The sequence below is a fragment of the Hydrogeniiclostridium mannosilyticum genome (assembly GCF_003268275.1).
In the GTDB taxonomy this organism is placed as follows: Bacteria; Bacillota; Clostridia; order Oscillospirales; family Acutalibacteraceae; genus Hydrogeniiclostridium; species Hydrogeniiclostridium mannosilyticum.
Genome location: NZ_QLYR01000001.1, coordinates 576,526 through 633,633, shown reverse-complemented (window position 1 = coordinate 633,633; position 57,108 = coordinate 576,526). Strand labels below are relative to the sequence as shown.

At 53.7% G+C, this 57,108-nt stretch carries 57 protein-coding genes and 1 other annotated feature (2 of these 58 cut by a window edge); of the genes, 42 read left to right on the top strand and 15 right to left on the bottom strand.

Annotated elements, in window-relative coordinates:
* The 5 genes from DPQ25_RS02985 to prmA all read right to left on the bottom strand — a co-directional run.
* A protein-coding gene (locus DPQ25_RS02985) for a glycosyltransferase (protein ID WP_112331678.1) crosses the window boundary here: on the bottom strand, positions 1-2,685 show its 5' portion. Its footprint begins 405 nt before the window's first position; the window shows 2,685 of its 3,090 coding nt (coding positions 1-2,685); its start codon is at positions 2,683-2,685; its stop codon lies beyond the left edge, outside the window.
* 410 nt (positions 2,686-3,095) lie between these two features.
* On the bottom strand, positions 3,096-3,791 hold the full coding sequence (locus tag DPQ25_RS02980; protein ID WP_112331677.1) for a polysaccharide deacetylase family protein: 696 nt from the start codon (positions 3,789-3,791) through the stop codon (positions 3,096-3,098).
* 73 nt (positions 3,792-3,864) lie between these two features.
* On the bottom strand, positions 3,865-4,638 hold the full coding sequence (locus DPQ25_RS02975; protein WP_112331676.1) for a methyltransferase domain-containing protein: 774 nt from the start codon (positions 4,636-4,638) through the stop codon (positions 3,865-3,867).
* A 26-nt stretch (positions 4,639-4,664) separates the two neighbouring features.
* Complete coding sequence (locus tag DPQ25_RS02970) at positions 4,665-5,006, bottom strand: hypothetical protein (RefSeq protein WP_112331675.1); 342 nt, start codon at positions 5,004-5,006, stop codon at positions 4,665-4,667.
* A gap of 18 nt (positions 5,007-5,024) precedes the next feature.
* Positions 5,025-5,972, bottom strand: a complete 948-nt coding sequence (prmA, locus tag DPQ25_RS02965) for a 50S ribosomal protein L11 methyltransferase (protein ID WP_242978197.1) — start codon at positions 5,970-5,972, stop codon at positions 5,025-5,027.
* 143 nt (positions 5,973-6,115) lie between these two features.
* On the opposite strand from prmA, the gene DPQ25_RS02960 reads away from it, so the two are divergent.
* The 10 genes from DPQ25_RS02960 to DPQ25_RS02915 all read left to right on the top strand — a co-directional run bounded on the left by DPQ25_RS02960 (position 6,116) and on the right by DPQ25_RS02915 (position 15,868).
* The gene (locus tag DPQ25_RS02960) at positions 6,116-7,447 is read left to right on the top strand and encodes an MATE family efflux transporter (RefSeq protein ID WP_242978226.1); all 1,332 of its coding nucleotides are present in this window, start codon (positions 6,116-6,118) and stop codon (positions 7,445-7,447) included.
* A 23-nt stretch (positions 7,448-7,470) separates the two neighbouring features.
* Positions 7,471-8,310: a putative ABC transporter permease gene (locus tag DPQ25_RS02955; protein ID WP_112331673.1), complete on the top strand. Its 840-nt coding sequence runs from the start codon at positions 7,471-7,473 to the stop codon at positions 8,308-8,310.
* 425 nt (positions 8,311-8,735) lie between these two features.
* Entirely contained in the window at positions 8,736-9,311 is a 576-nt protein-coding gene (locus tag DPQ25_RS02950; RefSeq protein WP_242978196.1) for a phosphatase PAP2 family protein, read from the top strand.
* Between the two features lie 28 nt (positions 9,312-9,339).
* Positions 9,340-10,788, top strand: coding sequence for a lipopolysaccharide biosynthesis protein (locus DPQ25_RS02945; RefSeq protein WP_112331671.1), 1,449 nt, complete (start codon positions 9,340-9,342; stop codon positions 10,786-10,788).
* Between the two features lie 46 nt (positions 10,789-10,834).
* Positions 10,835-11,509 carry an HAD family hydrolase gene (locus DPQ25_RS02940; protein ID WP_112331670.1) on the top strand — a complete coding sequence of 225 codons (675 nt, stop codon included), beginning with the start codon at positions 10,835-10,837 and terminating at the stop codon, positions 11,507-11,509.
* Between the two features lie 3 nt (positions 11,510-11,512).
* Positions 11,513-12,349, top strand: coding sequence for an FUSC family protein (locus DPQ25_RS02935; RefSeq protein ID WP_112331669.1), 837 nt, complete (start codon positions 11,513-11,515; stop codon positions 12,347-12,349).
* 117 nt (positions 12,350-12,466) lie between these two features.
* Positions 12,467-13,375: a dockerin type I repeat-containing protein gene (locus tag DPQ25_RS02930; RefSeq protein WP_146740516.1), complete on the top strand. Its 909-nt coding sequence runs from the start codon at positions 12,467-12,469 to the stop codon at positions 13,373-13,375.
* Positions 13,376-13,398: 23 nt separating this feature from the next.
* Positions 13,399-14,268 carry a GNAT family N-acetyltransferase gene (locus tag DPQ25_RS02925; RefSeq protein WP_177576805.1) on the top strand — a complete coding sequence of 290 codons (870 nt, stop codon included), beginning with the start codon at positions 13,399-13,401 and terminating at the stop codon, positions 14,266-14,268.
* 54 nt (positions 14,269-14,322) lie between these two features.
* A complete protein-coding gene (locus tag DPQ25_RS02920; protein ID WP_112331666.1) occupies positions 14,323-15,000 on the top strand; it encodes an LbetaH domain-containing protein in 678 nt (225 codons plus the stop codon).
* Between the two features lie 19 nt (positions 15,001-15,019).
* Complete coding sequence (locus DPQ25_RS02915; RefSeq protein ID WP_112331665.1) at positions 15,020-15,868, top strand: pyridoxamine kinase; 849 nt, start codon at positions 15,020-15,022, stop codon at positions 15,866-15,868.
* Between the two features lie 110 nt (positions 15,869-15,978).
* Here the strand turns inward: DPQ25_RS02915 and DPQ25_RS02910 are convergent, their stop codons facing one another.
* Positions 15,979-16,224, bottom strand: coding sequence for a hypothetical protein (locus DPQ25_RS02910; RefSeq protein ID WP_112331664.1), 246 nt, complete (start codon positions 16,222-16,224; stop codon positions 15,979-15,981).
* A 401-nt stretch (positions 16,225-16,625) separates the two neighbouring features.
* Here DPQ25_RS02910 and nagB point away from each other — a divergent pair, with 401 nt between their 5' ends.
* From nagB to DPQ25_RS02875, 6 genes are all read left to right on the top strand, one after another.
* On the top strand, positions 16,626-17,375 hold the full coding sequence (nagB, locus tag DPQ25_RS02900) for a glucosamine-6-phosphate deaminase (RefSeq protein WP_112331662.1): 750 nt from the start codon (positions 16,626-16,628) through the stop codon (positions 17,373-17,375).
* Positions 17,376-17,434: 59 nt separating this feature from the next.
* On the top strand, positions 17,435-18,814 hold the full coding sequence (locus tag DPQ25_RS02895) for a Sapep family Mn(2+)-dependent dipeptidase (RefSeq protein ID WP_112331661.1): 1,380 nt from the start codon (positions 17,435-17,437) through the stop codon (positions 18,812-18,814).
* Between the two features lie 55 nt (positions 18,815-18,869).
* Positions 18,870-19,541 carry a response regulator transcription factor gene (locus tag DPQ25_RS02890; protein WP_112332019.1) on the top strand — a complete coding sequence of 224 codons (672 nt, stop codon included), beginning with the start codon at positions 18,870-18,872 and terminating at the stop codon, positions 19,539-19,541.
* Between the two features lie 73 nt (positions 19,542-19,614).
* Positions 19,615-20,565: a sensor histidine kinase gene (locus DPQ25_RS02885; protein WP_407928132.1), complete on the top strand. Its 951-nt coding sequence runs from the start codon at positions 19,615-19,617 to the stop codon at positions 20,563-20,565.
* 112 nt (positions 20,566-20,677) lie between these two features.
* Positions 20,678-21,445: an ABC transporter ATP-binding protein gene (locus DPQ25_RS02880; protein ID WP_112331659.1), complete on the top strand. Its 768-nt coding sequence runs from the start codon at positions 20,678-20,680 to the stop codon at positions 21,443-21,445.
* A complete protein-coding gene (locus DPQ25_RS02875; RefSeq protein ID WP_112331658.1) occupies positions 21,438-23,393 on the top strand; it encodes an FtsX-like permease family protein in 1,956 nt (651 codons plus the stop codon). The genes DPQ25_RS02880 and DPQ25_RS02875 overlap by 8 nt, the downstream gene beginning before the upstream one ends.
* A gap of 115 nt (positions 23,394-23,508) precedes the next feature.
* Here the strand turns inward: DPQ25_RS02875 and proC are convergent, their stop codons facing one another.
* On the bottom strand, positions 23,509-24,333 hold the full coding sequence (gene proC, locus DPQ25_RS02870; RefSeq protein ID WP_112331657.1) for a pyrroline-5-carboxylate reductase: 825 nt from the start codon (positions 24,331-24,333) through the stop codon (positions 23,509-23,511).
* A gap of 182 nt (positions 24,334-24,515) precedes the next feature.
* Between proC and DPQ25_RS02865 the strand changes: the two genes are divergently transcribed.
* Both DPQ25_RS02865 and DPQ25_RS02860 read left to right on the top strand, forming a co-directional pair.
* Positions 24,516-24,962: a cell wall hydrolase gene (locus tag DPQ25_RS02865; RefSeq protein ID WP_112331656.1), complete on the top strand. Its 447-nt coding sequence runs from the start codon at positions 24,516-24,518 to the stop codon at positions 24,960-24,962.
* 20 nt (positions 24,963-24,982) lie between these two features.
* Positions 24,983-25,561 carry a hypothetical protein gene (locus DPQ25_RS02860; protein WP_112331655.1) on the top strand — a complete coding sequence of 193 codons (579 nt, stop codon included), beginning with the start codon at positions 24,983-24,985 and terminating at the stop codon, positions 25,559-25,561.
* Between the two features lie 103 nt (positions 25,562-25,664).
* Here DPQ25_RS02860 and DPQ25_RS02855 read toward each other — a convergent pair whose 3' ends face one another.
* From DPQ25_RS02855 to DPQ25_RS02840, 4 genes are all read right to left on the bottom strand, one after another.
* Entirely contained in the window at positions 25,665-26,414 is a 750-nt protein-coding gene (locus tag DPQ25_RS02855; RefSeq protein WP_112331654.1) for a class I SAM-dependent methyltransferase, read from the bottom strand.
* A 13-nt stretch (positions 26,415-26,427) separates the two neighbouring features.
* Positions 26,428-28,062 (bottom strand): ADP-ribosylglycohydrolase family protein, encoded by a 1,635-nt coding sequence (locus tag DPQ25_RS02850; RefSeq protein ID WP_177576804.1) that lies wholly within the window; start codon positions 28,060-28,062, stop codon positions 26,428-26,430.
* A 128-nt stretch (positions 28,063-28,190) separates the two neighbouring features.
* Positions 28,191-29,117, bottom strand: a complete 927-nt coding sequence (locus DPQ25_RS02845) for a ketopantoate reductase family protein (RefSeq protein ID WP_177576803.1) — start codon at positions 29,115-29,117, stop codon at positions 28,191-28,193.
* A gap of 14 nt (positions 29,118-29,131) precedes the next feature.
* Positions 29,132-29,947 (bottom strand): helix-turn-helix transcriptional regulator, encoded by an 816-nt coding sequence (locus DPQ25_RS02840; protein ID WP_262510504.1) that lies wholly within the window; start codon positions 29,945-29,947, stop codon positions 29,132-29,134.
* Positions 29,948-30,097: 150 nt separating this feature from the next.
* Here DPQ25_RS02840 and DPQ25_RS02835 point away from each other — a divergent pair, with 150 nt between their 5' ends.
* From DPQ25_RS02835 to upp, 15 genes are all read left to right on the top strand, one after another.
* Positions 30,098-31,426: an oxidoreductase gene (locus DPQ25_RS02835; protein ID WP_112332018.1), complete on the top strand. Its 1,329-nt coding sequence runs from the start codon at positions 30,098-30,100 to the stop codon at positions 31,424-31,426.
* Between the two features lie 72 nt (positions 31,427-31,498).
* A complete protein-coding gene (locus DPQ25_RS02830; protein WP_112331650.1) occupies positions 31,499-32,272 on the top strand; it encodes a 3-ketoacyl-ACP reductase in 774 nt (257 codons plus the stop codon).
* 41 nt (positions 32,273-32,313) lie between these two features.
* Positions 32,314-34,284: an FAD-binding protein gene (locus DPQ25_RS02825; protein WP_112331649.1), complete on the top strand. Its 1,971-nt coding sequence runs from the start codon at positions 32,314-32,316 to the stop codon at positions 34,282-34,284.
* 70 nt (positions 34,285-34,354) lie between these two features.
* Positions 34,355-35,116, top strand: a complete 762-nt coding sequence (locus DPQ25_RS02820; protein WP_112331648.1) for a sugar phosphate isomerase/epimerase family protein — start codon at positions 34,355-34,357, stop codon at positions 35,114-35,116.
* A 21-nt stretch (positions 35,117-35,137) separates the two neighbouring features.
* A complete protein-coding gene (locus tag DPQ25_RS02815) occupies positions 35,138-36,148 on the top strand; it encodes a hydroxyacid dehydrogenase (protein ID WP_112331647.1) in 1,011 nt (336 codons plus the stop codon).
* 2 nt (positions 36,149-36,150) lie between these two features.
* Positions 36,151-37,227, top strand: a complete 1,077-nt coding sequence (locus tag DPQ25_RS02810; protein WP_242978195.1) for a sugar kinase — start codon at positions 36,151-36,153, stop codon at positions 37,225-37,227.
* A 28-nt stretch (positions 37,228-37,255) separates the two neighbouring features.
* Positions 37,256-37,918, top strand: coding sequence for a bifunctional 4-hydroxy-2-oxoglutarate aldolase/2-dehydro-3-deoxy-phosphogluconate aldolase (gene eda, locus DPQ25_RS02805; RefSeq protein ID WP_112331646.1), 663 nt, complete (start codon positions 37,256-37,258; stop codon positions 37,916-37,918).
* Positions 37,919-38,180: 262 nt separating this feature from the next.
* Entirely contained in the window at positions 38,181-39,647 is a 1,467-nt protein-coding gene (pap, locus tag DPQ25_RS02795; protein WP_112331644.1) for a polyphosphate:AMP phosphotransferase, read from the top strand.
* 15 nt (positions 39,648-39,662) lie between these two features.
* A complete protein-coding gene (locus tag DPQ25_RS02790) occupies positions 39,663-40,160 on the top strand; it encodes a DNA-deoxyinosine glycosylase (RefSeq protein ID WP_112331643.1) in 498 nt (165 codons plus the stop codon).
* Positions 40,161-40,447: 287 nt separating this feature from the next.
* Positions 40,448-41,740, top strand: coding sequence for an MATE family efflux transporter (locus tag DPQ25_RS02785; protein WP_112332016.1), 1,293 nt, complete (start codon positions 40,448-40,450; stop codon positions 41,738-41,740).
* Positions 41,741-42,127: 387 nt separating this feature from the next.
* On the top strand, positions 42,128-43,804 hold the full coding sequence (locus tag DPQ25_RS02780) for a formate--tetrahydrofolate ligase (protein ID WP_112331642.1): 1,677 nt from the start codon (positions 42,128-42,130) through the stop codon (positions 43,802-43,804).
* Between the two features lie 9 nt (positions 43,805-43,813).
* Positions 43,814-44,236, top strand: a complete 423-nt coding sequence (gene tsaE, locus DPQ25_RS02775) for a tRNA (adenosine(37)-N6)-threonylcarbamoyltransferase complex ATPase subunit type 1 TsaE (protein WP_112331641.1) — start codon at positions 43,814-43,816, stop codon at positions 44,234-44,236.
* Positions 44,233-44,943, top strand: a complete 711-nt coding sequence (tsaB, locus tag DPQ25_RS02770) for a tRNA (adenosine(37)-N6)-threonylcarbamoyltransferase complex dimerization subunit type 1 TsaB (protein WP_112331640.1) — start codon at positions 44,233-44,235, stop codon at positions 44,941-44,943. Before tsaE ends, tsaB begins: the two co-directional genes overlap by 4 nt.
* Positions 44,944-44,997: 54 nt before the next feature.
* A complete protein-coding gene (gene rpiB / locus DPQ25_RS02765) occupies positions 44,998-45,441 on the top strand; it encodes a ribose 5-phosphate isomerase B (protein ID WP_112331639.1) in 444 nt (147 codons plus the stop codon).
* Positions 45,442-45,517: 76 nt separating this feature from the next.
* Positions 45,518-46,150, top strand: a complete 633-nt coding sequence (gene upp / locus DPQ25_RS02760) for a uracil phosphoribosyltransferase (RefSeq protein WP_112331638.1) — start codon at positions 45,518-45,520, stop codon at positions 46,148-46,150.
* A gap of 215 nt (positions 46,151-46,365) precedes the next feature.
* On the opposite strand, the gene DPQ25_RS02755 is transcribed toward upp, so the two are convergent.
* The 4 genes from DPQ25_RS02755 to DPQ25_RS02740 form a co-directional block, all read right to left on the bottom strand.
* Positions 46,366-47,580: a homocysteine S-methyltransferase family protein gene (locus tag DPQ25_RS02755; RefSeq protein WP_112331637.1), complete on the bottom strand. Its 1,215-nt coding sequence runs from the start codon at positions 47,578-47,580 to the stop codon at positions 46,366-46,368.
* Positions 47,581-47,609: 29 nt separating this feature from the next.
* Positions 47,610-49,304: an arginine--tRNA ligase gene (gene argS / locus DPQ25_RS02750; protein WP_112331636.1), complete on the bottom strand. Its 1,695-nt coding sequence runs from the start codon at positions 49,302-49,304 to the stop codon at positions 47,610-47,612.
* A 63-nt stretch (positions 49,305-49,367) separates the two neighbouring features.
* Positions 49,368-49,901, bottom strand: a complete 534-nt coding sequence (locus DPQ25_RS02745) for a DUF1934 domain-containing protein (protein WP_112331635.1) — start codon at positions 49,899-49,901, stop codon at positions 49,368-49,370.
* Between the two features lie 33 nt (positions 49,902-49,934).
* On the bottom strand, positions 49,935-51,035 hold the full coding sequence (locus tag DPQ25_RS02740) for a D-alanine--D-alanine ligase family protein (protein ID WP_112331634.1): 1,101 nt from the start codon (positions 51,033-51,035) through the stop codon (positions 49,935-49,937).
* A gap of 346 nt (positions 51,036-51,381) precedes the next feature.
* On the opposite strand from DPQ25_RS02740, the gene DPQ25_RS02735 reads away from it, so the two are divergent.
* From DPQ25_RS02735 to DPQ25_RS02695, 9 genes are all read left to right on the top strand, one after another.
* The gene (locus DPQ25_RS02735) at positions 51,382-52,188 is read left to right on the top strand and encodes a DUF7674 family protein (protein ID WP_112331633.1); all 807 of its coding nucleotides are present in this window, start codon (positions 51,382-51,384) and stop codon (positions 52,186-52,188) included.
* 308 nt (positions 52,189-52,496) lie between these two features.
* Positions 52,497-52,646, top strand: coding sequence for a 50S ribosomal protein L33 (gene rpmG / locus DPQ25_RS02730; RefSeq protein WP_112331632.1), 150 nt, complete (start codon positions 52,497-52,499; stop codon positions 52,644-52,646).
* Positions 52,647-52,669: 23 nt separating this feature from the next.
* Positions 52,670-52,909 carry a preprotein translocase subunit SecE gene (gene secE, locus DPQ25_RS02725; RefSeq protein WP_112331631.1) on the top strand — a complete coding sequence of 80 codons (240 nt, stop codon included), beginning with the start codon at positions 52,670-52,672 and terminating at the stop codon, positions 52,907-52,909.
* A gap of 100 nt (positions 52,910-53,009) precedes the next feature.
* On the top strand, positions 53,010-53,531 hold the full coding sequence (nusG, locus tag DPQ25_RS02720; protein WP_112331630.1) for a transcription termination/antitermination protein NusG: 522 nt from the start codon (positions 53,010-53,012) through the stop codon (positions 53,529-53,531).
* Between the two features lie 150 nt (positions 53,532-53,681).
* Positions 53,682-54,107, top strand: coding sequence for a 50S ribosomal protein L11 (gene rplK / locus DPQ25_RS02715; protein WP_112331629.1), 426 nt, complete (start codon positions 53,682-53,684; stop codon positions 54,105-54,107).
* A gap of 55 nt (positions 54,108-54,162) precedes the next feature.
* Entirely contained in the window at positions 54,163-54,858 is a 696-nt protein-coding gene (gene rplA, locus DPQ25_RS02710; protein ID WP_112331628.1) for a 50S ribosomal protein L1, read from the top strand.
* 43 nt (positions 54,859-54,901) lie between these two features.
* Positions 54,902-55,046: a sequence feature (ribosomal protein L10 leader region), on the top strand.
* 62 nt (positions 55,047-55,108) lie between these two features.
* Positions 55,109-55,645 (top strand): 50S ribosomal protein L10, encoded by a 537-nt coding sequence (gene rplJ / locus DPQ25_RS02705; RefSeq protein WP_112331627.1) that lies wholly within the window; start codon positions 55,109-55,111, stop codon positions 55,643-55,645.
* 39 nt (positions 55,646-55,684) lie between these two features.
* Positions 55,685-56,065, top strand: coding sequence for a 50S ribosomal protein L7/L12 (gene rplL, locus DPQ25_RS02700; protein WP_112331626.1), 381 nt, complete (start codon positions 55,685-55,687; stop codon positions 56,063-56,065).
* Between the two features lie 260 nt (positions 56,066-56,325).
* On the top strand, positions 56,326-57,108 hold the 5' portion of the coding sequence (locus tag DPQ25_RS02695; RefSeq protein ID WP_330409832.1) for an AAA family ATPase. It continues 186 nt past the right edge of the window; only the first 783 of its 969 coding nucleotides appear in the window; the start codon lies at positions 56,326-56,328; its stop codon lies beyond the right edge, outside the window.

Here is a 57,108-nt window from a genome sequence, read left to right as displayed (position 1 = left end):
ATGGAGTTCTCCATAAACATATTTCTCAATATAACCCATCCTGTTTTCTTCAAATACTGGCTCAATTCCGGTAGCTGTTTTCTGATAGCCAATACACGAAGGACCATTTTCTATGATCAAGGATTCCCGTACGCTGACACTTCCTGAAGGTAAGAAATCATAATAGGAAGAAAAATGGTAACCAGACTTCTTCGCGACATAGCTGGTATTATATCCGTTTGAGTAAAGAAAATAAGCGTTGATGGGTACTTCTGCCAAATCGCATAAAATGCTCTGAAGTTTACCACTGTATCCCAAATCAATGGTAGCGTCATGTTTTCCAAAAATTGACTTCATATATTCCTGTAAAGACTGGGTACTGTCTTGCCTTTTCGTATCGTCATAAGAAATATTCAGCATCACATTGATGAAACAAACAAAATCTCCCATTGTTTTGAAATTTTGGTTTAATAATATTCCATTATCCCTATAGGTCCTTTCATCCTCTAGGGTAAGTGGTTTTAAAACTGCGGCATACATTTCAAGAATATCCTGAGGTGTATGCTGAATGATGTCCATATGATTACAAATATCATAAAAGTTATGTGCAGTTTTAATCTGATACGGCAATAACGCCTTTCTGGATACATAAACATAGTCTGAAGGAGGAGGGTTTTTGTAGTAGAGTGCCAACATATCGTAAACCTGTTTAAAGAGATACCCATCCCGAGATAAAAAATGAAGTTTTTCATATCCCTGTAGGCAAGCGTCATCCGCTATTTTTTTAGTGAAGCCAAATGCAAGCATCCCTAACAGGTAAAGCCCCATAAAATAGGGATCTCCATTATAATTAGAATTTTTATAAAAAGAATAGTAAAAAGGATTATCAAAATAGCGGTTGGCGATAACTCCTAACATGCAACGAATCGGAAGTTGCTGCATTGCATAAGTATAGTTAGCTAAAAATCCCTGAGGCTTAGCATAAATACTAATACAGTCATTTGTTTTTAACCTAGACACCCAATTTCCAAAAATATCAGTGGCTTTCGGTACAAAATAGGCCTTAATCCCACAAGAACGTGCTTTCAAAATATCGGTATTCCAATTATCTCCAATATGCAACATCTGGGAAGCATCTTTAATTTCTAAATCACTTATGATCAGTTCGAAAAGTTTACCGGTGGACTTCAATAATCTTTTATCTGAGGAAAGATAAAATGCATGGTACCCTGAATACCCACATTTGGTTAACATGGTTTCAAGTGTATTTTTAGATAAATACATATCAGAAGTAATGACCACTTTTTTTCCGACGGATAACGCAAGTTCAAATAATTGCTTTACAGACTTTCTAGGATAGCAGAGTTCTATTTCTAGCTGTTCTTCCATTCTCATAAAGTTTAGACAAGTTTGCAACGGAAGATGGTATATTTCTGACATTTTATGGTAAATTTCTTCTAATACAACATCTTCACAAAAGGGTTTTTCAATCCTCAGAAGTCTACGAGCTTGTGTTTCTGATTCAATACGGATATCATAAAAAGGCAAATCTTTATATTCTGCATATTGTTTTTGAATCGCAATGGTTAATAATTGAAAAATATCATCGGGCTTCCATAATGGACGCAAAATTAATGTATCAAAAACATCAAAACTGATTGTTTCAATTTTTGAATCCATTATAAGGTTTATTATTTCTTCGTACTGGTGATTCCAAGATGTTTTTAGGTCGGTAAAATAGGCATCATCTGGCCGTGCAAATTCAAAATTTTCTTTCTGAAAACCTTGTAAAAATTCAGCCTTAAAACTATCTTTTTCTTCTTGTAACACATCGAAGCGCTCTAACGCATCTTTCACATTCCAAGAATGCCAGCGGAAATACCTATTTTTCCATTCCTGGAAATGCTTTTTATATTTAGAAAACACCATTTGCTTTTTCAAGAAAGATTCAATAAAGTCAAAAACTCTTCTCACGTCATTTACTTTTGAGCGAACATTTTGTAAAGATGTGGATATTCCGGTAGATGCAGCAGCATGACGGTAGTAGATATAGCCGTCATGAGGAATAAAGCACATTTTCTCTGCAAAATAATATAAAACTGTAGAAAAAGCAATATCCTCTGTCATAGTTAAATTTCCAGAAATATATTGATATTCTGGCAAGGCTTTATCCCATAATTTCCTCGTATAGATTTTGTTGTATACCGTATGCCAAGAAAAGCAGTATCCTTCATTTTCGTAAAAGGTATCAAAAATATTTTGGCCTACCAGTATTCTTTCAGCTGTTAGACCAAAATTCGAATTGTAACGAAATCTCCAATGATTTTCGTCCTCCATAATGGTATTGCCCATTACAATATCAGCATGTTCTTGTTCTGCCTTATCAATTAAAACGCGGTAGAAGTCTAATGTAATTTCATCATCGCTATCAACAAAAGCAATATAGTCCCCATGAGAGGCATGCACACCGGTCAATCTGGCCTGAAATAATCCTTTGTTTTTCTCATGATGAATAATTTTGATTCTATCATCCAATTTTGCATAATTATTTAGAAGCTTCAGAGAACCGTCAATTGAACAATCGTCTACTGTGATGATTTCTAAATTTCTATAAGATTGATTTAATACGCTGTCCAGACACTTCTCAAGATAATTTTCAACATTATATACAGGGATGATAACTGATAGCAGTGGAGTATTTAGCATGGTGTCCCGCTCCTTTTATTCCGTAAATATCTCTCTGCAAAAATCTACTCTATTAAGTATAATACTACGTAGCTTTTTGTCAAGGTTTAGTAATCTTTGCAAACCAATTGTAATAAATTCCTCTTTATTATTTGCTGTAAATAGTGTGAAAAACATAAAAAGACAAAAGTTTCTTCTGAAATATTTGGAAACAAGCTCAGTAAATTGTAATGCTTCAAATTTTAGAGTTAGGAAAACGGTTGAGTTCTATTATAACTGATTATATGGATATGCTAAGGCAACAGTAGAATGATTCTTCCGCCATGCATGTTTATGGAATTTATTTCCATATAACTATTGTGGACATTTGTTACCGAAAAAAGCCTGTATCGCTTTTTATTAAGAGATACAGGCTTTTTCAACAAGATTATTTACCCCAACACCTCGCGGTTGGTTCCGTAGAAGATATCGCTGTGGCCGCTGATTTTTTTGCAGAAGGCCTCAAAGCGGTCCCAGGTGTCGTTGATGTCAAATTCGTAGCTGTGGCCCCAGATGTAGAACAGCTGAGGGGTTTCCGCCTGCATAGCCAGAAACTCGTCCGCCATTTTCTCCATATCCGCCCAATCCAGATGGTAAACCGAGGGGTTAAAGCGCAACAGGTTTTCCTGAGGGGCAAAGCTGTTGCTTGAGGTGATGGTCCGGGCATACCGTACCGCGGTATGCTCCTTCAGTACCTGCGCCACGCGGTCGTCGTTATTGACGCCGCCGCATGGATAAGCCATGCCGGTGACCTCGTAGCCGGCAAGCGCACTCAAGTTTTTCCGGTCCTCCTCCACTTGGCGAACGATCTCCTGTTCGTCCAGCTCCGTCAGGTTCGGATGTGTCAGCGTATGAACGGCAACCTCGTGGCCCTGGTACAGGCGGCGGACCTCGGCGGCGGACACTTTGGCGTGGCCGATCTTTTTTCCGTCAATCATGAGGAAATCATCCGGGCGGTCCAAAAGCCCGCTGTTGATATTGAAGGTTGCCTTCAGGCCGTAACGGTTCAGAATTTCAATCAGCCGCCGGTCCTGCGTGACGCCATCGTCGTAGCTGAAGGTAATGGCTTTGTTTTTCCCCTGGTACATCTTTGTCAACGCTCCCTGTATAATGTGTTTTTATTGATAGCGAGTCATGGCCCGCCGGGTAACGGCGTAACGGCTATTGCTTGGTAGCTGTGAAAAACAGACGCGGAAAACGAAAAATGATGGACCCATCGGGCCTGGGAGTATACGCTTTTTGAACCTCTGCGGTGATTTCCCGCTCAAATTCCGACCGGTCCGGTTCCTGCAGCGCGTTTAAGTAAGGCCGGAGGCCGGTGCCCTTATACCATTCTATAATGTCGGCATGCGTGCGCATAATATGAAAATAGGTTGTGGTCCAGATTGAAAATTCGCTGGTCAAACTAGCCAGCAGGTCGTAGTATTCCTCCGGCTTCAGATTGTAAAAAACACGGGGGTTGGAAAACAGTGGGCACCAGCGCTCGCTGGAGGAGACCGCCTGGATAATCCGGTGAATCGGCTCCTCATAGTTCATTGGGGTCTGTACAGCCAGCGTGCCGCCTTTTTTGAGCAGGCCCATCATATCGGGCAGCAGCTGCGTATGATTTGGCACCCACTGAATGCAGGCGTTGGAGAATACAACGTCAAAGCCGCTGCCCAGAGCGGGCAGCTCCCTGCCAGCATCGCACAGGCGGAACGACAGGGAGGGATTGGCTTCCTTTGCTGCGCGGATCATCTCGGGGGAGGAGTCCACCCCCAGCACATCGGCCTGGGGGTAGCGGTCCGCCAGCTTTCGGGTGCTGTTCCCGGGCCCACAGCCAATGTCAACCACTTTGGCCGGATTTTCGTTGGCAATGCGGCTGAGCAAATCCTCCGCAGGGCGTGTCCGCTCCCCTTTAAAGCGTAAATATTGAGCGGCATCCCAATTTTGCATGTATATACCTCCTAAAAGCATAATGGTTATCTTCTTTTTTTCGGGCGGCAGACAACGCCGCCGATAAAGCTGCCCAGCAGGGTAACACCCGCATAGAGCAGCGTGTAGAACCAAGCGCTGCTGTTAAAATACAAATAGATGGCCGGGACAAAGAGCAGGACAACAACAATGAAAAAATACCAGCGGAATCCGCGCTTAACGCCGTGGTGCAGCGAGCAGACCAGGCAGGCCAGCGGAAGAGCGAACCAGAGAACAAGCATGGCGCTTACGACGTCACGCATAATCAGGGGCAGCAGGTAATACAGTACGGCAATAATCAGCCAGTAAACCCAGCTTTCCTTAAAAGCGGTTTTGATCTGCTCCAACATGATTTCGCTCCCCTCTCTTTACGGCGCCACTGCCCGCTTAGCGGCTAAAGCGACCCAGCCGCGTTCCTCACGGCGCTCAAGAATCTGGAAATGCCCGTTGAGTACGGCTGTCACATCCTGCTCGCGCGTGTCGATAATACCGCTCATCAGGTAGACGGCGTCCGGTTTCATATAGCGGTCAATATCCTGCGTCAGCTGAATGATGACGTCGGCCACGATATTGGCGACGACGATGTCGTATTGTCCTTCGACCTTATCGGTGAGGTCCCCGCAGACAGCGGTAAAACGCTGCGCCACATGGTTTCGCTGCGCATTTTGCACCGCTGTTTTTACGGCAAGCGGGTCAATGTCAACACCGGTGGCCCTCGAAGCCCCAAGCAGGATCGCTGCTACAGAGAGAATGCCGCTGCCGCAGCCCACATCCAGTACCTCGCTGGATGGCCCTACAAATTGCTCTAATAGCTCCAGGCACAGGCGCGTCGTCTCGTGCGTACCGGTGCCAAAGGCCAATCCGGGTTCGAGATCCAGGACTGTGCGCCCCGCTGCCTCATACGTTTCCTCCCAGGTCGGGCGGATGAGAAGTTTTTTCCCGACAGGGATGGGCTTGAAGTATTTTTTCCAGTTGTTAATCCAATCCTCCTCCGCACAGGCGCTGATGGAGATCTCATGCTCAATGCCCTCCGCGCGGTAGCGCTCCCGCAGGAAGGAGACCGCCTCGGCCGGGTTTTCCTCCGGGCTGATATAGATATGGACCAAAGCTTTGCTGCGGTCCTTTTTTAACAGCTCTTCATCAATTAAATCAATATGGGCAATATCCCAGGCTTCCTGCTCCAGATGGGAATAATCCTCAATATAGATACCATAGGGAACCGTCATCTGCGCTATGTCGCCGGCACGATCCACATCTGTGGGTTTTACCGTAACGCAGACCTCCGTCCAGTCGGAACCAACCATATCTGTACTCATTTGCGTTCTCCTTCCGGGGGCTTTTTTTCTATTATACAGCAGAAAGCAAAAGAATTACAGACTTATTTTGTCCTGCCGCTGAATATAGTTTATTTGGGGGTGGTTTATTTTTGACTTGGAAACGCCGGTTTTTATATAACGCTATGATTTTAACCGGCGGAGCGGTTGCGCTCCGCCTCACAAATATCGCGTTTCGGGTTTTTATCTGTGGTCAACTGGGAGATTCAGGCATGGGCCTTTATCAGCTGATTTTCTCCATTTTCTCGCTTGCCGTCACGGCCTGTACCTCGGGGGTAAGCTTGGCGGTGACGCGCCTTGTCGCCGAAGGGAATGGTGTGCGCCCTTCCGTGGGGCGTTGTATGGTGCTTGCCCTGTTAATCAGCGGGCTGGCAGGGCTGGTTCTGTGGTGCGGCTCCGGGTGGATTGCCGCAATCCTGCTTGGCAGCCCGGAGGCCGCGAGGCCCATCCGGCTGCTGGTGCCGGGCTTGCCCTGCATGGCGGTATGCGCCTGCATCAAGGGCTATTTTCTGGCGGTTCGCAATACCGCTCTGCCTGCGGCCGGGGAGCTGCTGGAGCAGGTTTTTACCATTGGCGCCGGTATGCTGCTGATGAGCAGGATAACGCCGCTCGATGCGCTTATGCTCGGCTCCACGCTGGGAGAGGCCTCCTCCTGCCTGCTGCTTGGACTGTGCTTCCTCTGCACGGTGCGCAGAAACCCGGGCGGACGGGCCGGAAAAGGGCGGGTCGCTACAAGAAAGGTGCTTCATATAGCGGCCCCGGTACTATGCGGGAATTTTGTGCGCAGCACCCTGAACAGTACGGAGAACCTGCTTGTGCCCCGCGGCCTAAAGCAGTATGGGGCGGGCGCCGCCGGTTCGTTGGCTCAATATGGAATTATGCAGGGGATGGTTATGCCCATCCTCCTTTTTCCGGCCTCCTTTATTACGCCGCTGTGTTCACTGTTTATTCCCGAGCTGGCGGAGCGTGCGGCCAGCGGCCGGCAAAAATCCATTCAACGCATGGCGCGTCTTGCCATGCGCCTGACACTGCTGTTTTCGTTTATTGTCACCACGCTGCTCATTGTGTTTGCGGAACCGTTGTGCAACCTCTTTTTTAATAATACCCAGGCGGGGGTTCTTCTTCGCATAATGGCGCCCATTGTCCCCCTGATGTACCTGGACAGCATTGTGGACGGCATGCTCAAGGGGCTGGACCAGCAGGTGTCCACGCTGAAGTATAATTTCAGCGATTCCCTGCTGCGTGTGCTGTTTATCGCCGTCTTGCTCCCTGTTTTTGGCATGAAGGCCTATGTGTTTGTGCTGTTTTTCAGTGAGATCTTCAACGCTTCCTTGAGCATACACCGGCTTTTAAAGGTGACGGATCTTACGGTCGACGTTGTGGACTGGGTTTTGCTCCCCGCGGTTACAGGCGCCTTGCTTTACTATTTCCTAAGCTTTTTGACGGCGCTGATTTGACAATTATCCACAGGAATTATACAATGAACACATCATATGTCCCGAAAGGGCCGGAGAAAGGGGCTGGCGGTTTTATGGAGCAGGCCTGTACCATAGTTCTAGCTTTTTTTCTATACAGCTTTACCGGGTGGCTTTGTGAAAGCATTTACTGCTCGCTTCCCGCCGGGCGTTTTATTAACCGCGGTTTTTTGACTGGGCCGCTCTGCCCTGTATATGGGTTTGGGGCGCTGCTCATTGTGTTTTTGCTCTCGCCGCTGCAGCCGCAGCCGGTACTTCTCTTTTTAGCTGGCGCGGTGGTGACAAGCCTTCTGGAGTATGTGACCGGTTTTTTGCTGGAAAAAATCTTCCATACAAAATTATGGGATTATTCCCAGCGGCGCTTTAATCTTCACGGGCGTGTCTGCCTGAAAAATTCACTGCTTTTTGGGGCGATGGGGCTTGTTACCGTTTATTTGCTTCATCCGTTCGTGCTGGACCTGATCGGCAGGCTGCCGCTGATTCTGCTGGTTGGGCTGGCTGGCGGGGCCTTGGCGGCTTTTTTGCTGGATTTGATTTTCAGTGTCCGCACCATGCTCCAGCTCAACGGGAAGCTGGCGGAGCTGGAGCGCGTTGCCGCCGATCTGCGCCAGAAGGGGCAGCTCACGCATGAACGCCTGAAAAGCGAGGTTCAGGAGCGGTTCCAGGCAATATCTCAACAGACCAAGCGCCGCCGCATACGGATGGTTGCCGGGTTACAGCTTTTACAGCGCCGTATGCTGGATGCGTTCCCGACCATGCGCTCGGTGCGCCATCATGATTCGCTTGTCCGCCTGCGGGAATACCTGGCTGAAAAACGCGCGGAGCTTAAAAGGTTGAAAAAGTAAAGGGGAGGGCGCCGCCTTCTTTCAAAAGCACATGCAGCCCCGCGGCATGTGCTTTTGCTGTTTTTTACACAGAGCTTATACGCTGTATCTTCCGCCGGCAATGCAAGAGGCCGTATTTTCGGGGGCCGGTGCGCCATGCTTTCGGCAGCACAGAGTGAGGGGGCACGGCCCCTTTTAAGCGGAGAAATCAAGTATGGCTGCGGGGAGATACGGCTATACTACCAAAAAGAGTAGAAAACGGCGCTTGAATTTTATATGGCGAATGGAGGAGAATTCTGGTATAATAGCGGTGGATAAAATTCACCCCTCCGTACCTTTTTCCTTTTTCTTCATGCTTTTGTAAAATTTGAATGCTATAATAAAACAATTATTGGTTCAAAAGCCCTGCTTTGGGTGGCTGGAATCGGGAAAGGGTTTGAGCGTTTTTGGAAGCTTTACTTGCCTTCGACAGGGCAGTCAGCCTTTATATGGCGCAGCATTTGCGGCCGGAGTGGCTGAATCCGGTGATGATCGTGGTTTCTCTGGTGGGTAACGCGGGATTGATCTGGTTTTTATTCGCGCTGTTTATGCTTTGCAAGCCGAAATACCGCCGTGGCGGCCTGGCGCTGGTCTGTGCGATGGTTGCCGGCTTCCTGCTGGGAAATATTTTTTTAAAAAATCTGGTTATGCGTCCCCGTCCCTGCTGGGAATTTCCGGAGGTAGCCATGCTGGTGGCGGTTCCGCATGATTATTCGTTTCCGTCCGGCCATACGCTGGCAGCTTTTACGGCGGCTTCCGTTATCTTTTGTGTAAACCGCAGGGCTGGTGCGGCCGCCTTTCTCTTTGCGGCATTGATGGGCTTTTCCAGACTGTACCTTTTTGTACATTATACAACGGATATCCTGGCTGGCGCGGCACTGGGCTGCCTCGTCGGCTTCCTGACGGTTTTTATTTTCTACAAAACGGGGAACTGGCCCGCGCGGGAAAGCCGGGCTGAAGGACAGAAGCCTCACGGCGGATAAAATAAAAAAGAGGAGAGAACAAAACGCTTTGGATAAATACAAAAAGCTGATCTCCAACACCATTATTTTTGCAATCAGCACCTTTAGCTCTAAGGTGCTGGTATTCTTACTGATGCCCCTGTACACCAGGGTGCTGGACACATCTGCATACGGCGTGACGGATTTGCTGATGAATACGGGCAATCTGTTGCTGCCGCTGGTGACGCTGGGCGTGGTTAACGCCATTATCCGCTTTGGCCTCGACAGAGAAATTGACAAGGCGGATGTTTTTTCCACGGGGCTGCGCACAATTTTGCTGGGCTTCCTGATATTGGTTGTGGCGGAGCCCTTTATCGTGCCGTATATGGGGCCGGTTCTGTCGCTGCTGGATATTCAGGAAGATATGTTTGTGCAGAATATTATTTTAATTGATGCATTTGTCCTGATGTCCTCCATGCGCTCGCTGTGCTCCCAGTTTATCCGGGCAAGGGGGCTGGTGCGGCTTTTTGCCGTAGACGGCATTCTCAGCACGGTGACGACCATCTTTTTCACCGTCCTTTTTCTGGTGTGGCTGCAAATGGGGGTCGCGGGATATATTCTGGCGACGATCTGCGCCGATTTTCTCTCCGTCATCTTCCTGTTTACAACAGGGAGGCTGCACCGTTTTCTCAAGCTGCGCGGAATCAGCCGCGGTGTGTCGGGCAGGATGCTGCGCTATTGTGTACCGCTGATTCCCAATACTATTTGCTGGTGGATCACCAACACCTCCAGCAGGTACATGGTGGTTGCTTTTCTGGGATCCTCCTATAATGGGATATTTGCCGCCGCCAATAAGGTGCCGGCCCTGATTATTTTGGTTTCCGGCATTTTCATGGACGCCTGGCAGATGAGCGCCGTCACGGAGGAAAAAGGGCGCAACAAGTTTTTTACCCGGGTTTTTCGTTCTTACAACGCCTTGATTTTTATGACCGCCGCCTTTGTCATCATGTTTGCAAAGCTGATTACAAAAATTTTGGTTGCGCCCGCTTATTATGAGGCCTGGAGCTTTATTCCGCTGCTAGTGGTTTCAACCGTGTTCACCTGTATGGTGAACTTTTTGGGCAGTATTTATATGGTGGAGAAAAAAAGCATGCATTCGTTGGCAACCGCCGTACTGGGCGCCGTTATCAATGTGGTTCTGTGCCTGGTCTGGATTCCCTCTCTTGGGGTCAACGGCGCGGCGCTGGCCTCGCTGGTAACCTATGTAGCGGTGTTTTTGGTGCGCGCCGTGGATACCAGGCGTTATATCCGTATGAATATCAGCTATTTAAGGCTGGTGGTCAATGCGGTCCTTTTAATTGGACAGGCGGTGCTGATGATCTTTGAAGTGCCGTTTTGGCCGGTTTGGCAGGCATTGCTGACAGCGCTGATGGTCCTGCTGAATTTTAAGGAGGTGCTGGAGGGGGTTCGGAAAATTGTTTCCCGGCGATCCTCAAAAAAGGCAGGCAGCCGCGCCTGAGGAAGAATGATCGTTTATTTAAACAGCAGTGTAGGAGGTTTTCAGCTTGTATCAGGCTTGTATATTTGATTTAGATGGAACATTGGCGGATACGCTGGCGTCGATTGGCGGTTTTGCGAATCAAGCCCTAAATGTGCTGGGGTATCCCGCCATTCCCATTGAGGAATACCGGTTTTTGGTGGGCAATGGAGCGGACGTGCTGATGCGCGGCATGCTTCGCCGTACGGCCGGGAATTATACCGAAGAGGATGTTCAGCGGCTGCGCGCGGTTTACGACGGCCTTTATGAGGCGGACCCGGTGCGGGACGTACAGAATTACCCGGGAATGCCGGAGCTGGTTGCCGCGCTGAGGCGGGAGCAGGTTCCGGCGGCAGTGCTTTCCAATAAGCCGCACAATGTGGTTTGCGCCATTGTCGAAGCGCTTTTCCCCCGGGAAAGCTTCCGGCTGTGCTACGGGCAGCGTGCCGGCGTGGCGAGAAAGCCCGACCCGGAGGGGGCGTTGCTCATCGCAGAGGAATTAAAGGCGCCGCCAACGCATATCCTTTACATAGGGGACACGGATGTCGACATGAAGACGGCAGCCGCGGCGGGCATGGATTCCGTCGGAGTCCTGTGGGGCTTCCGCGGCCGCGAGGAATTGGAGCGGAACCATGCACGTTTTTTGGCGCAGCACCCGGCTGACATATTGGAAATTCTGCACGGACGCCCTGCCTTGAGGTAAAAGATGGAGAAAAAGAAGAATATTCTTGCATATGTAAGGGGACTGGGCTTTCGGATTGTAAAGACCGGAATCGCGGTAACCCTTTGCCTGTGTGTTGTCAAATGGCTAAACCTGCCTCATCCTCTATACGTTGTTCTCACTGCCGTGTTGGCGATGGGAGCCTCCATTGAAGGATCCTTTCACATGGCTAAAAATTATATTTTTGGCATCCTGTGCGGTATTGTGGTCGGCAGTGTCAGCGCTTTTTTTCTGCCGGGAAATGCCGGCGCCGGCGGGATCGGCGCGATTGTAACCCTATATCTGTGCAGCCTCCTCCACCTGCGCGGCGCAGAGGTGCTTTCTTGCGCCGCCTTTTTTTCAGTCCTGCTGACACAGAGCGCGTCGCCGCTCTGGCGGCTGGCACTGGACCAGGCCGGCGGGATGTTTTTGGGCCTTTTTGTGGCGCTGGTGGTAAATTTGCTCATCATGCCGCCAAATTATGCGGGAAAAATTCTCCAAAAATATCGTTCTTTAGGTGAAATAATTATGGTTCTTCCGCAAAGTGAACACAAGCGTGAGTGTTTAGTGGCCCTGGAGCACGACGTGCGGGATTTACAGAATTATACCATGCTGTATGCGGCAGAGCCCAGGTTTATGCGGGGAGAGACTGGGGAAATCAAGCGGATTACAGAGCTGTCCGGTATGCTTCAGGAGCTGCTGGGGGAACTGGAAAGCGCGCTCCACATTCAGGAGCGCGGCCTGAGTGAGGGACAGGCTGAGGCGGCCTACCAATATCATATGGAACAGATCGAGAGGTTGGCCGCCGTTTGCTTTGGCAAGGGGGATCGCGTGTCAAAATAGCTTACCAAAAGCGCCGAAAGCGGTTTTTGGCGGGGGTAGAAAGCGTCCACAAAGCAAAAGGTAGGCCTCTAAAATATGATACCATCTTATAGCATGCTATAGGATGGAGGCGATCGCTTGAGAAGGTTGAGAAGTTCATTTCATGTGGGTGCCCGTTGCGCGGCGCTGTTGCTTTGCCTGCTGCTTACCGTCTGCTGTCTGCCGGTTTACCGGGCCCATGCGGCTGTTGATTTGGAACGGTTGGAAGGGATTTTTGTACTGCAAGAGGATCGCCGGTTGTTTACCGCCGGTGACGGTTCTTCCATTTTGGTGAGTACGGATGGAGAGTATACCACGTTGGTGTCAAAGATGTCCTCGCTCGAAGGAATTGGTGAGAGCGAGTGGGTGTTCCCGGCTGGCATCATTTACCGGGAGGCCCAGGTGCTGGGGGACTCAATTTACCTGATGGGCTGCTCCAATCAGGATGGCTCTTCTTTCTTGCTGATGAAAATTCGTCTGTCGGACCGCGAGGTGGAGTGGGCAGGGCTCTCTTTGCCGTGGCAGGCGGTAGAGTCTTGCCGCATGACGGAGGAACGAACGTTGCTGATCACCGTCGGCGGCGCAGAAACGGCCTATTATTTTGCGAACGACCTGCTGACGCCGGTGCAGGCGCCGGAAAACCCGATGAAGGGGGAACGCTACTATTATTTTACCGGCCAAACGGTTGCAGACCTGGAGCGGCAATATGCACAAAATGGGACTGGGGGTGCCGTGCAGGTTAAGGATAATGCCGGGGTACGGCAGAAAAGCGGAAAAGTCCGTACCGGATGGACGGTGGAGGTACTGCGGAATGGAAAGCAGGAAAGCCTGGTAACTGCCGTGGTCAAAGGGGATTTAGGCGGGACCGCGGCGGAAAACCTGCGGTTTTATAACGAATATCTGGTCGGCCGGAGAAGCCTGACAGGGGCTTGGCTGAAGGCTGCGGATATGAATGAGGACGGGGCCGTCGACGTCGGAGATCTACTGCTTTATAAAAAGGCGGGTTAGAGGAATCGGAAGGGGAGATGGGATTGAATTACCGGCTGGAAAAAAATATCAGGGATTATACGGAAATTCGTACCTCCTTCGACGCGTTGGCCCAAAGGGTGTTTGGGCTGTCCTTTGAGCAGTGGTACCGGGACGGCTACTGGACGGACCGTTATAAGCCGTATGTTCTGCTGGACGGCGGAACCGTCGTTGCCAGTATTGCCGTCAACCGTATGCAAACGATGTGGCGGGGAAAAGGCAGAAGCTATATTCAGTTGGGTACGGTGATGACGGACCCGCAGTACCGCAAGCAAGGGCTTTCCCGCTGCTTGATGGAGCAGGTGCTGCGCGATTACTGCCGGAGCTGTGATGCCGTCTATCTATTTGCCAACGATTCGGCGCTTGATTTTTACCCCCGGTTTGGATTTGAGCGCGCGGTGGAGTATCAATTCAGCTGTCCGGTTACGCCCAACCCCGAAGCCGCCCAAAGGCTGGATATGGAAAACGCGGAGGATCGGGCGCTGCTGCAACGCTGTTACCGGCGGTCAAACCCTTTTTCCAGGCTGCCGCTGCTGGATAATGAGGGCTTGCTGATGTTTTACTGTACTTCCTACATGCGGGACAGGGTTTATTATTTGCCGGAGCGGGAAACCATCTTCATTGCATCCTATGACGGCGGGACAATGTTCTGTTATGATATTTACGGTGGAAGAGGGCAAACGCTGGAGGAAATCCTGGCAGCCGCCAGTCCGCCGCAGATTCACACCGCCAGCCTCGGCTTTACTCCAATTTGTACAGAGGCCGGGCGGCTGTCTCCGCTGCTTGAGGAGGACGAAACGCTGTTCATCCTGCGGGGAAAAGAGAATATTTTCAAAGGCAGCCGGCTGATGTTCCCGCGATTGTCCCATGCGTAACCGCAGCGGAAGCGCGAGCCAGCTGCCAGTTTAACGATAAAAGGAGATTGAACGATGGACAAACTCACTGTAAGGCAACTATACGACCTTTCCCATACGGCGGCGGCGCCCCTGCTGGAGCGCTGCACTTATCCCTGGGAAGCGCTGGAGGGAATTAAGGACTTTATTTTGGAGCTGGGGCCACGGCTGCCGGAGGAGGATTACGACCACCCCGCGGCAGAAATCTGGGTTGCCAAAAGCGCCAAGGTAGCGCCGACAGCGAGCCTGAACGGCCCGCTAATCATCGGCCCCGAAACAGAGGTGCGCCATTGCGCCTTTATCCGCGGCAATGCGCTGGTAGGCAGAGGCTGCGTGGTGGGGAACTCAACGGAGCTGAAAAATGTGGTTCTTTTTGATGGCGTCCAGGTTCCGCATTACAATTATGTGGGCGATTCCATTCTCGGCTATAAATCCCACTTGGGTGCGGGAGCGATCACATCTAATGTAAAATCAGATAAAGCGCTCGTTGTCATTCGCGCGGGTGAATTGTGCCTGGAGACCGGGCGCAAAAAGGTTGGGGCACTGGTCGGCGACCTAGTAGAGGTCGGCTGCGGCAGTGTTCTGAACCCAGGAACGGTGATTGGAAAGGGCAGCCAGGTTTATCCGCTTTCGATGGTACGCGGCTTCATTCCGGAGGGCAGTATTTATAAGCATGCCGGAGAAGTAGCGGAAAAAAAGCGGATTGCTGAATAAATGTGGTTCGAGGTTTTTTATGCAGAGAAGAGTTGCGGCAATCCATGACCTTTCCGGCCTGGGGAGGTGCTCGCTTTCCGTCATTATGCCGGTGTTGGCGGCGTCCGGGGCGGAATGCTGCGCGTTGCCTACAGCGCTGTTGAGCTCGCATACGGGTGGCCTGGCAGGCTATACTTACCGGGACCTGACCGACGATATGGCTGGCTTTGCCCGCCAATGGAGCGCGCTGAATATTCCTTTTTCCGCGCTGTACAGCGGTTTTCTGGGTTCAGCCAGACAAATTGAGGTGGTGTCTGAGATTTTTTCACAGCTGAAGGGGCCAAAAACCGTGGTATTGGTGGACCCGGTCATGGCGGATCATGGCAAGCTGTATAAAACCTATACAGAGGAAATGGCGGGTCGAATGGTGGAATTGTGCCGTCATGCGGATATCATAACGCCGAATCTGACCGAGGCGGGGCTCCTTCTGGGCCTGCCGTACCGGGGGGAGCCGAAAATGGAGGAGGAAGTCACGGAGGTATTGCGCCGCCTGGCGGAGCTGGGCCCGCGAAAGGTAGTGCTTACAGGGGTTTCTCGTGGAAAAATGGAGCTGGGGTCGGCAGGGTATGATCGGGAAACCGGCAGCTATTATTATGCCTTTGCCCCCAGGGTAGCGGGCAGCTTCCCGGGAACGGGGGACCTGTACAGCAGCGCTCTGCTGGCAGGGCTGCTTCGCGGTAAGGAGCTTGGGCAGGCGATGCAAATAGCGGTGGACTACACGCAGGGCAGTATAGCCAGAACCTGGGCTGCTGGTACAGATCCGCGGCTGGGAGTCAACTTTGAGGCTGGGATTCCCGGTTTTATCAAAGCCCTGGGGCTGAATGAGTAAAGCGCAGAGCAGTTGGGAAAAAAGCAGGCCGTTGCCTCCTGTTCAGAGGGGCAGCGGCCTGAATTTATTGGTGCGCCGTACGACGGGACCTGAAGAAAAGGGCCCGTGGCTTATGTAATGGATTCCATCGTCTGGACAATGATTGCCATTTGCTCGGCGTCGCTCATACCAGAGAGCTTGGGCAGGCGTTTCACCACCTGTATCAAGCGCTCTTCTAAAGCCTTCAGCATGGCTTGGCTTTTCCGCTGCCAGTAAAAATCACAGGTAGAAAGAACTTGATCCGGGCTGGCGTTATCGGGCAGGGCGGCGGCGGTTTCTTTCAGCAGAACAGCTAGTTCCTCGTTTTTTAATCTCATAGCTAAGCTCCTTTTCAATGGTGTCATATCCATCATACCGCCTATGGCGCAGAAAAACCAGCGGTAAGTAATGGAAATGAACATTCTGCCCGGGAAAAGGAAGATTTACCCTAGATGTTGTTGAGCATGCCGCGGGAAATATGCTATAATGTCTACAAGCCGAAGGCTTGTAGGCGGGAAGCGCGCAATCGGAGCGGGGAGCCTCCCGCGCAGTACGCGCGGCGCGCACTTCCCCGGACTTTCCGGGGCTTTTATGGGGCTGCGGCTTTATTCTTGGTTTTCAGGCGGACAGCTTACGCAAGGCCCCTTGCGGCGGAATCATTTTTCAGCCGCTTTGAACAGATGAATTTCCGGCCGGTAGGCTGGGGAAAATAAAAACAGCAACAGCGGAGGATTAGAAAATGAAGTTTTTAGCAGCGCCGGATTATCAAAGCATGAGCCGAAGGGCGGCCAATCTTATTTCAGCACAAGTGATCCTGTTTCCCAATTCTGTGCTGGGCTTGGCGACCGGCTCTACACCGCTGGGCATATATCGCCAGCTGGCGGATTGGTATGATAAGGGCGATATCGATTTTTCCGCGGTGAGAACGGTAAACCTGGATGAATACTGCGGCTTGGCGCCTGAGCAGGTTCAGAGCTACCACTATTATATGAAGTCCAACTTTTTCAGTAAAATCAACGTGGATGAACGCAATACCAATCTGCCGAATGGAATGGCGGCGGACCTCAATGAGGAATGCAGGCGTTATGATGCGGTCATCGGCGGACTGGGGGGGATTGACCTTCAAATCTTAGGCATCGGCCATACGGGCCATATCGGCTTTAACGAGCCGGGGTTTGCTTTTGACCAGACCACCCATGTGGTGGAGCTGAACAAGAAAACCATTGAGGCTAACGCCCGCTTTTTTAACAATATCAGTGAGGTGCCCCGCCGTGCGATTACAATGGGGCTGAAGGCAATTATGCAGGCGAAAAAGATTGTACTGGTAGCCAATGGCGAGAGCAAGGCGGAAATTTTGGAGCGGGCTCTTTTTGGCCCGGTGGTCCCTGAGGTACCTGCCTCTATTTTGCAGATGCATCCAAGCGTAACCGTTGTTGCGGATGAAGCGGCTTTTTCGCGGATCCGAGCCAGGCATCCGGAGACGCTGTAAAAATCAAACAGTGAAAGCGCTTTTTATAAGGGCTTTAAATTTGGAGAGGGGTATGGCATATGAGTTTTGGCAGTAAGATTTTAAAATACCGCGAGGAAATGCTGCGCGACCTGGCGCGGCTGGTGGCAATCCCGTCCGTACGCAGCGAGGCTAGGGAGGGGATGCCTTTTGGTGAAAATTCTGCCAGGGCGCTGCAAACCATTTTGGCAATGGCGGACGAGATGGGCTTGAAAACAAAAAACGTGGCAAACTATGCAGGGCACGCAGAGTATGGCGAAGGCCGGGAAAACGCTGCGGTGCTGGCACATGTTGATGTGGTGCCGGCCGGTGAGGGCTGGAAAACAGACCCCTATGTTATGACTGTTCGCGACGGCCTGTGCTATGGGCGCGGGACTGCGGACGACAAGGGCGCGGCAATAGCCGCCTTGTACGGGCTCAAGGTTTTACAGGAAGAAAAGGTGCAGACAAAACGCCGCATTCGGGCCATCTTTGGGGCCGGTGAAGAAACAGCCAGCGAGGATATGGCGCGCTACTTTGAAGTAGAGCCCTTGCCGGAGATGGGCTTTACACCGGATGCGGAATATGGAATCTGTAACCGTGAAAAGGGAATTTTACGTATGGATCTTACTGGACGCCTGGGAGAATCCGGCGTGATTGTTTCTCTGCGGGGCGGCACGGTCTGCAATGCGGTACCGGCTTTCGCGGATGCAGAGCTGCGTTGCAGTGCCGGTCAGTTTCAGGCGCTGCGGCAGGCAGCAGAGCAGGCCGAGGGGGATTTTACCTTTACACAGGCTGACTTTGGGGGCCATGTCCATTCCGTAGGCATCGCCTCGCACGCCGCGACCCCGCAGGAGGGAGTCAATGCCGTCGTGCGTCTGCTGCGCCTGCTGGGCCAGGTTTTTACCGAGCGGGAGCTGGGGGCGTTGGCGTCCTTTGTCAACCGGGCAATTGGTCTGGAGCTGGATGGAGAATCCCTCGGTGTAAAGGTCTGTGATCGGGAGTCCGGAACAATTACTGTTAATTTAGGCGTCTGCCATATCTCCGAAAATGAAAACCGTGTTTGCCTGGACATGCGCTACCCGGTTACGGCGGACGGCGGCCAGCTTGCCCGCACCATTCAGGAGCACGCGGGCAGGTTTGGTGTGGCAGCCACGGTGGAAGGCCACAGCAAGCCGCTTTATCTGCCGGAGCACAGCCCGCTGATTTCTATTTTAAAAGAGTCTTACAGAGCGGTGACCGGTGAAGAGGCCGGAATTTACGCCATGGGGGGCGGTACCTACGCGCGCAGCCTGCAATCCCGCGGCGTAGCCTTTGGACTGCTGTTCCCGGATGAACCGGACCGCAGAATCCACAACACCGGCGAACACATTGAAATTGAAAAATTTATGCTCCACGCACAGGTGTGCCTGGAAGCCATGTACCGTATGGCCGTGGAGTAAGCACGGAAAAAGGCGTAGGTCCCGGCCTGTCTTGTAAGAAGGGGGAAAGGGCATGGTGTACAAAATTTTGATTGTCGAGGATGACCTGGTCATTGCCAAAGCTATCCGGGCGCACTTGCAATCCTGGGGCTGCGAAGCGCAATGTGCGGCCGATTTTCAGAATGTGCTGGGGAATTTCGCCGCCTTTGACCCGCAGCTTGTTTTACTGGATATTTCGCTGCCGTTCTATAACGGCTATCACTGGTGTGGGGAAATCCGAAAGATTTCCAAGGTCCCGGTGATTTTTATCTCTTCCGCGTCGGACAATATGAATATTGTCATGGCGATGAATATGGGCGGCGATGATTTTATTGCCAAACCGTTTGACCTGGAGGTCCTTACAGCGAAGGTCCAGGCGCTGCTGCGCCGTACCTATGACTTTGGCGGGCAGGCCGGCCTGCTGGCCCACAGAGGGGCTATCCTGAACACCAGCGACACAACGCTGACCTACGAGGGGCAGCGAATTGACCTGACGAAGAACGATTATAAAATTTTGCAGACGCTCATGGAGAATAAGGGAAAGGCTGTCAGCCGCGATACCCTGATGCTCCGCCTATGGGAAACGGACAGCTATGTAGATGAAAACACCCTGACTGTAAACGTTACCCGGCTGCGGCGAAAGCTGGAGGCGGCAGGCCTGAGGGATTTTATCACCACGAAAAAAGGAATCGGCTATTTAATCGAATAGGAGCGAGCATGAAAAAAGCGCGTTTTTCTTTGTTTTAGAGCAGTACATGCGGGCGCGTTGGAAAGGCCCGGCGGTGGTTGCGTTTTTTGCGGCAATATTTGCCGTTGTGTTTTATTTATACCGGGTTCCGGCAGAGGCGGTTGGATATGCCGCCCTGCTCTGCGCTGTTTTCGGCGTGCTGCTTGCGCTGGCAGACTTTATCCGGTTTTATAAAAGGCATTGGCTGCTTGAACGCCTCAAAGCGCACATCGCGGTCAGCCTGGACGGCCTGCCGGCGCCGGAATCCCTTCTGGAGCAGGATTACCGGGAGTTGGTTGAGGCCGTTTACCGCGATAAAAACCAGCTTATGACCCGGCAGGAAACGGCCTACCGGGAGATGATGGAGTATTACACGCTTTGGGCGCATCAAATCAAGACGCCCATCGCAGCCCTGCGCTTGCTACTGCAATCGGAAAAGGGAGAAGATGAGGCGGAGCTCTCGGCAGAATTGTTCAAAATTGAGCAGTATGTGGAGATGGTGCTTTCCTACCTCAGATTAGACAGTGAATCCAGCGACCTTATAATTAAGCGGTACAGTCTGGACGCAATCGTCCGTCAGGCAGTGCGCAAATATGCCAAGCTCTTTGTCCGCAAGAAAATTTCCCTTCATTTTACAGCGTTGAACTGCCAGGTGCTGACCGATGAAAAATGGCTGGCCTTTGTGGTGGAGCAGATCCTGTCCAACGCGCTGAAATATACGCGGAGGGGCAGCGTTTCCATTTATATGGATCACCCGGAATGTGGGAAAACCCTGGTTATTGAGGACACCGGCATCGGCATTCAGGCTGAGGATTTGCCGCGTGTTTTTGAAAAGGGCTACACCGGTTATAACGGTCGGGCAGACAAGCGCTCCACTGGCATTGGCCTCTACTTATGCAGGCGTGTTTTGACCAAGCTTTCACATACAATTTCCATTGAATCCACGGTCGGGCAGGGTACCCGGGTCAAAATAGGGCTGGATACCATTGACCTGAAGGTTGAATAAAAAGCGGCCTTACGCTTTTGTAAGGTTACCTGGGGAAATGTAAGCCAATGAAATGGCGCTGCATTTCCCCAGTTTGTTACAATGGATATGTTGAAAAAAGGAGGCTTTTGCAATGGCAATATTAGAGGTCAAAAACCTGAAAAAGATCTACACCACCCGCTTTGGCGGCGCACAAGTACAGGCGCTGTCAAACGTTACGTTTTCAGTGGAACCCGGCGAATATGTGGCGATTATGGGCGAGTCTGGCTCTGGAAAAACCACCCTGCTGAATATTCTGGCGGCACTTGACAAGCCGACCGGCGGCGATGTGCTGTTAAACGGCAAAAGCCTCGGCAGTATTCAGGAAAAGGAAATTTCCGTTTTCCGCCGTGAGAACCTGGGCTTTGTGTTTCAAGACTTTAACTTGCTGGACACCTTTTCTATTCAGGATAATATTTTCCTGCCGCTTGTTTTGTCACACAAGAAATATGATGAAATGGCGGCACGGCTGCAGCCGCTGGTGGAAAAGCTGGGAATACGGGAGATTCTTAAAAAGTTTCCCTATGAGGTTTCCGGCGGGCAGAAGCAGCGTGCGGCGGTAGCGCGTGCTCTGGTTACACATCCGCAGCTTGTTCTGGCGGATGAACCGACCGGTGCGCTGGACTCCCATGCTTCGGATGAGCTGCTGGATTTATTCGGCCGGATCAACCGGGAGGGACAGACGATTTTGATGGTAACCCACAGCACCAAGGCGGCCAGCCATGCTAAACGGGTGCTGTTTATCAAGGATGGCGAAATCTTTCACCAAATTTACCGGGGAACGCAGACGGCCGAGGAGCTGTACCAGAAAATATCCTATACGCTGACCATGCTGGCGACAGGCGGTGCTGAACATGACTAAGTTTTTCTATGCACGGCTGGCCGCCACCAATATCCGGAAGAATGCCCAAACCTATGTGCCTTATATTCTGACGGGAATCGGTACGGTGATGATGTTCTACATCATTTGTACACTCTCTCAAAATTCCGGATTCAACGACATGCCCGGCGGTGTGACAGTTGCTTGGTTTATGCTGATGGGATGCGTGGTAGTGGGCTTGTTCGCCGCCATTTTCCTTTTTTACACCAACAGCTTTCTCATTAAGCGAAGGAAAAAAGAGTTTGGGCTCTATAATATATTGGGCATGGAAAAACGCCATATCAGCCGGGTGATGTTCTACGAGGCGTTCTATGTGGCCTTTATCAGCCTTGCGGCCGGCCTGCTGGCAGGTATGCTGCTGAGCAAGCTGTTTTTTCTATTGATTCTGAAGATTATCAGGGTTGATGTATCGTTTCAGTTTGAACTTTCCATGTCCGCTGTCTGGACGACATTGAAGCTTTTCGGCGCCATCTTTCTGCTGACATTTCTCAATAATTTACGGCAGGTCCGGCTGGTAAACCCCATTGAACTGCTGAAGGGCGGCCAGGTTGGTGAAAAGGAGCCCAAAACCAAATGGGTGCTGGCGCTGCTCGGTGTGCTTTTTCTGGGAAGCGGCTATGCAATGGCCATATCCATCAGTAACCCTGTAGCCATAGTCCTGTGGTTCTTTGTAGCTGTCATTTTGGTCATTTTGGGGACCTATTGCCTGTTTACGGCGGGCAGTATAGCTGTGCTCAAGCTGCTGCGGAGGAGCAAAAGCTATTATTACAAGCCCAAGCATTTTATTGCGGTTTCCGGAATGATGTACCGCATGAAGCAGAACGCAGCCGGCCTGGCGAGCATTTGTATTCTTTCCACCGTGGTGCTGGTTTTAATTTCCACAACTATCTCCATGTATATCGGCGCGGAGGATATGATTGCCCGGCGTTATCCGCGGGAGATGACCGTGGTGGTCGCTGAGCAGGAGGAGGCTGAAAGGGAGGAGGTTTTTCAGCAAATAGAGCAGCTGCTGGGAAAATACCGCGAACAGCCGGAAAATACCGTCTATTACCCGTTTTTTTCCACTCAGATGCACGAGGGAGCAGATGGCTTTTCGCCCGCCGGTGATTACGCTGACCTGGGAAACCTGAAGGGGATGTACTTCCTTTCGCTGACAGATTATAACCGGCTTTATGGGAGCACGCTGACGCTGGCGGACGGAGAGGTGTTCATCCATTCGATCCGCACGCCCTATCAAGGAGATACGTTGAAGCTCTTGGGCCGTTCCTTCACCGTAAAGGGCCAGCTCGATGCGATGAAGGAAACCGGCTTCGATTCCGCAGCGATGATGGACATCTATTATGTGGTGGTCAAGGATGAGGCTGTGTTATCGGAGCTTTCCACCAGACTGGAGGAGGATGTCCGTTATTATTACAGCTTTGATTTTAAAGGCGAAATATCGGAGGAGCGGCAGAACCAGTTTTATGCGGAGCTGAGAACGCTGCTCGGCAAAGGAAGCTATGCGGAGTGCCGGGCAGAAGCCCGGGGCGGCTTTTACAGCTTGTACGGCGGCTTCCTGTTCTTGGGGATTTTTCTTGGGGTGCTCTTTGTTATGGCGACTGTGTTGATTATCTATTATAAGCAAATTTCCGAGGGCTATGATGACCGGGAACGCTTCGTCATTATGCAAAAGGTCGGAATGAGCCGGGAAGAGGTGAAGGCTTCCATTCACAGCCAGGTGATGCAGGTGTTTTTCCTGCCCCTGCTTGCAGCGGGCGTCCATATTGTGGTAGTTTTCCGCTGGCTGACGCAGCTGCTCGCCCTGCTGGCGCTTGACAACAGCGTGCTGTTTTCCCTTTGCACGCTGGGGTCGTTCTTGGTTTTTGCTGTGCTTTATATGTTGGTCTACATGCTGACAGCCAGGGTCTACTATAAAATTGTCAGCGCCTGAATCCGCTTACGCGTCAGAACAATAAGATAAAAGCCGCGCCCCGCTGGTTTAACCAGCGGGGCGCGGCTTTTAGTAAAGGATCGTTACCTTGCCAAAACAGCTGCGGGGGCTTCCCCTATTCCTTCGGTTTGCCGAGCTCCATGCTGCGCTTGACAGCGGCGGTGACCGCTTCCATAGCGGCGTAACGAAAACTGCCGGCCTCCAGCATCTCTACGCCGGCAATGGTTGAGCCGCCCGGCGAACAGACCTCATCCTTCAGCACACCCGGGTGCTTGCCGCTTTCCAGCAGCAAGGCTGCGGTACCCAGCACAGCCTGCGCTGCATATTCCTGCGCCTGACGGCGGGTTAGGCCCGCCCGTACACCGCCGTCGGCCAGCGCTTCCATAAAGAGGCAGGCAAAGGCGGGCGTGCAGCCCGCGACCACACCCGCGGCGTCCATCTGAGCCTCAGAAATACGGTCGAAACGGCCTGCTGCATGGAAAAGAGCCTCAAACTCATCCAGGGCTTCTGCTGTGGCGTTGCAGGAGCTGACCAGCGTCATGCCCTGCCCGACTGCGGCAGGGGTGTTCGGCATGATGCGCAGAAAGGGCAGCTCCGGGCAATCCAGAGCGGAGAGGTAAAAGGAGATGGGGAGGCCGGCCGCCATAGAGACGACAATTTTTTCCTCGCCACGCGCCAGGCTGGCCTTTATTACCGGCTTGATCTCGTCCAGCAGGCCGGCCATCATTTGGGGCTTTACGCCGAGCATGAGGATGCGTGCCTGCGCCACGGCCTCACAGTTGCTGTGTACGGCGGTACACCCCAGCTCTTCCGCTAAGGCCGCTGCTTTGGAATAGGTGCGGTTTGTCAGCAGGACGGAGGCGGGGTCCGTTCCCCTGCAGGCTGCCCGGGCCAAAGCGCCCCCCATGTTTCCAGTGCCTAAAAAAGCGATTGCTTGCATGAATAATCATCCTTTTATACGGCATGTGCCGTGAATTTATTATAATTACATTATAGCACAACTGCTTTTTATTTCATACACTGGAATAAACCATTTTACCGGCGGGCCGGGGTGGTTTTAGCAATTAAACAGCGGCGTAGGTCCGTCTGAAATAAATCCGGATTTTTTGAGGTGATGAGTTTATGCCTTTTACAACACGCGAGTTGCTGGCCCGGCTGATACAGTGTGAGGCGGGCGGGGAAGGCGACAATGGCATGCGCGCGGTGGCAACGGTTATTATGAACCGCGCCACCATACCGTACGGTGAGTTTTTTCGCGTCAGCGAAGGCGGAGACGTACGCAAAATTATTGAGCAGCCAGGCCAGTTTGTATGCATGCGGGGAACGGTCGGCGGCCGGACCAATCCGCAGAATGTTTGGAATATGACCCCGGAAGAGGTACATTATGAAATTGCGGACTGGGCGCTAAACGGGGGAGTCTTTTCCCCGGTCGCGGAATGCTTGTTCTTTTTTAATCCATACAGCAATCAGTGCCCAGCCTTTTTCCCCAGCAATCAAATGGGGGTGGCTTACAACCGCATTAACGACCATTGCTTTTACCGGCCGACTCAGAAATATGCGGAGTCGTAACCGGAGAGAGGAGAATAATCATGGCTACCAATCAGACTAATCAGCCGATGGATGCAGGCGCTGTGTATGGAGTTACGCCCTGTCCGGGCGGCGATTGCACCCATTCCCCAAACCAGGGGTATTTGCCGACCTTGGAGGAAATCGCCAGCTATAATTATGTGAACCCGGTAAATCCGGTGCGCCGTCCATCGCCTCAGGTGGCGGATCCGACAAGGGTGCCGGTGACGCAGCTACAGGGGCAGCAAAACCAGTCGATGGCCCAGACGCCGCAAAGCATGCCCGGTTCCCAGGGGCTGCAGTCCATGGCGCCCGGTGCGGCGGGCGGAAATGCGGCGCCAAATCCGCTGGCGCCGATTACCTCGACCACACAGCCCCCGCCCATCTCCGGGGACAGCCTGCAATATTTAAACGGCTTTATGCGCACACAAATCGGCCGCACGGTAGTTGTGGAATTTTTAATCGGGGCGAACACATTGGTGGATCGCACGGGAATCCTGCTGGCTGTCGGCGCCAATTATATTTTGCTCAATGAAACTGAAACGGATGATATCCTGGCATGTGACTTTTTCAACATCAAGTTTATTCGGTTTTATTATTAAAGCCAGAGAAAAAACGGCCTCTTTTATATAAGGAGGCCGTTTTTCATTGAGCGGGCCGAGCGGTATAAGCATACCAGTACGGCTTTTTTTCCAGTCTGATTCTTTATTTTTTTATGGAACGCACCGCGATATAGGAGGGAATATGGTGGTCGTGTAAATTACCTTCCCCGTTTGTGTCCTCATAGAGATGGGTTATTTGAAAGCCGGCCTGCAGCTGGCCCCCCAGTTGTTCTTCTAACGTGTGTGAGAATTGAATGCCCCAATCGTTTTTCAAACAGTCATTTAATAGCTGCTGATTTTTTAAAGGGTTAAAGGGGAGCGAATAAATAATCCGGTCCTCCCCGTCATCAAAGGCATAATTAATTCCAATATCATATCCGCCAAGCAATATTCCGCCTTTTTTCAATACCCGATAACATTCTCTAAAAATAGGCTCAACCTTTTCCACGTAACAATTTGAAACAGGGTGAAAGATAAGGTCGAACGCTTCATTCGGGAAAGGCAGCCTTTGAGTCATATCTGCCTGAATAATTTCTACATCGTAGCCTTCACGCTGAGCGACTTTCCGTTCGCTTTCACATTGTGCGGAGGAATAGTCCAAAACGGTACATTGTGCCCCTAATGCGGAAAAAATAGGAATTTGCTGGCCGCCGCCGCTGGCTAAGCCCAGTATTTTTTTCCCTTTTAAACAGCCAAACCACTCATGTGGGACAAATTTGGTTGGCGTCAGATAGACTTCCCACTGCCCCTTCAGCGCTTGACTGTAGATCTCATGGGTAATTGCCTGACCCCAGATCCAACCTTCCAGACACCAACGGTCTATGACGTTGGCATTTTCCAATTGATAATTCATGTTCTTTGCTCCTCTATTCCGTTTTTTTCTGCCGTTTGGTTTCCAGAATGTTTGCTTCGGCAGCCTGTCGGATATGTTCTAGTGTTTTATCGACCAGTATGGATAGCTCCACCGTCCCCACGCCAAAGATGGAGGTCTCAAGCTGATGATGGACGGGAACAGTCCATTCATAGCCGATTTGTTCAATTCCGTTCCGCATACCGAGCACGGAGCCCACGGTTGCACCGTTACAGTCCGTGTCAAAGCCGGTCTGAACAGCCAAGCAGATAGACTTTCCGAAATCTCCGGAGCCGTAAAGCAGCGCAGAGGCTACAATCATGGCGTTGGAAAGAGTGTGGCACCAGTCGTGCGGGGAATGTTCGTCATATATCCGGTGGATATGGTCAAAGCAGACCTTTTCTGGAATGCCCGCGTGGAAGCCCTCCAGCACGGAGTAAACAGCCCGGTAGAGCCGGGAGGTGCTGGGAATCTGAGAAACTCCTGTGCGGAGAATATCTTCGAGGTCTGTGCTGACTGCCGCTTGTGCCAGCATGGCGGCAACAAACATTTCCCCGTAAATGCCATTTTTGATATGGGAGATGGAGGCATCCCGCCAGGCCATCTCCGCAGCTGACTCGGGTCTGCCGGGATGGATATAGCCATAATAGTCCCCGCGGATTTGCGCGCCGATCCATTCCCGGTAAGGGTTTTTATATTTTGCGGAAGCCGGCGGCGTATATCCTCTGATAAGGTTGCAGTAGGCGACCCGTTCAGCGGTGCAGTAAGCGTTTTTACCCTGCAAATCCAGCCAAGCATTGGCCACATCCTGTGGAGTAAAATGAAGCCCGGAGCGCTCAATAATGGCTTGGGCCAGAACTGTGTAATTGGTGTCGTCATCCACCGGAGCCCGCTCAACGATATCAGCATAGCAGCGGCCGCTGAGTGGGAAATTAAACTGTTGCAGCATCTCGGCGGTAATATCGGTGCTCAGAATATACCGCCGCATAGGAAAATTGCCCGAGGCCTTCAGCAGGGAATGCAGCTCGTTGGTGCGGATGCCCTCAATGGGCTTTCCGAGCAGACAGCCGCAGATTCGGCCCATCCAGGCGCCCTGGACTTTACTTTGCAGCTGCTGTGGGTTGAGAGCAACTGATTTTTGACCTGTTTCGTAGCCATCCCGCAATAGCTTGATCTGTTCCAGGTCCGACGGCTCTGTATAGGGATAGTCCGAACGGACCGGTGCATTGACGGCCAGGCGGAATAGAATGTCGGCAATCTCTTCCTTTTCGGCGCTGCAGGGCAGCCGGGCAGTTTCTTGAAAAAGCCCCTCCAGGGAACCAACGTCCAGCCCCTCTTCATAGGACTGCCTGTATTCGACTGTCAGGCCGGAGGAATAGGCCTCCCAAGCGGGAAGACTGCCGTAGTTGGGAAAAATTTTATTATGACTTGCCAATTCCTCGGTGACCCGCCGGCCGTTGTGCTTGATCAGGGCATCGAGCGAGAGGCCAAAGCAATTGGATATCTTTATCAGCCTGTCAATTTCCGGAAGAGAAGCCCCGGACTCCCACTTTTGTACGGTCTGACGAGAAACGCCAATGAGCTCTGCCAACTTTTCCTGAGATAAGCAGTAGGACTCCCTGAGTTTTAAAATACTTTCTGAAATCCCCATTACAACCACTCCTTTGTCTATCAGAATAGGGCATTGAGCGGTAGATGGCAACCGCATAGGCTTTGCATTTTTGGCGCCTAATGGTTGCGGAAAATGAAACATAGCTGTTATAGCTGCAGCATACGGGTCTACTCCAGCGGGGTGCGGCGGATTCCTTCCCGAGCCTTAATGAGGTTGAAAAAGACCCGGTTGACCGGGGTGGGAATGCCGTATTCCTGCCCAAGGTCAAGGACTGTGCCGGCAAAGCAGCCGGCCTCGGTGTCCCGTCCGGCTTCCACGTCCTGAAGCAGGGAGGTTTTACCGATTTTCGGAAAGGTCTCCATCATATGGTCCAGCTCCTCCAGGTCTCTATGGCTCAGCGGGATACCCTTCGCCTGGGCGACCGCCAGCGCTTCCTCCATGGCGTCAACGAATAGGGTGTGAATCTCAGGAATGGCGGAGATGTGCCCATATTGTGCGCCCGTCAAGGCAGAAACCTGGTTGAGGCCGACGTTCAACATCCATTTTTTCCAGGTGGCATGCACCATATCGGGCATAATCCGGGCATCGATACCGGCTGCCGCTAGATAATCCCGCACCGCGGTGACCTCCGGCGCAGGAATACGGTTATCCCGATAGCCGAATTGGATCATACCGTCCGTACGGTTGACTACACCCGCTGCGGAGCGGACGGCATCAATGCCCATGGAGAGGCCGTAAAAGACCGTCTGCCCGGGGAATCCCTTTTGTAAGACATCGCGTGCTGTTACTCCGTTCAGCAGCGGGAGAATAATGGTGTGCGGGGCCAGGCAGGCGCGGATGAGAGGAAACGCCTGGACAAGCTGATGGTTTTTAACGCACAGGATTAATAAATCTGGGGCAAATTCTGCGGAGGCAGCGTGAATGACGGCGGGATAAAAGGTTTCCCCGTTCAGCTGCAGCCCATTGCCGCGGATTCGTTCCTCGCGGTCCCCGCCGGCGGCAACCCGGAACCGGCTGCCGTATTGCTGAAATAGACGATGTCCATAGACGGTGCCGATGGCGCCCATACCGATCATGGCGGCGGTTTGAATCATATGAAAATTCCTCCTCATTCTATTGATTGTTCGGCTGTCAGCCGGCGGCGGTATTGGCCGGGGGTGGCACGGCATTCCTGCTTAAAGGACCGAATGAAATTGTTTGCATCGGAAAAACCGCAGCGCTGCGCCACCTCTGTCACGGTAAGCGCGGTATGCAGCAGCAGCTCCTTGGCGCTGGAGATGCGGTTGCGCATCACATATTGCTTGGGGCTGCAGCCGATCCATTCCCGGAAGCAGTGGGAAAGATAGCAGGGGCTCAAAAAATATTCCTGTGCCAGGGCGGATATGTTGATTTCCTCCGTAAAATGCCGCTCAATATAACGGCGGATTTCAAAGACGGCATGGTTGACAGGGCGCTTGGGCAGCGGGAACAGCGCGCCATGCAGCCGGTAGCAGAGGATGAGCAGCTGTGTGAGCAGTGCGGAGCTGTAAAGGCGGCCCATTTTATCCGGCGAAGCAGGGGTTCGGTATTCTGTCAGCAGCCCCGCGCAAAGCATCTGTGCCTGCTCGGACACGGGGGACAGGTCAAATACGGGGCAGAAGCCGTCGGGACGGTTGATGAATACGGCGCGGAGCTTGGGCTCCGGCAGCAGATGTTCCAGGTCCTCGGGGGAAAACTGGGCGAAGTAGCGGCGGTAGGGCTCGGAACGCACCGTCAGGCTGTGCTCCTCAAGCTTGTTGAGAAAGATCAGCGAGCCTGGTCCGGCGGGGTAGTTTTTCTCTTGAATATGAATCTCTATGGCTCCGGCCTCTACATAAATCATTTCATAGACATTGTGAAAGTGCTGTAAAAAGGTCCCGGGGCGGTCGGCATATTGGCAGAGCAGAAACGGTCGGTTTACGGGCAGAGGGGCTCACCTTCCTTACAAATGAAAGCAAATCTGACGTATTTTTACGCAAGTCTGAAGGACCTGTCTTTAACGAGCTCTGTTATTATTGTAGTACAAAAAACGGAAAGCGCAAGAGGTGGAATAAAAATGCGGGCAGAAAAATTTACAGATCAGGGCCTGAACGCGGTTGTGGAGAGGGCGGAAAAATGCGGAGTGCGGCTTCCCCTCTCCGAGAATATAGACGTTCTGCGGGCGCCCCTTGAGGTGGCGGGGCGCCGGCTTGCCAACCGCTTGGCAGTTCAGCCGATGGAGGGCTGCGACGGTACGCCGGATGGCGCGCCCGGCGAACTGACGGCGCGGCGGTACCGCCGTTTTGCGGGCGGTGGAGCAGGGCTGATTTGGTTTGAGGCGGTTGCGGTGTCGCCGGAGGCCAGGGCCAACCCCCGCCAGCTCATGCTGACGGAGCAGAACCTCGGCGCATTTCAGGCGCTGGCGGCAGAAATTAAGGAAACAGCCCAGCGGGAGCAGGGGCTGGAGCCGGTGCTGATTTTGCAGGCGACGCATTCGGGGCGCTACAGTAAGCCGGAAGGAAAACCGGCGCCGGTTGTCATGGGGTATTGTCCCCCGCTGGAAAAAAACAGCAGCCCGGGCGTCTTTCATATCCTGTCGGACGATGAGCTCCAACGGCTGGAGGAGCGGTATGCGAAAACAGCCGCGCTGGCTCAGAAGGCGGGCTTTGACGGAGTGGATATCAAGGCCTGCCACCGGTATCTCATTAGCGAGTCGCTCTCCGCTTATGAGCGGCCCGGCCCCTATGGCGGCAGCCTAGAGAACCGCACCCGGCTGTACCGCAACGCGGTTGCTGCTGCGCGGTCGGTTGCTTCCGGGGGCTTTCTGGTTACTTCCCGGCTCAATGTCTATGACGGTCTGGCCTACCCCTGGGGCTTTGGCGTGCGCCCCGGCGGCGGTGAGGCGCCGGATCTGGCGGAGCCGGTTGAGCTGGTGCGGCATTTGTATGAGGAGGGAATGCGGCTGCTTGATATTACCATTGGCAACCCTTATTTTAACCCGCATATCAACCGTCCCTTTGACAAGGGGCCCTATGCGCTGCCGGAGGATCCAATTGTGGGCGTTGCCCGCCTGTGCGGCTGTGTTTCGGCAATCAAGCGTGCGGCGCCCGAAATGGCGGTGGTGGCCTCCGGCCTGTCTTATTTGCGGCAATTTTCCGCCAACCAGGCCGCGGGATTGGTTGAAAGCGGCGCCGCGGATCTGGCGGGCTTTGGACGAATGGCGTTTGCCTACCCGGATTTCGCGGCCGATATTCTCCGGGAAGGGCGCCTCAAACCGGAAAAATGCTGCCTGGCGTGCAGTAAGTGCACCGAGCTTATGCGGGCGGGGTCCACGCCCGGATGTGTAGTGCGGGACAGTGCGGTTTATGCACCGCTGTACCGCTGCGTGTTGCAAAAGCAGGGATAAAAGGCAATTTTACAGAAGAGCCGCTGAAAGGCTTGAACGGTGGCTCATGAAAGGATAAAGGAGGCCGATAACTTGGAGAGGACGGCAATTGTAACAGGGGCTAGACGGGGAATTGGGCTGGCGGTTGCGGAGGAACTGGCACAGGCAGGCTTTCGGGTTGTGCTTGCCGCGGTGTCGCCGCCGCAGGAGGCAGCCGGGGTAGTGGCGCGGTTCCGGGAAAATGGTTGGACGGCGGAGTATCAGTCCGTGGACATCTCAAAGGTGGAGGATCGCCGTGACCTGTTTGACCGTACGGAGGAGCGGTATGGTAAAATAGATGTTCTTGTCAACAACGCGGGAGTTGCGCCGCAGGTGCGCGCCGATCTGCTGGAGATGACGCAGGAGAGCTTTGACAGGGTGCTTTCCGTCAACCTGCGAGGAACATTTTTTATGTGCCAAGAGGCGGCAGGGCGGATGATTGCCGCCAAGCGGCAAGGCGGCGCGCTCTACACGCCGAGGATCATCAATATCGGTTCAATTTCCGCCTACACGGCGTCCGTCAGCCGGGGGGAGTACTGCATTTCCAAGGCGGGTGTTTCCATGGTGACCAGCCTTTTTGCCAGCCGTCTGGCGGAGGAAGGAATCCCGGTTTTTGAAGTGCGCCCGGGAATCATCCTTACAGATATGACAGCTGCTGTACAGGAGAAATACCAGCGGATGATCGAGGCGGGCATCACACCGATCCGCCGCTTCGGGCGTCCCAAAGATGTGGCGGATTGTGTAATGGCGGCTGTGAGCGGCCGGTTGGATTTTGCCACCGGGCAGGTGCTCAATGCGGACGGCGGCTTCCACCTGAGAAGGCTGTAGGCAAGCTCAGAACGCTGCTTGGAACGCAGGAGGAAAACAGCATGGAAAAACAAATCAGATTAGGGGATTGCCGCATCCCGGCGACGGTTTTGGATGCGGTGGTTGTGGGGTCCGGCGCGGCGGGATATAATGCGGCCGATTGGCTGTACGACCTCGGCTGCCGGGATATTGCGCTTATCACGGACGGCATCCAGCGGGGAACCTCCCGCAATACTGGCAGCGATAAGCAGACCTATTATAAACTATCTTTGGCAGGGGATGCGCCTGATTCCGTGGGGGCCATGGCGCAGGAGCTCTTTGACGGGGAAGGGGTAGACGGCGATATCGCTCTTGCCGAGGCCGCGGGGTCGGTGCGGTCCTTTATCAAGCTGGCAAACCTGGGGGTACCCTTTCCTACCAACCGCTACGGCGAATATGTGGGCTACAGGACGGATCATGAGCAGCGCGGGCGGGCAACCTCAGCAGGCCCGCTGACCTCAAAATATATGACGGAATGCTTGGAACGGGCTGTCCGGCAAAAGAAAATTCGGGTAGATTCGCCGCGGATGGCGGTTCAACTGCTGACGGAAGGGAATGAGGTTCAGGGGCTGATCTGCCTGGATCTGGACCGGCTGGACAATGAAGCTTGCGGCCTTTGCGCGTATTTGGCGCCCTATGTGATTTTGTGCACCGGGGGACCGGCGGGCGTGTATGAGGACCGGGTCTATCCGGAGAGCCAGGTAGGCATGAGCGGCATGGCGCTCGAGGCGGGCGCCGTAGCGGCCAATCTGCAGGAGTGGCAGTATGGGCTGGCGTCCACGAAATTTCGCTGGAATGTCTCCGGCAGCTATCAGCAGGTATTGCCCAGCTATAGGGTCAGAACACAGGAGGGGATGGAAAAAGAGTTTTTACCGGATTATTTTTCTTCGGCGGAAGCGGCGCTCGGCGCGGTTTTTCGCAAGGGCTACGAGTGGCCCTTTTCGATTGGGCGGGTGTCGGCCTCTTCCCGGGTGGATGTTGCGGTCTACCATGAGACCTGTGTACGGGGCGGGCGGGTATTTTTGGATTACCGGACGGACCCAGCCGGCTTAAATGGGCCGTTCAGCCGGCTGGAAAAGGAGGCGTACGATTACCTGTCCAATTCTCAGGCGCTGGTTCCCGGCCCATTGGAGCGCCTGCTCAGAATGAACCGGCCGGCGGTGGAGCTCTATCGTGCCCATGGAATTGACCTGAGCCTGGATCCGCTTGAAATCCGGGTTTGCGCGCAGCATTGCAACGGCGGGCTTGCCGTAGATGCCAGCTGGCAGACCTCGGTTCAGGGACTATACGCGGCGGGAGAGGCGGCGGGGACCTTTGGCGTGCATCGCCCCGGCGGTTCCGCCTTGAACTCGACACAGGTGGGCTCTATGCGGGCGGCGGAAGCCGTCGCCCTGCGGCTCAGAGCAGCCCGCTTTGACGCACAAGCCGCAATGAGGCAGGCGCAGGAACAACTGGCTGTGTGTATGGGCCGGCTCCGCAACGCATTTTGCGGAAAGACCGGCAGCCGGGACGGCGGTGTGCGTCTACGGCGGCAGGCACAGCGCGAGATGAGCCGCTGGGCTGCCCAAATCCGCGACATTGAGGGTATGCGGGGCCTCTCAGAGTGGCTTCAGGTCCGGCTGAACGGCTTCTTTGCCGAAAATGGGGTCCAGTCGCCGCAGGAACTGCCGGAGCTGCTGCGCAACAGGGATATTCTGTTGACACAGTACGCAGTGCTATCTGCGATGATTACCTCTGCTGAGCGCGTTGGCAGCCGTGGTTCGGCGCTGGTGCGCAGCCGGGAAGGAGAGCCCGGAGCCGGCCTGGATGGCCGTCTGGCGGATTATGCTTATAAGCCGCAGGCCGCGGGCTTTGCGGGACAAAAGCTGGTGACAGAGCTCCGGGAGGCCGCGGTTTCCCGTTTTGAGCCGGTTCGTCCCCTGCCGGGCCGGGGCGGTTGGTTTGAAACTGTTTGGAAGGAATACCGGGAGCGCCAGGGCGGTTTCAGCTTGTAATTTGGGGAGCGGCGCCCTGCCATACTCCCATGGGCGGGAACAAAAAATTATAGAAAGCGGAGGAGTCGAAATGCTTGGACTGACATCCATTTCCTTTCGGGGTAAAACGTGTACGGAAGTGATTGGGCTGGCAAAAAAAGCCGGTCTGGATGGAATCGAGTGGGGCGGGGACGTTCATGTGCCGCCCGAAAATGAAGAAGGGGCGGCGCAGGTAGGGCAGATGACGCGAGAGGCCGGCCTGGAGGTGCTCTCCTACGGCAGTTATTATCGTCTGTGCCAGGGAACAGATTTCCACCCGGTTTTGCGGGCAGCGAAGGCGCTCGGCGCACCGATGGTCCGAATTTGGGCAGGCAGTGTGGAGCGGGAAACGATAGATCCGGCTTACATGGATCAGGCAGCCGGTGAGCTGCGGCGCGTGTGCGCGCTGGCACAGGGAGAGGGCCTGCGGGTCAGCCTGGAATACCACCGCTGGACGCTGACCTGGCACAGTGATTCTGCCTGTATGCTGCTGAAAAAGGCGGGTGCGGGAAATCTTCATACCTATTGGCAGCCTAATCCGGATATCTCCCACGCGGAGAACTGCCGTGAGCTTGCGGAGATCCTGCCCTGGCTGTCGAGCTTTCATGTGTTTCAATGGAACCGGGGAGACGAGCGTCGGCCGCTTTGCGAGGGAGAGGACGTATGGCGCGATTATTACCGGATTGCCGGGGATAGGCGCCGGAATAGCCTGCTGGAATTTATCCGTGGGGATTCGGCGGCGCAGCTCCAGGCGGATGCACAAGTGCTAAAGCAATGGGAAAGCGCCTTTCAGCGAACCGGCGCATCTAAATAAAATCAGTGGGGAGGATTCAGGATGAACGCAATTTATATGACAACCCAGGGGGAACGTTTTATTGAGCGCGCTTACAGCGAGGAGACACGGGGGGCGTTGGAGCAGGAGCTGAATTTTCTGGGCTTGATACAGGACCCGGCACAGCTCGAAGCGCAAAGGGAGATTTGCCGGCAGGCGGACTATATCTTTTCCACCTGGGGAATGTTCAACCTAAATGAAGAGGAGCTGAAAACCTATTTTCCCCGGCTGAAAGCGGTTTTTTATGCGGCAGGCTCGGTACAGGGCTTTGCGCGTCCGCTGCTGAAACAGGGGGTTCGCGTTTTCAGCGCCTTTGCCGCCAACGCGGTACCGGTGGCGGAGTATACGGTGGCGCAAATTATTCTGGCCGGCAAAGGCTTTTTGCAGACGATGGCACTGTACAGCAGCGGCGGCAACCATCAGGCCGCGAGCAGCTACTGCGACGGCTTTCCCGGCAATTACGGCTGCCAGGTCGGTTTGATCGGTGCGGGGGCCATCGGCAGGCTGGTTATCCGGATGCTGAAGGAGTACCGGTTAAAGGTTGTGGTATTCGACCCATTTTTGAGCGAAGAGGAGGCAGAACGTCTGGGGGTTGAAAAATGCGGGCTGGAGAGGCTGTTTGCCGAAAGCCAGACCATCTCCAACCATTTGGCCAATAATCCGCAGACGGCCGGTATGCTGAATTACGGCCTGTTCCGCCGCATGAAGCCGAATGCAACATTCATTAATACCGGGCGCGGCGCACAGGTGGTGGAGGCGGATCTGGTACGCGCGCTGAGGGAAGAACCCGGGCGCACCGCCCTGCTGGATGTCACGGATCCTGTGGAACCGGTGGACCCCAGCGGGGAGCTGTGCCGGCTGCCGAATGTGTTCTTGACGCCGCATATCGCAGGCAGTATGGCGGAGGAGATCCGCCGCATGGGCGAATATATGAAAGAAGAGTACCAAGCGGTTGCCGCCGGACGTGCCGCCCGTTTTGAGGTCACGGAAAAAATGTTGGAGACAATGGCCTGACGATGCTTGAAGGTGAGGCCTTTTTTGTGTATGATGAGTTTAGACGGATTCCTGGGGATGGACATCAGGCTTCGGCTTGCAATGCCGGATGCATGCCCGGAAAGGGGTTGGAAGAGATGATTGCTCAAAAAATAATGCTGGTAGGGGAACCCATGGTGCTGTTTATTGCCCAACAGCCGGGGCCTTTGCATGAGGCCGCCTCCTTTTCAGCAGGCATTGCGGGGGCGGAATACAATGTCGCTGTCGGATTGCGGCGTCTGGGGCACGAGGCCGGATACCTCACACGCCTGGGGCGGGACCCCTTCGGCAAACGGATTGCCGCGCAGATGGAGAAAAACGGCTTGGATTTATCGTTGGTAAGCTATTCCCGGGAACGCGCAACCGGATTCATGCTGAAGGCAAAAAGTTCACTGGGGGACCCGGATATATTCTATTTCCGGAAGAATTCAGCCGCTTCCGAACTGGACGAGGCGTCGATTGACCGGCTGGATATGAGCGGTTTCCGCTATTTGCATCTGACGGGGATTTTCCCGGCACTGTCAGAGCAAACCTGGTCGGCCTCGCTTCGCCTGCTGGAACGGGCAAAGGAAAACCGCCTGACGGTGTTTTTTGACCCCAACCTCCGCCCTCAGCTCTGGAAGGATAAGGCGCTGATGTGCCGGCGAATCAACCTGCTTGCCCGTAAGGCGGATTATTTTCTTCCCGGCACCGGTGAGGGGGAGATTTTGATGGGCAGCCGGGAGGCCGGGGAAATCGCGCGTTATTACCGGGCTCAGGGCGTGCCTTGTGTGGTGGTAAAGACCGGCCCCAAGGGCGCGCTGGCGGCAGTGGGGGAGGAGATGATGACGGTACCGGGCTACCGGGTGGACCGGGTGGTGGACACCGTCGGCGCAGGGGATGGCTTTGCGGCGGGTTTTATCAGCGCTGTGGCGGAGGGGCTGCCGCTGGAAGCTGCCGTCCTGCGGGCTAATGCCGTCGGGGCCATCCAGGTCATGCACGAGAGCGACAACGAGGGCCTGCCGGCCAGGGCGGAACTGGGCCGTTTTATGGCGGCTGTGCCGCGCGCGGAAGAAACGTAATGGCAGAGAGGGGAAGGAGCCCGAAAAAATGACGGACAGAACAGAGAATTTTAATATGAAAATAGGCCGTGCCGGTATTTTGCCGGTGGTGAAAATTGTATCGGCACAGCGGGCGGAGGCGCTCGCGCAGGCCTTGATGGACGGAGGGCTTTTCGCAGTGGAAATTACCTTCCGCACGCCGGCTGCCGCGGAGGCCATTCAGCGCATTGTGCGGCGGACGCCGAAGATGTATGTTTGTGCCGGCACGGTGCTGACGGTGGAAAATGCCCGCCAGGCCGTGGAATCGGGCGCAGGTGCGGTGATCTCCCCGGGCACCAGTCTGGAGGTGGTGCGCTGGTGCCGGGAGCACGGGATCCCGGTTGTTCCGGGCTGTGCCACCCCGACTGAGGTAGAGGCCTGCAAGGCGGAGGGACTGGGCACAGTCAAGCTTTTTCCTGCGGAGGTAGTCGGCGGCCTCGCTATGCTGCGTGCGCTCGCGGGCCCGTACGCGGATATGCGCTTTATGCCGACAGGAGGAATCAATCCCCGGAATCTACAGGATTATCTGCGTCAAAAGAATGTGCTGGCCTGCGGCGGCAGCTGGATTGCGCCTACGGATAAGATAGAGAGCGGTTGCTTTGCCGAAATTACCGGGCTTGCCCGGGAGGCTGCCGCAATGGTTGCCGCTGTGCGTGGGAGCCGGGCGGTTTGAGTGAGCGCGGGCGATCCCGCGCCCTTTTTGATCGCCTGACCCTTGAAAATCCAGAAGCAATACCGCAGGCCGTTTCTGTGCGGAGCCGGCGGAGGACACTGGCTCTGGTTCGGATCAATTTGGCAAAAGGTGTGGGCGGGCTTATGCTGTTTTTTTACGAAAATGAGCCCGGCCGGCAGACTGTGAGGGAATAAACGGGGTACGCTAACCGGTGGGAACAGCTTGTTCCGGGGAATAAAATAAAAAGGTGGGACTTCATAGCATGGCGAAAGAAAAGAGAAATCAGTCAAACGGAGACGGACGTGAAAAGCTGGAGCTGAAAAAGCTGCGCGAGCTTTTGGCTGAGCAGCAGCTGCTGCTGAAGGAGCATAGGCTCCCGGTGCTTATTTTGCTGGAGGGCTGGAGCGGCGCCGGGAAGGGGGCTGTACTCAGCCGGGTGGTCAAAAGCCTGGACCCACGGTTTTATCATGTTTATGCAAAGAGCAAAACCACCGAGGGCGAAGAGCGGCGTCCCTATTTGTGGCGTTATTTTACTAAAATCCCAGAGGCTGGAAAAATTGTCCTGATGGATTCCGGCTGGATGGAGGACAGCGTTCGCGCGCATTTATCCGGCAGTCTGGATAATGAGGATTACGCGGCGCGCCTGACCTCCATTATGGCCTTTGAGCGCCAATTAGCCGTCAATGGCTATTTGCTGTTCAAGATCTTTTTGAATATTTCTGAAAAAGAACAGGGAAAACGGCTGGACCTCCTGCGGGAGGATAAAAACACCCGCTGGCGGGTGAATGAGGAAGACCTCTGGCAGAATAAGCATTATGACAAGACCAAAAAAGAGCTGGAACGCTTTATGGAAAGAACCAATGTGCCGTTTGCCCCGTGGCATGTTGTGGACGGAACAGATATTAGACAGGCGGAGCTGGCGGTGCTGAAGCTGTTGACCGGCGGCATTGACGGCGCGGTGAAGGGTGCGGCTGTCCGGCCTCAGCCGCTAGAGGAGGCTTTTCCCATGAAGAAGGCGGGGCTGCTGGCAGAGGTGGACCTGGGTAAGGCGCTTTCCGAAAAAGAATATGAGGTGCGCCTCAAAAGTGGGCAGGAGCGTCTGCGTGAGCTGCACAACCGCATCTACCGCAAGAAGGTGCCGGTGGTTATTGTCTATGAGGGGTGGGATGCAGCAGGCAAGGGCGGTAATATCAAGCGTCTGGCCGGGGCGCTTGACGCCCGCGGCTATGAGGTGGTTCCCATTGCTGCGCCGGAGCCGCACGAGAAATCGCGCCATTATTTGTGGCGCTTTTGGACGCATCTGCCCAAAACAGGCCATGTCACGGTATTTGACCGCAGCTGGTACGGGCGTGTTATGGTAGAGCGGGTAGAGGGACTGTGCAGCCAGGAGGAGTGGCGGCGGGCCTACCAGGAAATTAACGAGTTTGAAAAAGAGCTGACGGATTGGGGGGCGGTGGTCGTCAAATTTTGGCTGCACATCGACCCCGAGACCCAGCTGGAACGTTTTACCGAGCGCCAGAACACCCCGGAAAAGCGGTGGAAGCTCACCGACGAGGACTGGCGCAACCGCGAAAAATGGCCTGCCTATGAGGCGGCGGTGGACGAGATGCTGGCGAAGACAAGCACACAGTTTGCTCCTTGGCATATCATTGAATCCAATGATAAAAAGTTTGCCAGGGTAAAGGCCATTGAAACCGTTATTGCTGCTATAGAGCGCGCTGTAGGTTAGGGGGAAAGAGCAGTTTTGTATTCCTATGTTACGCATACGCTGGCTCCGGTGTACGACAGCAGCTCCCGTGTTTTAATCCTGGGGACTATGCCCTCGCCGAAATCACGGGAGGCGGGCTTTTACTATGCCCACCCACAGAACCGGTTTTGGCCCGTTTTGGCGGCGCTTTTCGCAGAACCGATTCCAGCTGCCGCCGCGGACAAAAAGGACTTTGCCCTGCGCCACCATATTGCCCTGTGGGATGTGCTGCATGCATGCCGGATTGAGGGGGCGGGGGACAGCACCATCCGCGATCCCGTGCCAAACGATATTGCAGGGCTGCTGGAAAAAAGCGCGGTTCGGGCAGTTTTTACCACGGGGAAAAAGGCGGCCGGCCTCTACCGGCGCCTTTGCCTGCCCAGCACAGGGCTGCCCGCCTTTTATTTGCCCTCGCCCAGTCCGGCAAATTGCCGGGGCTGTACAAAGGAGACACTGATAAAAGATTATCAAATTCTTTTAGAATATTTATGTTAGCCTTGCACCGCCTTTTTGATTATGGTATAGTGCTATTTAGTTATACTTCAGGCGGCAAATCATGCCCGGCGGATTTCGGCGGTGCACAGGGGATATGTGCTCATGTCCGGCGCTGAGATTACCCGTTCACAAAGGCAGGGCCTTTATGGGGGCGCATGGTTTCTGTAGTTTAAGGAATGGCGACCTATAAACAAAAGGGAAAAGGAAGGTAGCAAGTGAGTCATAATCCATTGAAAAAGGCCGGCAACAGGGCCTTTTACAAAACGGTTGTCGCGTTGGTTTTGCCAATGGCACTGCAAAATCTCATCAACGTGGGGGTGTCCTCGGCAGACGTTATCATGCTAGGGCAGGTGGGAGAAACGGTGCTTTCGGCGGCCTCGCTGGCAGGCCAGGTGCAGTTTATCATGACGCTGGTGTTTTTTGGGCTGACTTCCGGGGCGGCGGTGCTGACGGCTCAGTATTGGGGGAAGGGCGATACCCGCACCATAGAAAAGGTCATGGGAATTGCCATGCGCTTCTCGCTGATGGTCGGGCTGGCCTTTACGCTGGCGGCGTGGCTGATACCTGAGGTGCTGATGAGTATTTATACCTCTGAGCCGGAGGTGATCTCGGAGGGCTGTAAATATCTGCGCATCGTTGCGGTGGCTTATATTCCGATTTCAATCACGACAATATATCTAAACATCATGCGCAGCGTGGAACGCGTGGTGATTTCCACCGTTGTTTACTTAATCTCGCTGGTTACTAATGTTATTTTGAACGCCGTGTTTATTTTCGGCCTGTTTGGCCTACCGGCGATGGGCATTATGGGCGCGGCGCTGGCGACGATGATTGCGCGCTTTGTGGAGCTGGCGATTGTGCTGTTCTACTCTAAAAAGATGAACCGTACGATCCGGTTCCGCATATCAGACCTGTTTGTCAGGGATGGATTTTTATTTCGTGACTTCCTGCGTTATTCGATCCCGGTAGTGCTCAATGAGCTGATGTGGGGCGCGGGCGCTTCTATGAACTCAGCGGTCATCGGGCACCTGGGCAGCGCCGCTACCGCCGCAAATTCCGTGGCGCAGGTAACCCGCCAGCTGGCGACGGTTGTGGCCTTCGGTATTGCCAATGCGGCGGCGATTATGATAGGCAAGGCGATTGGTGCGGGCGATGTGGAGCGGGCCAAAAACTACGGTGCCCGTTTTACCAAGCTGACGTTGCTTGCCGGTGTAGCCGGCGCTGTGGTGGTGCTGATTGTCCGGCCAATCGTCATGGCAAGTATGACACTGTCTCCCGAGGCGGAGGGGTACCTTTCCATGATGATGCTGGTCATGTCCTATTTTGTCATTGGGCAGGCCTATAACACCACGATGGTGGTGGGCGTTTTCCGTGCTGGGGGCGACACGCGCTTTGGCCTGGCGCTGGATGTAATCAGTATGTGGTGCTGCTCCATTCTCTTGGGTGCAATCGCGGCCTTTGTGCTGAAGTGGAGCGTACCGGTCGTTTATATCATACTGATGAGCGACGAGGTCCTCAAGGTTCCGTTTACCACCTGGCGCTATAAGACGCGTGTCTGGCTGAAAAATGTTACGCGCTGACGGGCGTATTTAACCGTAATCCGCTTTATCGCTGCCGGTAAGGCGGATTTTTTACGTCCGTTAGGCGTAATAGGCGCCGGGCTCAGGGGGATGAGGGTTACGCCTGGGGCCGCGTAATTCCCCGGGCGGAGCCGGTAAAGCACGAACGGCGGAGCCGCCCGGCGATTTTATGGCGGCTTTGATTTTGAAAAGCGATTTCTGTCTTTTTAATCGGGCGCTCTTGTGTTATAATGGCTATAGAAAGCCTTGCGGCCGCTGTGGCTGCGGTATGCCGGGATGAGAGCGGTCGCCCGGACCGCTGAGAGAAGAGGGCGGGCTTCCGCCGCGAGATAGCCCCCGGGTAGAACGGCATGGCAAAACTAAAAACGGAGAGGGATGAATTTAGGTATGTTAAGCGATATTGAATTGGCCCAGCAGGCCAAGCTGAAACCGATTGCGGATATTGCCCGCGAGCTGGGTATACAGGAGGATGAGCTGGAGCCCTATGGACGGTATAAGGCGAAGCTGAACGAGCGTTTAATTGAGCGCTTACAGGACCGGGCGGATGGGAAGCTGGTTCTGGTGACGGCAATCAACCCCACGCCTGCCGGTGAAGGAAAGACGACCACCACGGCAGGTTTGGGCGAGGCAATGGCGAAAATTGGGAAAAAGGCGGTATTGGCGCTGCGCGAGCCATCCCTGGGGCCGGTGTTCGGCATTAAGGGCGGCGCTGCAGGCGGCGGCTATGCGCAGGTGCTGCCCATGGAGGATATCAACCTTCATTTTACAGGGGATATGCACGCCATTACAGCAGCCAATAATCTGCTTTGCGCTCTTTTGGACAACCATATCCAGCAGGGGAATGCTTTGGGCATCGACCCGCGCAGGGTCCTGGTTCGCCGCTGCATGGATATGAACGACCGGGCGCTGCGCAATGTGGTTGTCGGGCTGGGTGGCCCTTTGAATGGTGTGCCGCGTGAGGATGGCTTTGTCATTACCGTCGCAACGGAGGTCATGGCGATTTTGTGCCTGGCCTCCGACCTGGAGGACCTCAAGCAGCGTTTTGGCCGTATGCTGGTGGCCTATACCTACGACCGCAAGCCCGTCTATGCGCGGGATTTGAAGGCAGAGGGAGCAATGGCTGCTTTGATGCGCGAGGCGGTCTTGCCCAATTTGGTGCAGACGATGGAAAATACGCCGGTTATTATGCACGGCGGCCCATTTGCCAATATTGCGCACGGCTGTAATTCTGTGCGGGCGACACGGCTGGCGCTGAAGCTGGGCGACTATTGCATCACGGAGGCGGGCTTCGGCTCAGACCTGGGCGCAGAGAAGTTCCTGGACATCAAATGCCGTTTGGCCGGGCTAAAGCCCAGCTGCGTAGTGGTGGTTGCAACCGTGCGTGCGCTGAAATACAACGGCGGCGTTTCAAAGGCCGATTTGCAGGAGGAAAATGTGCCTGCTCTGGAAAAAGGGATCGTCAACCTACAGGCACATGTGGAAAATATGCGCAAATACGGGGTTCCGGTGGTAGTGGCAATCAACCGCTTCCACACGGACACAGCGGCGGAGCTTGCGGTTATCGACCGCTGCTGTGAAGAGATGGGGGTTCCCTACGCGCTTTCTGAGGTGTTTGCCAAGGGCGGCGACGGAGGAATGGACCTCGCCCGTAAGGTAGTCGCGGCGGCTGAGCAGGCTGGACAATCCACCGGCTTTTCCTGTCTGTACCCGGATGATATTCCCATTGAAGCAAAGCTTGAGGCCATTGCAAAAAATATTTACGGTGCGGACGGTGTTGCTTATACGGCGGCGGCAAAGAGGTCCCTGGAGAATATCCGCAGCCTGGGGGGCGACGCACTGCCGGTCTGTATTGCCAAGACACAGTATTCCCTCTCTGATAATGCCGCGCTGTTGGGACGCCCGAGGGGCTTTGAAATTACTATACGCGACCTGAGGTTGAGCAGCGGCGCGGGCTTTGTAGTCGCCTACGCGGGCGACATTATGACGATGCCGGGCCTGCCCAGCGTACCGGCGGCTGAGAAGATTGATGTGGACGGCAAGGGCGCCGTTTCAGGCCTGTTCTGAGGTGGACACATGAAGATGACCACTACTTCTCCCCGGGAGACGGAGCTGCTGGGCGAGCACCTGGCCCGGCAGCTGAAGGGCGGCGAGGTTCTGGCCCTGTTCGGCGGCATGGGTATGGGGAAAACGGCGTTTACGCGTGGGCTTGCACGTGGCTTGGATGTACAGGAGCCTGTCTCCAGCCCTACCTTTGCACTGGTAAATGAATATGCAGGGCGCTTGCCGCTGTACCATTTTGACATGTACCGCGTAACTTCCTGGGACGATCTGTATTCCACCGGCTTTTTCGATTATTTGGAGACGGGCGGAGTATTGGTGATTGAGTGGAGCGAGAATATTGAAGAGGCGCTTCCTGAAAATACGGTGAAAATTATTTTTAAGCGGGGAAACGGCGAGAATGACCGGGAAATTGAAATAGAAGGGTTAGAGCTATGAAGATCTTAGCAATGGATTCTACCGCGACGGCGGCATCGGTGGCTCTGATGGAAGACGGCTGCCTGTTGGGGGAATTTTATATGAATGTGAAGCTGACGCACAGCCAGACACTGCTGCCGATGGCGGAACAACTGCTTGCCTGCACACAGGTAGCGCTACAGGATATCGGCTTGTTCGCGGTTTCCGCGGGGCCGGGGTCGTTTACCGGGGTACGCATCGGCGTCTCGGCTGTCAAGGGCTTAGCGCTGGCACAGAGCAAGCCGTGTGTGGGCGTATCTACGCTGGAGGCAATGGCCTATAATGCCGGACAGCTGGACGGCATCGCCTGCTGCCTGATGGATGCCCGCTGCGGGCAGGTCTACGGGGCCTTGTTTGAGGTTGGAGGCGGTCGCGTTACACGGCTGACAGAGGATGCCGCCCTGCCAGCGGAAGAGATGGCCTGTTTGTGCCGGAAACAGAAGAAGCAGATTTTTCTGGTTGGCGATGGCGCCCAAATGTGTTATAATAAGACGGAATTTAAAGCTTTTACCCCCTTTTTGTTGGAAGAGCCCCTTCGCCAACAGCATGCGAGCGGTGTGGCGAAGGCGGCGGCGGCCGCTTTTGCGCGGGGACAAGCCGTTGCTGCTGCGGAGCTGCTGCCTCTGTACCTGCGCCTTCCACAGGCCGAACGGGAGCTGCGGCACAGGCAGACCGGTGAAAAGGGCTGAGACGCAGGGGGTAGGCTGCCTGAAACAGTGAAGAACAGAGAAGGGATTGAGCGGATGATAGCGTTAGGTTGCGACCATGGCGGGCTGGCATTGAAAAATGCGGTGAAGCAATATCTGGAGGAAAATCAGATTCCCTATAGGGACTTTGGCACCATGACGGAGGATTCTATTGATTATGCGCCGGTTGCCGTCCAAGTGGCGCGTAGTGTGGCCGGCGGTGAAAGTGAAAAGGGTATTCTCTGCTGCGGAACAGGGATCGGCATGAGCATTGCCGCAAACAAGGTCAAGGGGATTCGCGCGTCGGTCTGCACGGATGCATTTTGCGCAGAGATGACCCGCCGTCACAATAACTCTAATATCCTGTGCATGGGCGGGCGGGTAATTACCCCGGAGCAGGCAGTGGAGCTGACGAGGATCTATTTAGCAACACCCTTTGACGGCGGACGCCACGAGCGCCGTGTAAACCAGATTGCGGAAATTGAAAATGGAACCCTGTAAAGCTCAGAATTTCTTTGGAGCGTTTTTTCAGCTTCTTATAAATATTTTTTGATTTATTATTTAGGAGGATTTTGACATGGAGAATCAGGTATTCGTCATGAATCACCCGCTGATTCAGCACAAGCTGACGCATCTGCGGAACAAAACAACGGGATCCAAGGAGTTTCGTGAGCTGGTAAGCGAGATTGCCATGCTTGAATGCTATGAGGCGACGCGCGACCTTCCCCTTGAGGACACGCAGATCGAAACCCCCATGGGCATGGCGACCACTCAGGTGATTGCCGGACGAAAACTCGCGTTTGTCCCGATTCTCCGTGCCGGCCTGGGTATGGTGGACGGTGTGCTGGCCCTGGTGCCGGCGGCTAAGGTCGGGCACATCGGTCTTTATCGTGACCACGAAACCCTCCAGCCCGTTGAGTATTACAGCAAGCTTCCTTCCGATATCAAGGAGCGCGATGTCATTGTACTGGATCCGATGCTGGCGACCGGCGGCTCAGCCATTGATGCTATTTCCATTATCAAGCGCAGCTGCCCCAAGAGCATTAAGTTTATGTGCATTATTGCGGCGCCGGAGGGAATCAAGGCCTTTACAGAGGTGCACCCTGATGTGCATGTTTATTGCGCGGCGGTAGATGAAAAGCTGAATGAGGTAGGCTATATTGTCCCCGGCCTGGGCGACGCGGGCGACCGTATTTTCGGCACGCTGTAAGGCTCTGTCCCATGGCTGCGGGCTTACCTGCTTTCGTTAAGTTTACCTATTATCACCAGAGCCTTATCCGGCCTTCAGTGGAGTAAGGCTTTTGTTAAGCATAAGAGAAAAGGTGTGTTTCCACATTTGGAAACACACCTTTTCTCTTTTTTCCTTGGTAAACCGCGGTTTAAAGGCTGCCAAAGCGGGTCCATACTGTCGCGCGGGGAAGGGTTTCAGTAAAGGATCGCGCCATATTTACCCACAAAGGGAGTCAATTCCTCTTCTTCCAGGGGACAGTCGGTGTCAATGATGAGCCGCCCTTGAAAATAGCGCACGGCGGCGTCCAGGACTGGGAGGGAGGTGCAGCGCACGGCGATGGGAAGCCGTGAAAGCAGCGCGGCTTCAGCCAATATCAGTGCTTCGGAGAGATCCTCCACTTCTACTAAAGCAGTATTGATGCTCTCGTCCTCCAGGTCGATCAAATCGTCTGCCAAATGACTGGTGCAGGGGAGCGGGTCGCTGTAGACAAAATTGTCACCGAGAAAAAATACTTCGCCCTCCACAGCAACGGCATAACAGTCGGGGTCCGGTTCCTCCAAGGGGGATAGCGGAGGCAGCAGCGGGAAACATTGGGCAAGCTCCCGTATAAGCTCCGGGTTATTACAGCGCCGGGCATCAAAAATACGGACGCCCTGTTGTACCAATAGGGCCAGCTGCCTAGAAAGAGCCGGCGCACCGCCTTCTCCCCCCAGGGCCTCGGTGACCGGGGCGGCAAGCGGCACTGCCGCATGTGGAGCGGCCTTCAGCAGCGTATGCATGCCCTCTTCCGCTTGAGCGGCGGCGAGGCCAACGCCCGCCGCCCCCATTGACTGCAGAGTGATCAGGCAGGAAAGCAGCGAGCTGCCGGTGGCGGTTTCTCCCTTGCTGTCTGCTTCAACCAAGGCCAAAACCGGCAAACCGGTCGTGCGGCAGGCTAAAACCGCCGCGCGCATGTCCGCGAGGGCGCATTGCCGGTCCAGCACAATGAACTCCGCACCGGCCCGCTTGAGTACACGGACCTGGCGGCGGTAAAATTGGTAGATATCGTCATCAAAATCAGCATTGCCCTGCGGCGGCAGCTGGGAACCCGATGGGGAGAGGCTGGCGCCTGCGGGGACTGCGTAAGGGGCGGCCGCTTTTTTTGCTTCTTCAACCAAGGAGGTGTTGATAGCTTCAAATTGATCCTCCAAGCCCAATGCCGCCAGGTCGTGAAGGCCGGCAGAATCGGTGGGCGCGCACAGCAGCGTTGCGCCTGCTTGCAGGGCGTTTTCAAATAAGGTATGCAAAACGGAGGGGCGCTGTGCGGCCCAGCAGGCAGGGCTGGCGTTTTCCGGCATACCGGCATACCGCAGCTGAAACTCATTGACGCCGCCCAGCAGCAGCGGCGTGCTGCAAGTGAAATCCGTCATATCGAACCTCTCTTGAAAAAATACGGTATTTACATGGATTCGGGGGCATCAATGTTAAACATCAGCAAAACATTGCGGATAACCGTCCGAACGGCGGCGCAGAGCGCAAGCCGTGCTTTTGCCAGATGCTCCTCCTCACCGCGGATCCGGCAGGCGGTGTAAAAACGGTGGAAGAGGTTGGCCAGCATAATGACGTAGTGCGTGATGCGGGCCGGGTTGTAATCCTGCGCGGCGCCAATGATTTCATTGGTAAACGCGGAAATATGGCGGATCAGCTCCAGTTCTTCCGGTGCGGTCAGCAGGGCCAGCTCCTCATCCGTGCAATCTGCGGCGCAGGGGTTCTGCACGCCCAGCTTTTTAAAGAGGCTGCAAATGCGCGCGTGAGCGTATTGCACGTAATAAACCGGGTTTTGAGAATCCTGCTGAACCGCCAAGTCAAGGTCAAAATCCATTTGTGAGGAGGCCTCCCGCATATTGAAGAGAAAACGGGCGGCATCAACGGGGACCTCGTCCAGCAAATCGGCAAGCTGGATGGCCTTTCCGGTCCGCTTGCTCATACGCACGACCTCGCTGCCGCGGACCAGGCGCACCAGTTGAATTAAAACGATGTCGAGCTTGTCCCCGTCAAGGCCGATTGCATCCATAGCGCCCTTCATCCGGGCGACATGGCCGTGGTGATCCGCGCCCCAGACGTCGATACAGCGGGAAAAGCCGCGCTTCTCAAATTTGTTGCGGTGGTAGGCAATGTCGGCAAGAAAGTAAGTGGGGTTGCCATTTTGGCGCCTGAGAACCTCGTCCTTTTCTCCTCCGAATTTAGTGGCTTTATACCAAAGAGCGCCCTCGCTCTCATAGGTAAGGCCTTTATCCTGTAAAATCCGGATGACCTCTTCCAGCTCGCCGTCCTTATGAAGGCGGCTTTCGAGGAACCATTCGTCATAGTGAATCCGGTACTTATCCATGTCGGTTTTCATTTTGGCAATGTTTTTAGGCAGGGCATAGTCCACCAAGGCCTTGCGGCGTTCCTCAGCGCTTACCCGGAGCAGGCAGTCGCCGTAGGCGCCGGCGTACTGCCGGGCATGTTCCCGGATATCGTCGCCGTGGTAGCCGTCCTCCGGAAATTTCACGTTTTCCTCGCCCTGAAAAATCTGCAAGTAGCGGGCCTCCAGGGATATGCCGAATTTTTCAATTTGGTTTCCGGCATCGTTGACGTAAAACTCACGCCACACATCGTAGCCGGCGCAGTCCAGCACGGCGGCCAGGCAGTCGCCGGTGGCGCCGCCGCGCGCGTTGCCCATATGCATGGGGCCGGTGGGGTTGGCGGAGACGAACTCCACCATAATGCGCTCCTTTTTGCCGAAGTCGCTGTGCCCATAACGGCTGCCCAGGGCGGCGACATCGCGCAGGATATCCGTATAGAACTGCGGCTTCAAATAAAAATTCAAGAACCCGGGGCCGGCAATTTCCACGCGGTCAAAATAGGAGGAGGCAAGGTCGATGTTTGCGGTAATTGCCTCTGCAATTTTCCTGGGCGCGCATTTGAAGGCCCGCGCGCCTGCCATGGCGATGTTGGCGGCCCAGTCCCCGTGTGACCGGTCTGCCGGTACCTCCAGTGTGAACGCCGGCAGTGGGGCCTCAGGCAGCGTGCCTGCCTGAATGGCGGTATTTACAGCGGCAGCAATCGCCTGCTTTAAGTCGTCGGTTGCTTTTTGAACTAATTTGGACATATGTGTCTGTTCACGCCTTTCGTGTTTCGTGGTTTTTAATATTCCCGGTCCCTATGGGAGCCGTTACTGCCCGGCGGGTTCCTCATTTTGTTCGCCGGGAGCCTGCCGGATGCGTGCCTTCAGCCGAATTGGTTTTTTGGTTTTGAGCGCCTGCTCTTCCTGCTCGTTTTGTTTGAGGCCGGTTTCCTTGACAGAGATGGCGATTTCGTTGTAGCTGGACAGATTGGCGTTTACATCCAGTGTATAAGAGGCCTTCAGCACGCCGCCTTTTTCGTGGAGCTCGTTAAGCAGGCTCTGGGTAAACACGCCGATGGTCATGGTGCCGAAGCCGGTATCGTACTGGCACAGGTGGCGCTTGCCGTTTTCCAGAATTAACCGGGTGCGGTCATCATCGCCGCGGATCATCGTCATTTTATCCTTTTCCACTTTAAGGATAGAGGTTCTTGGTCTGGTCTGATTTTCGTCGTATTCCTTATAGACGATATACTGTTTACCGTTTTTTTTGATATAATCGCCGACCGTGGTAACACGGACTTCTCCAAGCTCGCCGTCTACGTTCTGGCGGCCGATGATGGAGATTAAATAATTTTCTTGCATAAACAAGTTTCCTTTTATTTTAATTTTTTAAGCTCAGGCGCCGGTTCCATGGCGCTCAAAAGCCAGCGCAATCAGGTCGTCTGCCAGGGTGCTGAAGCTTTTCCCCACAGCCTCCCAGAGCTTGGGATACATGCTGATGCTGGTAAAGCCAGGCATGGTGTTGAGCTCATTGAGAATGACTTCTTCACCGTTGCGGACGAAGAAATCCACGCGGGCAAGACCGGTGCAGCCGAGCATTCGATAGGCCCTTGCCGCGGTTTCGCGGATTTGGTTGCTGACCTCCTTGGAGACACGGGCCGGAATATACAGACGGGAGGTGCCGTTGACATACTTGTCGTCATAGTCGTAGAAATCAGCAGAGGAAGAAATTTCTCCAACGATGGTAGCCTCCGGGGAGGCGTTGCCCAAAACGGCGCACTCCACTTCCTGGCCGGCAATAGCCTCTTCAACAACCACCTTGCCGTCTTCATGCGCCGCGCGCTTGATCGCGGCATCCAGTTCCTCCTCGCAGCGGACCTTGCTGACCCCCACGGAGGAGCCGGCGTTGGCGGGCTTGACAAAGACGGGGTAGCCCAACCGGTCACGTACTTTGCCGCGGATGGTGCCCGGGTCCCGCTCATAGCTGGAGATATAGAACCACAGATAATCTGCCTGGTGGATACCGGCGGAGCGAAGGATGGTGTGGGTCACGGCCTTGTCCATGCACATGGCGGAGGCCAGGGTCCCACAGCCTACATAGGGAATACCGGCCAGGTCCAGCAGGCCCTGAATGGTACCGTCCTCACCGTTTTTGCCGTGCAGAACCGGAAAAACAACGTCTACCGGCAGGCACTGCATGGATACGGTGGCGGGCTCTTCACAGCGGTTGTCTTCAGCTGCGGCGATGATGCCGTGAAAACTGCGGTCGGGAGAAAGAAACGCGGTGCGGTTTCCAGCAAGGGAGGCCCATTCACCGGAAGCGATCTGATCCGGAGTGGCGGGCGTCAGGTACCAGGCGCCTTCCTTTGTAATGCCGACGCGGAGCACCTCATAGCGCTCAGACGACAGGTTGCGGAGAATGGCGCTGGCGGAAAGCAAGGAAACCTCGTGCTCGGAAGAACAGCCTCCAAATAATACAGCGACTCTTTTTTTCATAAAGTACCTCCAAAATCAAACCTCATATTTTAGGGCGGCAGGCTATGCCCATCTTTCAAAAACGCCTGGCATAGGCGGCGGGCCGCCGTTATTTTATGCATAGTGGGAATTGCCGCCATATGCTGAAACTGTATGGCTTCAGATGTAAAAAATAACCTATTATAATTGAATTTTAATCATACCATATTTCATGGAAGGGCGCAATCGCAACATTTACTAAATAGTATGGTGACAAAGCTTAAATTATGTAGTATAATAAAGCTACCTATTCGGTCAGAATCTTTTGAACGAGCGTGTAAAGAAGTCCATAAGCGGCTGCTTTGGAAATAAAACGGAGTGATAAAAATTGGATCAAAAAGCATTTGAGCTCATCGCGGAAAAGGTAGGCGAGGCCCTGCGGGAGCAGGAGTTTACCCGACTGGAAAACGGCACGGAGGACAAGGGCCCGGCCGCTTATTACGCAAATGAAAACCTGCGCTACAGCGTGCTGTTCGACACGCAAAAAAAGCGGTTCGAGCTGCGCAGCGGCACAGCAGACGAGGAGGGGGCGGTTTCTTCTTGGCGGTCGCTTTCTGTGTGGCTGTATGACCCCGCGGAAAACGACATGGCGACGGCGGCGGACATTGCGGCTGATTTCGCAAATACCATTCAGGGCCCAAAACGTGTGGCCGCGCTACAGACTGCCAAGAAACGCCGCCGCAAGGATGAGGAAAATAACCCGGATCCAGTGTTCTTTTTTAATAGGCTGGTGAACCTGGAGCCCTCTCTGAAGGGGAAGATGCTGGAGGAGCGCGTCAAATACGGAGATATCCGCAATGTTGCCTTTGCCCGCGAAGAGGTTGTTCCTGTTGTGCAGGGGCTTCTCGCCTCGGGGACGCCGGAGCAGGTTGAAAAACTGGCCGGCATATTCAATGAGCTTTATGAAAACGGGGACATGGATGTTCGTTCCATTTTGACCATTATTCTGCTCAATTCGCTGGAGCCTGCCGCCGTTCAGGAAAAACTCGCCCCGCATTTTACCGAGGATATGGCCAAGGGGTATAAGGCAGGCCTGAAGATGAAGGGAAAAAAGGTAAAGCCGGAAAAGGTGAAAAAGCAGTCCAAGGTGGTGGCGGACGCGCTGGAGTACCGGAATCAGAATAAAAAAAGATAAGCGGGAAACGGGGCCGAAGAGACTAGAGGCGCTGTTCGCTCTGGCCGCCGCCCGGCCAAGGGCTTTCCGGCCGGCGGAAACGCATCGGCCCCATTTCCTTTCGAAAATAAAATCCATGGAGAAATGGCACTGCTCCCTTGAAAATGAGAGAGCGGGCCCTTTATCATGAAAAAACTTGACAGAAGGCCGGAGATGTGTTATACTTATCTCACCTCAGTAAAAGGGGTTATTTTTTTGTCCCCTTTTAGAGGGAGGCTGAGATCCCCAATTAGGATCTAAATTTTTTCCGTAAAACGGGAGGTGCCGTCATGAGAGTGAAAGTGGTTTTAGCTTGCACGGAGTGCAAACAGCGCAATTACAACACGATGAAAAACAAGAAAAACGACCCGGATCGGCTTGAAATGAATAAGTATTGCCGCTTCTGCAGAAAACACACGCTGCACAGGGAGACAAAGTAATCCGGACAGGAGGACGCTGAAGAATGGCTGAGTCAACGGCAAAAAAGCCTAACGTTTTGGTCAGAGCCTGGAAGAAAATAACGAAATTCCTGGGCGATGTAAAAAACGAGGTTAAAAAGATCGTATGGCCTACCCCGAAGTCTGTGTTTAAGAACACCGGCATTGTTTTGGCAGCGATTATTGTCATTGGGATTTTTATCTTTGGACTGGATTTTGTGCTGGTCCGCCTGCTGGCGCTGATTATGGACGTCAGCGCGGTATAACGGGGCCTTCGGGCGCTGTTGGCCGGGTGCAGTTTCCAAGCAGTGCGTTTACTGCTAATCTTGAAATCCGCATTAGCGGAAAGAGCGGAGGAATCTTATAATGCCTGAGGAAGGAAAATGGTATGTTGTTCATACCTATTCCGGCTATGAGAATAAAGTAGCTTCAAACCTGGAAAAAACGGTGGAAAACCGTTCCATGGGCGACTTGATCCAGGAGATCCGCGTGCCGACCGAAACGGTAACCGAGATTAAGGACAATAAAAAACGGGAAGTCGAGCGCAAAATTTTTCCCGGCTATGTGCTGGTAAAAATGGTGCTGACCGACGAATCGTGGTATGTTGTCCGCAATATCCGCGGCTGTACGGGGTTTGTTGGCCCGTCTTCAAAGCCGATTCCGCTTTCCGACGAGGAAGTGGCCAAGCTCGGCGTAGAGACTAAGTCGGTTGAGGTTGCCTATGCGGTGGGAGACTCTGTGCAGATTATCGACGGTCCGCTGGAAGGCTTTGTTGGCACGGTGGAAGAAGTCGACGAGGAGAAAAACCGCGTCCGCGTTATGGTGTCTATGTTCGGCCGTGAGACGCCTGTAGAGCTTGAGCTTATGCAGGCTGAGCTGGTCGGATAAGGAATACCGGGTAATTTATAAGGATCATCCGGCGATCACTTTAGTTAATATGCGGGCAACCGCTTATTATTGGAGGGACGACGTCCCCTGTGGGAGGAACCGTTTTCTTCGGTTCCGCCATTTACCACGAATTTTGGAGGTGCAAAGAAAATGGCTCAAAAGGTAACGGGCTTGATTAAGCTCCAGATCCCGGCCGGCAAAGCAACACCGGCGCCGCCTGTTGGACCGGCTCTTGGTCAGCACGGCGTGAACATTATGGCTTTTACAAAGGAATTTAATGAGCGGACTAAAAATGACGTGGGTCTTATTATCCCGGTTATTATTACGGTGTATGCCGACCGTTCGTTTACCTTTGTTACCAAAACTCCCCCCGCGGCAGTTCTGATTAAAAAGGCCTGCAACATCGAAAGCGGTTCCGGGGCCCCGAATAAGACGAAGGTAGCAAAGATTACCCGTGAGCAGGTTCAAAAGATCGCAGAACAAAAAATGCCTGATCTGAATGCGGCGAGCTTAGAAAGTGCCATGAGCATGGTTGCGGGTACCGCACGCAGCATGGGCGTCGAAGTCGTAGACTGATTCACCCAAGTGGGAGGAACAGATCCGATTTTACCACTTATAGGGAGGAAATCCAATGAAACATGGTAAGAAATATGTCGACAGCGCAAAGCTTGTTGACCGCAGCAAACTTTATGATGTTAATGAAGCGCTCGATCTCTGCGTAAAGACCGGAACGGCTAAATTTGACGAGACGGTTGAAATTCACGTAAAGCTCGGCGTTGACAGCCGCCATGCCGACCAGCAGGTCCGCGGCGCAATCGTTCTGCCGAACGGCACCGGTAAATCCGTGCGTGTGCTGGCAATCTGCAAGGGCGATGCGGCAAAAGAGGCTGAAGAAGCCGGTGCTGAGTTTGTCGGCGCTGAAGAGATGATTCAGAAAATCCAGACGGAAAACTGGATGGATTTTGATATTCTGATCACTACGCCGGACATGATGGGCCTTGTCGGCCGTCTTGGTAAAATCCTCGGCCCCCGCGGTTTGATGCCGAACCCGAAGGCCGGTACAGTTACCCGCGAAATTGGCAAGGCTGTTGCCGAGGCCAAGGCGGGTAAAATTGAGTACCGCTTGGATAAAACCAACATTATTCACTGCACCATTGGCAAGGTGTCCTTCGGTACAGAAAAGCTTCAGCAGAACTTTGATGCGCTGTTGGGGGCAATCATTAAGGCGAAGCCCGCCGCTAGCAAGGGCCAGTATGTGCGTTCCTGCGTTGTTGCCTGCACCATGGGCCCCGGTGTGCGTATCAATCCGACAAGGGTTGGCGGATAACTGCCGCTGTAGACTTGACAGGCTGATATTCTTATGGTAAAATAAATATGCTGTTCTTTATTCAAAGACAGCAGGCGCGTTTGCATAATAGGGTTTTCCCTGCCTGCCGAGGATAGAGGCGACTTCATACATTGATGTGTTGTTGCACCCTTCTCGCGGTATGCGGGAAGGGTGTTTTTTATGGATGAGGGTTCATCAGTCGAAGTCCAAATGCAATGCGTTGGTATTTGAGTGATGGAGGTGAAATCAATTGCCAAGTGAGAAAATTCTGGAAGCAAAGAAGCAGCAGGTTGCCGAAATTGCAGAGCGTCTGAAGGCTTCCTGCACCGGTGTCATCGTAAACTACAAGGGTATCACTGTGGCGGACGACACAAAGCTTCGTAAAGAGCTGAGAGAGTCCGGCAGCGAGTACAAGGTTGTTAAGAATACGCTGCTGAAGCGTGCGCTGGATGACGCGGGTCTGGAAGGCCTGGACGGTGTTCTGGAAGGAACAACCGCTATTGCGACAAACACAGAGGATTATGTTGCCTGTGCGAAGATTCTTTCTGCTTATGCAGAGAAGAATCCGAGCTTTGAGGTAAAGGCTGGCTTTGTAGAGGGAAAGGCCTTGGACGCCGACGGCGTAAAGGAACTGGCTTCTCTGCCGCCGAAAGAGGTTTTGGTTGCAAAGGCCCTGGGCGGCTTGAATGCACCAATCTCCGGGTTTGTTTCTGTTTTGAATGCTACCCTGACAGGTCTGGTTGTAGCATTGAATGCCATTGCTGAAAAGCAAGGCGCGGAAGCCTAAGAATTATTTATTTAAAATTTATTTTGGAGGTTTATTACAATGTCTGATAAAGTTGTAAAGCTGATTGAAGATGTCAAAGCGCTTACCGTTCTGGAGCTGTCTGAGCTGGTTAAGGCTCTCGAAGAGGAGTTCGGCGTGTCCGCTGCTGCTCCGGTTGCTGTTGCTGCCGCTCCGGCTGGCGCTGCTGCTGCTCCTGCCGCTGAAGAGAAGACCGAGTTTGACGTAGTCCTGAAGTCCGCTGGCGCTAACAAGATTCAGGTCATCAAGGTTGTCCGCGAGATCACCGGCCTCGGCCTGAAAGAGGCTAAGGCTGTTGTTGACGAGGCTCCGAAGCCGGTTAAGGAAGGCGTTTCCAAAGACGACGCCGAGTCTATCAAGGCAAAGCTGACTGAGGCTGGCGCTGAAGTCGAGGTTAAATAATTAACCTATTTTGATCTTCAATAAAAAACGATGAGGTTTTAGCCTCATCGTTTTTTTTGCCTTTTTTAAAATGAAAATTTTACCGGGCCACGAAGCATGAATAAGCTGCGGAGGCCTTTTTATTTTTTGTTTATACGGTTGGGTTGGGGAAGCTTTTTTGAAAAAGGACGGTATGATATGAGATTTTTATTGAAAATCGTTTTATTAAATGGTAAGATATATTTATTTTAAATGGATTTTACGGGAGAGGAGCTTATATTTTGGATAAAGCGATGATAAAAAGTTTGGAGGAGCGCATAGAGGCTCTGAAGCAAAATGTCGCCGCAGTGCTGGTAGGGCGTGAACGTGCAACCGAATATATTTTGTCGGCCTTAGTGGCAGGGGGGCATGTGCTGCTTGAGGATTTGCCCGGTACAGGTAAAACAATGATGGCAAAGGCGCTGGCTCGTTCTGTCTCGGCAACGTTCGGCAGAATCCAGTTTACGCCGGATTTACTGCCCTCAGATATTACTGGACTCAATATTTTTGACCGCAAAAGCGAGCGTTTTGTTTTTCATCCGGGCCCGGTATTCTGTAATATTTTACTGGCGGATGAAATCAATCGCGCCACGCCGCGAACACAGTCCAGCTTACTGGAATGTATGGAGGAACATCAGGTTACGGTAGATGGCGTTACGAGAGAGCTAGAGGAGCCCTTTTTTGTAATTGCGACGCAGAATCCTGTAGAAACGACAGGCACTTTTCCGCTCCCAGAGGCACAAATGGATCGCTTTTTATTGAAATTGTCGCTGGGACTTCCGTCCGATGAAGAGGAATACCAAATTTTGGAGCGTTTTTTGCGGCAGGATCCGCTTCGATGCCTGGAGCCTGTATGCTCTGGAAATGAGATAGTAGCCTTGCGCGAAGCATGCCCGCAGATCCACATCCATACGGATTTGCTTCATTATATCCAGCAAATCGTTTCAAAAACTCGCGGCCATCAAAAAATATCGGGCGGCGTCAGCCCTCGCGGAACTTTGGCATTGCTGCGGTGTTCACAGGCT

Bases quoted from the DNA above. Each gene is read 5' to 3' on its own strand.
- DPQ25_RS02980 (WP_112331677.1), bottom strand. From the start codon at position 3,791: ATGTACCAGGGGAAAAACAAAGCCATTACCTTCAGCTACGACGATGGC.
- DPQ25_RS02975 (WP_112331676.1), bottom strand. From the start codon at position 4,638: ATGCAAAATTGGGATGCCGCTCAATATTTACGCTTTAAAGGGGAGCGG.
- DPQ25_RS02970 (WP_112331675.1), bottom strand. From the start codon at position 5,006: ATGTTGGAGCAGATCAAAACCGCTTTTAAGGAAAGCTGGGTTTACTGG.
- prmA (WP_242978197.1), bottom strand. From the start codon at position 5,972: ATGAGTACAGATATGGTTGGTTCCGACTGGACGGAGGTCTGCGTTACG.
- DPQ25_RS02960 (WP_242978226.1), top strand. From the start codon at position 6,116: ATGATTTTAACCGGCGGAGCGGTTGCGCTCCGCCTCACAAATATCGCG.
- DPQ25_RS02955 (WP_112331673.1), top strand. From the start codon at position 7,471: ATGAACACATCATATGTCCCGAAAGGGCCGGAGAAAGGGGCTGGCGGT.
- DPQ25_RS02935 (WP_112331669.1), top strand. From the start codon at position 11,513: ATGGAGAAAAAGAAGAATATTCTTGCATATGTAAGGGGACTGGGCTTT.
- DPQ25_RS02920 (WP_112331666.1), top strand. From the start codon at position 14,323: ATGGACAAACTCACTGTAAGGCAACTATACGACCTTTCCCATACGGCG.
- DPQ25_RS02915 (WP_112331665.1), top strand. From the start codon at position 15,020: ATGCAGAGAAGAGTTGCGGCAATCCATGACCTTTCCGGCCTGGGGAGG.
- DPQ25_RS02910 (WP_112331664.1), bottom strand. From the start codon at position 16,224: ATGAGATTAAAAAACGAGGAACTAGCTGTTCTGCTGAAAGAAACCGCC.
- nagB (WP_112331662.1), top strand. From the start codon at position 16,626: ATGAAGTTTTTAGCAGCGCCGGATTATCAAAGCATGAGCCGAAGGGCG.
- DPQ25_RS02895 (WP_112331661.1), top strand. From the start codon at position 17,435: ATGAGTTTTGGCAGTAAGATTTTAAAATACCGCGAGGAAATGCTGCGC.
- DPQ25_RS02880 (WP_112331659.1), top strand. From the start codon at position 20,678: ATGGCAATATTAGAGGTCAAAAACCTGAAAAAGATCTACACCACCCGC.
- DPQ25_RS02875 (WP_112331658.1), top strand. From the start codon at position 21,438: ATGACTAAGTTTTTCTATGCACGGCTGGCCGCCACCAATATCCGGAAG.
- proC (WP_112331657.1), bottom strand. From the start codon at position 24,333: ATGCAAGCAATCGCTTTTTTAGGCACTGGAAACATGGGGGGCGCTTTG.
- DPQ25_RS02865 (WP_112331656.1), top strand. From the start codon at position 24,516: ATGCCTTTTACAACACGCGAGTTGCTGGCCCGGCTGATACAGTGTGAG.
- DPQ25_RS02860 (WP_112331655.1), top strand. From the start codon at position 24,983: ATGGCTACCAATCAGACTAATCAGCCGATGGATGCAGGCGCTGTGTAT.
- DPQ25_RS02855 (WP_112331654.1), bottom strand. From the start codon at position 26,414: ATGAATTATCAATTGGAAAATGCCAACGTCATAGACCGTTGGTGTCTG.
- DPQ25_RS02850 (WP_177576804.1), bottom strand. From the start codon at position 28,062: ATGGGGATTTCAGAAAGTATTTTAAAACTCAGGGAGTCCTACTGCTTA.
- DPQ25_RS02845 (WP_177576803.1), bottom strand. From the start codon at position 29,117: ATGATTCAAACCGCCGCCATGATCGGTATGGGCGCCATCGGCACCGTC.
- DPQ25_RS02835 (WP_112332018.1), top strand. From the start codon at position 30,098: ATGCGGGCAGAAAAATTTACAGATCAGGGCCTGAACGCGGTTGTGGAG.
- DPQ25_RS02825 (WP_112331649.1), top strand. From the start codon at position 32,314: ATGGAAAAACAAATCAGATTAGGGGATTGCCGCATCCCGGCGACGGTT.
- DPQ25_RS02820 (WP_112331648.1), top strand. From the start codon at position 34,355: ATGCTTGGACTGACATCCATTTCCTTTCGGGGTAAAACGTGTACGGAA.
- DPQ25_RS02815 (WP_112331647.1), top strand. From the start codon at position 35,138: ATGAACGCAATTTATATGACAACCCAGGGGGAACGTTTTATTGAGCGC.
- DPQ25_RS02810 (WP_242978195.1), top strand. From the start codon at position 36,151: ATGCTTGAAGGTGAGGCCTTTTTTGTGTATGATGAGTTTAGACGGATT.
- eda (WP_112331646.1), top strand. From the start codon at position 37,256: ATGACGGACAGAACAGAGAATTTTAATATGAAAATAGGCCGTGCCGGT.
- pap (WP_112331644.1), top strand. From the start codon at position 38,181: ATGGCGAAAGAAAAGAGAAATCAGTCAAACGGAGACGGACGTGAAAAG.
- DPQ25_RS02785 (WP_112332016.1), top strand. From the start codon at position 40,448: ATGGCACTGCAAAATCTCATCAACGTGGGGGTGTCCTCGGCAGACGTT.
- DPQ25_RS02780 (WP_112331642.1), top strand. From the start codon at position 42,128: ATGTTAAGCGATATTGAATTGGCCCAGCAGGCCAAGCTGAAACCGATT.
- tsaE (WP_112331641.1), top strand. From the start codon at position 43,814: ATGAAGATGACCACTACTTCTCCCCGGGAGACGGAGCTGCTGGGCGAG.
- tsaB (WP_112331640.1), top strand. From the start codon at position 44,233: ATGAAGATCTTAGCAATGGATTCTACCGCGACGGCGGCATCGGTGGCT.
- rpiB (WP_112331639.1), top strand. From the start codon at position 44,998: ATGATAGCGTTAGGTTGCGACCATGGCGGGCTGGCATTGAAAAATGCG.
- upp (WP_112331638.1), top strand. From the start codon at position 45,518: ATGGAGAATCAGGTATTCGTCATGAATCACCCGCTGATTCAGCACAAG.
- DPQ25_RS02755 (WP_112331637.1), bottom strand. From the start codon at position 47,580: ATGACGGATTTCACTTGCAGCACGCCGCTGCTGCTGGGCGGCGTCAAT.
- argS (WP_112331636.1), bottom strand. From the start codon at position 49,304: ATGTCCAAATTAGTTCAAAAAGCAACCGACGACTTAAAGCAGGCGATT.
- DPQ25_RS02745 (WP_112331635.1), bottom strand. From the start codon at position 49,901: ATGCAAGAAAATTATTTAATCTCCATCATCGGCCGCCAGAACGTAGAC.
- DPQ25_RS02740 (WP_112331634.1), bottom strand. From the start codon at position 51,035: ATGAAAAAAAGAGTCGCTGTATTATTTGGAGGCTGTTCTTCCGAGCAC.
- rpmG (WP_112331632.1), top strand. From the start codon at position 52,497: ATGAGAGTGAAAGTGGTTTTAGCTTGCACGGAGTGCAAACAGCGCAAT.
- secE (WP_112331631.1), top strand. From the start codon at position 52,670: ATGGCTGAGTCAACGGCAAAAAAGCCTAACGTTTTGGTCAGAGCCTGG.
- nusG (WP_112331630.1), top strand. From the start codon at position 53,010: ATGCCTGAGGAAGGAAAATGGTATGTTGTTCATACCTATTCCGGCTAT.
- rplK (WP_112331629.1), top strand. From the start codon at position 53,682: ATGGCTCAAAAGGTAACGGGCTTGATTAAGCTCCAGATCCCGGCCGGC.
- rplA (WP_112331628.1), top strand. From the start codon at position 54,163: ATGAAACATGGTAAGAAATATGTCGACAGCGCAAAGCTTGTTGACCGC.
- rplL (WP_112331626.1), top strand. From the start codon at position 55,685: ATGTCTGATAAAGTTGTAAAGCTGATTGAAGATGTCAAAGCGCTTACC.